Origin of the sequence: Alicycliphilus denitrificans K601 (assembly GCF_000204645.1) — a bacterium.
Taxonomy (GTDB): domain Bacteria; phylum Pseudomonadota; class Gammaproteobacteria; order Burkholderiales; family Burkholderiaceae_C; genus Alicycliphilus; species Alicycliphilus denitrificans.
In genome coordinates this window covers 1,165,116-1,219,867 of sequence record NC_015422.1, presented here as the reverse complement: position 1 = coordinate 1,219,867, position 54,752 = coordinate 1,165,116, and the positions used below count along the sequence as shown (strand labels likewise).

The following is a 54,752-nucleotide window of genomic DNA, read 5'->3' as shown; positions in this document are numbered from 1 at the left end:
TCACGTAGCGCGGCTCGTTCAGCCGCAGGTCCGTCGTCACCACCGCCGGCAGGCCCAGCGAAAGGGTTTCCAGGCCGCCGTCGACCTCGCGGGTTACCGTGGCCTTGTCACCGGCCACTTCCATCTTGGAGGCAAACGTGGCCTGCGGCAGGTCCGCCAGCGCGGCGAGCATCTGGCCGGTCTGGCTGCAGTCGTCGTCGATCGCCTGCTTGCCCAGAATCACCAGGCCCGGCTGCTCCTTGTCCACCAGCGCCTTGAGCAGCTTGGCCACGGCCAGGGGCTGCAGTTCGGCATCGGTCTCGACCAGGATGGCGCGATCCGCGCCAATGGCCATCGCCGTGCGCAGCGTCTCCTGGCACGCAGCCACGCCGCACGACACTGCGATCACCTCGCTGACCGCACCCTTTTCCTTCAGGCGAACCGCTTCCTCGACCGCGATCTCGTCGAACGGGTTCATGCTCATCTTCACGTTGGCGATGTCCACGCCAGTGTTGTCCGACTTCACACGGACCTTCACGTTGTAGTCCACCACCCGCTTCACGGGGACCAGTGCTTTCATTGCTTCCTCACGATCAGAATAGTAGGGTGCAGGGGCCAGGCGGCCCTCACTTGCCGGCCTTGGCGCCTTCGGCGAACTCCGCCTCGTACTGCTTAAACATGCGGGCCACGTCGCGCCGGTAGTCCTCGGTGCTGCCCACGTAGTCCTCCAGGTGCAGGCGCTGGCGCGCCGCCTTCATGGCCTCGGAGTCGACGACCTTGCGCGCCGTGGCCGACAACAAGCCTTTGATTCGCGCGGGCGTGTCCGCCCGCACGGCCAAGCCGTAGTAGCTGTTGAACACCATGTCAGCCATGCCAAGCTCATGGAAGGTCTTCACCCCGGGCATGAAGGTGTTGCGCCCGGGCGCACCGGTGTAGGCCAGCACCTTGACCTTGGGGTTGTCCTTGACCGTCTGGGTCAGGCCAACGGTGGCGAAGTAACCGTCGATCTCGCCGGTGATGACTGCCGTCACGCCCTCGACACCGCCCTTGTACGGCACCATGCGGTGCTTGATGCGAAGGTGCGCCGCCATCCGGGCGGCCAGCATGGAATAGGAGCTCACACCGATGCCCAGCGTGCCCAGGTCCAGTTCTCGCGTCAGGCCCTGGAGGTCCTCCAGCCGTTTCCAGCCGCGGCTAGCCGGCACGATGAGGGCATAGTTCGTCTGCGCCAGCGGCGAGATGATGTCGAACTCCGACGCCTCATAGGCAAGCTCGGGCGTGGCCAGCTTGGCGTTGAACAAGCCATCGGCCTGGAACAGCAACGTGTGTCCGTCCGCGGGCTGTGCCTTGACAGCCAGAGTCGCCACCGACGTTCCGCCGCCCGGACGGTTCTCGACGATCACCGGGTTCTTGAGTTCCTTGGCCAGTTCCTGCGCGAACGCACGCGCCATGCCGTCGGTGGAAGCTCCTCCCGCCGGGAAGGGCACCACGATGCGGACGGTCTTGGTAGGCCAGGCATCCTGTGCCTGCACACCGGGAGCCACACAGGCCAGCCCCAGGCAGGCCAGGCCCCACGCAAACTTCAGCCGCTTGAGCAGACGCATCCCGGACTCCATCGCTTCAGAAAATCTCGAACAGGCCGGCCGCCCCCATGCCGCCGGCAATGCACATGGTGACAACCGCATACTTGGTGCGGCGGCGGCGGCCTTCCAACAGTACATGGCCGGCCAGGCGCGCGCCCGTCATGCCGAAAGGATGGCCGATAGCGATGGAGCCGCCGTTGACATTGAGCAACTCGTCGGGGATGCCGAGTCGGTCCCGGCAGTAGATCACCTGCGAGGCGAAAGCCTCATTGAGCTCCCACAGGCCGATGTCCTCAACTTTCAGGCCATGGCGCGCCAGCAGCTTGGGGACGGCAAACACAGGGCCGATGCCCATCTCGTCCGGCTCACAGCCGGCCACCGTGAAGCCGCGGAAAGCACCCAGGGGCTGAAGATTGGCGCGTTCGGCCGCCTTGCCTTCCATCATCACGCAGGCAGCGGCGCCATCAGACAGCTGCGAGGCGTTGCCGGCGGTGATGAACTTGCCCGGGCCCTTGACCGGCTCCAGCGCGGCCAGTGCCTCATAGGTGGTGCCAGCCCGGTTGCAGGTGTCCCTGTCGACCGTGACCTCGCGTTGGCTCACCGCGCCAGTGGCCTTGTCGATCACCGCCATCTGCGTGGTCACTGGGATGATCTCGTCACGGTACCGGCCCGCCGCCTGCGCCTGCTCGGTGCGCAACTGGCTCTGGAGCGAGAAGCGGTCCTGGGCCTCGCGGCTGATGCCATAGCGCTGCGCCACCACATCGGCGGTGTCGATCATGGCCATGTACAGGTCGGGCTTGTGCTCGACGATCCAGGGGTCAGAGCCGCCCTCTGCCCCGGGTGCGGGCGGCTTGAGGCCGGAGATGCTCTCCACGCCGCCAGCCGCCAGGGCGGCCTCGCCGTCCATCACGATGCGGCCGGCCGCCTCGGAGATGGCCTGCAGGCCGGAGGCGCAGAAGCGGCTCACCGTAGTGCCGGCCACCGACAACGGCAGGCCCGCGCGGATGGCCGCCTGGCGGCCGATGTTGCGCGCCATGCGCCCCTCGGGGTTACCGCAGCCCATGACCACATCCTCGATCAGGCCCGGGTCGATACCGGCGCGCTCGACCGCCGCGCGCACCGCGAACGCCGCCAGGGTGGGGCCCGGGGTGATATTGAACTCGCCACGGTGCGCCTTGGTCAAGGGCGTGCGGGCGGTGGAGACGAAGACGGCTTCGCGCATGGTGTGCTCTAGGTTCAGGCAGGGATGTGGTCCAGGCGGAACCGCGCCAGCGCGGTGTCACCCTCCCACTCGATCTTCAGGACGACAGGCGCGTCCGCGGCCAACGCCTCGTTCGGATCCACGATGTTCGTCAGCAGCCGAGGCCCCTCGGCCAGTTGCACCAGGGTGACGTTGTACGGCAGCTTGTCCGCAAAGGCCGGGTGGTAGGCCGTGTGGTAAACGACCCAGCTGACGATCCGGCCCCTGCCGCTGGCGCGCTCCCAGCGCGGCTCGGGCTTGAGACAGTCGGGGCAGTGGGTGCGCGCGGGCAGCCAGGCATTGCCGCAGCTGCATCGCTGGAACACCAGGTGGCCTTCGTGCAGCGCGTCCCAGTAGGGACGGGTCAGATCAGTCGGTTCGGGCTTGGGCATCTCCATCTCAATTCCCCAGCAGGAGCGTGCCATGCGTGTGCATGGTCCCGCCCTGGTTGCTCACCACGCACAGCTTCGCGCCCGGCACCTGCAGGCGGGCCGTGCCGCGCATCTGGCGCACGCCTTCCATGATCAATTGCAGGCCGGGCATGCCGGTTTCCGACAGCAGGCCGCCGCTGGTGTTCACCGGCAGCCGGCCGCCGTGCTCGATGGCGCCGTCACGCACGAAGGCGCCAACCTCGCCCTTGCGGCAAAAGCCGTAATCCTCCAGCGTCATCAGCACCGTCACCGTGAAGCAGTCATATAACTGCGCCACGTCCACGTCCTGCGGCTTGGCGCCCGCCATCTGGAAGGCGGTGTGCGCTGCGCGCGCCGCCTCGGTGGAGGTCAGCGTGGCGCGCTGCGGCAGCTCGAACGAGGTCTGGCCGTGGCCGAAGCCCAGCACCGGCACAGGCTGCGCCACCCCCAGCTCCTTGGCGCGCTTGGCGCTCATGACCACCAGGGCCGCGCCGCCGTCGGAGACCAGCGCACAGTCATCCTTGCGCAGCGGGTCCACCACCCAGGGCGACGCCATGTACTGCTCCAGGTCCAGGGGCTTGCGCAGCTGCGCGTTCGGGTTGCCAGCACCGTGCTTGCGGCTGGCGATGGCCACCGCGGCGAAATCCTCGGGCCGAGTGCCGTATTCGACCATGTGGCGGCGGTGGATCATGCCGTAGCCGGCAGCGGTGGAGAACCAGCCGTAGGCCGCGTCGTCGCCGCGCGGGCGGCCGTACACCGCCCGGTTGCCGGTGCGGGGATTGTCCGCATAGCACACCAGGGCCACGTCGCACTGCCCGGCCTCGATCGCCATGATGGCGAAGGACAGCAGGGTGACATTGGCCGCGCCGCCCTGGTCCCAGCAGCCGCCCATGCGCGGAGTGATGCCCAGCGCCTCGGCCACCTTCTGGCCGTACATGAATTGGTGCGCCGAGGTCGGCACCTTCACGAAGACGGCATCGACCACCGACTTTTCCACGCCCGCGTCGGCCAGCGCGTGGCGGCAGGCCTCCACGTTCATGGACACGGTGTCCTGTCCGGGCAGCTTGCCGAAGGCCGTGTGGCCGATGCCGGCGATGACGTAGCGTCCGCTCAGGCTCATGCTCAACTCCCAGTGAAGCGCGGCGAACGCTTCTCAGCGAAGGCCTGCCGGCCCTCGGCGGCGTCTTCCGTGCGTTGAAGGGTGTTCTGCACCAGCTGCTCGAAGCGCAGGCCGGCCGCCAGGTCGGCCTGCTGCCCGCGCAGCGCCAGCTCCTTGATCGCCTGCACCGCCAGCGGCGCATTGGCCGCTACTCGGCGGGCCAGTTCGATCGCGGTGGCCATCACCTGGTCGGCCGGCACCACGCGGTTCACCAGCCCCCAGCGGGCCGCGGTCTGCGCGTCGATGGAGTCGCCGATCAGCAGCAGCTCCATGGCAATGGCGTGCGGCAGCTGCGCGGGCAGCCGCTGCGTGCCGCCGTTGGCGGGGATGATGCCGCGCTTGACCTCGCTCAGTGCGAAGGTGGCGTGGTCGGCCGTCACCCGCAGGTCGGTGGCCAGCATCAGCGTCATGCCGCCGGCCAGGCAGTGGCCGTTGACAGCTGCGATGACAGGCTTGAACACCTCCAGGCCACGATTGAGCAGCATGCCCTTTTGCGTCTGCCACAGCTCGGACATGGGCACCTTGCGGCCGATCCACGATTTGAGGTCCGCGCCCGCGCTGAACACCTTGTCGCCCGCACCGGTGACGATGGCCACGCGGATTGCGTCGTCGTCGCGCACCCGTATCCAGGCTTGCGAGAGCGCTTGGTAATGCTCTGCGTCCAGCGCATTGCGCTTCTCTGGACGGTTCAGGGTAATGACGGCAATGCCGCCATCAAGCAGGTCGAGGTCGATGGACATGCAACTCTCCCAGGGGTCAGCGAGTGCCCAGGAGCTGGCGGGCCAGCACCATGCGATGCACTTCGGAGGGGCCCTCGCCGATGCGCTTGATGCGCATCTCGCGGAACCAGCGCTCGAGCGGCAACTCCTGCGACACGCCCAGGCCGCCCAGGATCTGGATGGCGCGATCCACCACGCGGTTGGCCGTCTCGGTGGCGGTGACCTTGGCGATGGACGAGGCCACCTTCAGGTCGCCACGGCCCAGGTCGGCGATCCAGGCGGCCTGCCACGTGAGCAAACGGGCGGCGCGCAGCTCCATCTCGCTGTCGGCGATCATCCACTGGATGGCCTGCTTGTCGGCCAGCTTGGTGCGGAAGGTTTCGCGCTCCTTGGCCCAGTCGATGGCGATCTGCAGAGCGGCCTGCGCCACGCCGATGGTGCCGGCGGCATAAGGAATGCGACCCTCGATCAGCCACTTCTCGCAAATCGCGAAACCCTGGCCTTCCTCACCCAGGCGGTCTTCCACCGGAACCTCAACGTCCTTGAACGTGATCTCGTAAGGCGAGTAGGAGCGGATCACGGGAATGGGTTTGAGGCTCATGCCTTCGGGGTTGCCGTTGACGATGAAGGAGGTGATGCCGCCGCGGTCGCCCTGCTCGCCGGTGCGTGCGAAGACGATGCCCCAGTCGGCGCCCTTGGCGCCAGTGATCCACATCTTGCTGCCATTGAGGATGTACTTGCCGCCCTTGCGCACGGCGCGGGCGCGGATGGAGCGCGCCGGGTCAGCGCCGCCGGAGGCCTCGCTGATGGCGAAGTAGATCTTCTTGCCCCCCTCGATACCGGGCACGCCGTAACGCTGGATCTGGTCCGGGGTGCCGAGCCAGATGGCGTTCGGCGGATCCGCGCCGAAGGCACCGCAGGCCGGCACGTAGGCACCCATGCGGCACTTGGCAGCCTCCTCGGCCACGACCGCCTGGCCCAGCAGACTCAGGCCGGCGCCGCCATATTCCTCGGGCGAGCGCACGCACCAGAGGCCGATGTCACGCGCCTTTTTCTGCAGGGGCAGCAGCACCTCCGGCGGCAGCTCGTAGGCGTCGTGCGGCAGCTTGTCCTCGGCGGGCTTGACCTCCGCAGCCATGAATCGGCTCACGGTGTCCTGGATTTGACGGAGCTCTTCTGAAAGCTCCCAACTGTCATTGCTCATGGCGTGTCTTTGAAGTGATGGCTTGAAAGAATGGAGTTAATTCTTACACGTGGAACTTAGTTCGTCAAACGGAACTTCACTTGACGATCACAACGACGAACAAGATAATGGATCAACTTCCGAACTGCGGAATTTCATCCGGAAATTCTGCCCGTCGTCCACTCCTGCGCATGACCGCCACCGCATCCCGTCCCCTGTACCGCCCCGACCAGCTGGCCCGCACCTTCGCGCCCCGCAGCATTGCCGTGGTCGGCGTTTCCACCAACCCCGGAGCCTTCGGCTCCATCACCTACGCCAACATCGCTGGCCCCGGCCGTTTCACCGGCCCGGTGTACATGGTCAACGCCAAGTACAAACACATCGGCGACCAGCCCTGTTATCCCTCCATCGCTGCCTTGCCTGAGACACCGGACTGCGTCTTCATCGCCGTGCCGCGCGACGCCGTGGAGGCGGTGGTGGCCGAGTGCGCACAACGTGGCGTCGGCGGCGTGGTGCTGTTTTCATCCGGTTTCGCCGAGACCGGACTGCCCGAGCGCGTCGCCCAACAGCAGCGCCTGCTGGAGATCGCCCGCGCAGCCGACATGCGCCTGCTGGGGCCCAATTGCGTGGGTTTCATGAACTACGGCCTGGGGCTGGTGGGCACCTTCGGCACCGCGTCGTACAAGGGCGCGCCGGGGCCGCGCGCCACCGCCCTGGTGAGCCAGTCTGGCGCGGTAGGCGCCGCCCTGGCCCAGGCCCAGGAGCACGGCTTGGCGCTGAGTCACATGCTGACCTGCGGCAACGCCAGCGACATCGACGTGGCCGACCAGGTGGCCTACCTGGCCAACGACCCCGCCTGCCAAGCCATCGCTTGCGTGTTCGAAGGCATGAGCGAGCCATCGCGCTTCCTGGCCGCTGCGGCCCTGTGCCGCGAGGCCGGCAAGCCCCTGGTGGTGCACAAGCTGGGCACCAGCGCGCGCGGCGCGCAGGCGGCGGTGTCGCACACCGGCTCGGTGGCCGGCTCGCAGGCGGCCTACCGGGCTGCGTTCGAGCAGGCCGGCGTGATCATGGTCGACGAACTGGAGGCACTGCTGGACACCACCTCCTTCTTCGGCAAGGCGCCCGCACCCCAGGCCCGCGGCGTGGCCGTGGCCGCAGTCTCCGGCGGTGCCTGCATCCTGCTGGCCGACAAGGCCGAACTGCACGGCGTGGACCTTCCGCACCCCGCCCCCGCCACGATGGCGGTACTCGAGCATCTGATTCCCGAATACGGCGCGCCCGGCAATCCCTGCGACATGACGGCCCAGGTGTTGTCTGCGCCGCAACAACTGCACGACTGCTTCGAAGCGCTGATGGCCGACCCGCAGTACGGCGCCCTGGTGGTGCCGCATACCTTCGCCTACGCGCCCGCCACCGCCCGCATCGAGACCCTGGGCAAGGCCGCGGCCGAACACGGCAAGATCGCCTGCAACGTGTGGATGACGCAACACCTGGAAGGCCCGGGCGCCATCGAGAGCGAGCAGAACCCTCACGTGGCAACCTTTCGCTCCATGAACCACTGCATGGCGGCCCTGGCCGCGTGGCACAAGCGTGACGACTGGCTGCGCGCGCAGGGTCCGGCCCCGGCGCGCCTGTCGCCGGCCCAGGCGCACGAGCGCGCCGCCGCCCTCATCGACGCCTCGCCCAACGCCACCCTCACCGAGCGCGAGGGCAAGGAGGCGCTGGCTGCCTACGGCGTACCGGTGGTGCGCGACCGACTCACGCACTCGGCCGAGGAGGCCGTTGCCGCGGCCCGTGAGGTGGGCCTACCGGTGGTGATGAAGGTCGAGTCGCCCGACATCCCGCACAAGACCGAGGCCGGCGTGATCCGCCTGGGGCTGAAGACGGAGGACGAGGTGCGCGCGGCCTTCGCGCAGGTGATGCGCAACGCGCAGACGGTAATGCCACCCGCCCGCATCGCCGGCGTGTTGGTGCAGCCCATGGTGCCCCAGGGCACCGAGATCATGGTGGGCGCGCGGATCGACCCGCAGTTCGGCCCCATGGTAGTGGTAGGCCTGGGCGGCATCTTCGTGGAGCTGCTCAAGGACACCGCGGTGCGCCCGGCGCCGGTGGGCCGGCAAGAAGCCCTCAAGATGCTGGGGGAGCTCAAGGCCCAGGGCGCGCTCAATGGTTTCCGCGGCGCGCAGCCGGTGGACCGAAAACGCCTGGCCGAGGTGATCGCCCGCATTTCCGAATTCGCAGCCGACCAGCGCGATCGCATCGCCGAACTGGACGTGAACCCCCTCATCTGCGCCGGCGGGCGCATCATCGCCGTCGACGCCCTCATCGCGAAGCAGACCCCATGACAGAAACCTCCCCGAACGTGGCAGAACGCCTGCCCACCTCGCCCCTAGAGCAATACCGCGCGCACCTGACCCAGGGCCACCTGGCCTTCCAGGTCGACGAAGACGGCCGCGCCCTGTTCTACCCTCGGGTGGCGGCGCCCGTGGATTACCGGGGCGAACTGCGCTGGGCCACCAGCGCCGGCCTGGGCACCGTCTACGCCACCACCTTCATCTCGCCCAAGGGCGAGCCCTGCTACAACGTAGCGCTGATCGACATGGACGAGGGCTTTCGCCTCATGAGCCGCGTCGAGTCCATCCCCGCCGACCAGGTGCGCATTGGCATGCGTGTGAAGGTGCGCATTCACCCGGCCGAAGGCGACGAAGGCCCCTATCCCGTGTTCGACCCCTTGGAGGCCGCATGAGCGCCACCCTCAAACGCGGCAGCGCCGCCATTGTCGGCGTGGCCGAATCGGACCTGGGCGAAGTCGCCGCGGGCATGAGCGTGATCGACTTGATGGCGCAGGGCGTGCACCGCGCCCTCGCCGACTGCGGCCTGACGCCGGCAGACGTCGACGGCGTGTTCGCGGCCGCCGGGCAGGTCCGCATGCCCAGCACGGCGCTGTGCGAGTACCTGGGCCTCAAGCCCCGCTACCAGGATTGCACCATGATGGGCGGTTCGTCCTTCATGACGCATGTGGCGCACGCCCAGGCAGCCATCGAACTGGGCCTGTGCGAGGTGGCAGTCATCGCCTACGGCAGCACGCAGCGCAGTGCCGGCCGCAAGAACGTGGCGCCGCGCGAGTACAACCCCTACGAGACCCCCTTCCGCCCGGTGCTGCCGGCCAGCGCCTACGCGCTGGCCGCCTCGCGCCATATGCACCAGTACGGCACCACGCGCGAGCAGTTGGCGCAGATTGCCGTGGCAGCGCGCCAGTGGGCACTGCTCAATCCGGCCGCCTGGGAGAAGGAGCCACTGACCGTAGAGCAGGTGCTGGCCGCGCGCATGGTGAGTCACCCGCTGACGGTGCGCGACTGCTGCCTAGTGACCGACGGCGGAGGCGCTCTCATCATGACCAGCGCCGCGCGGGCCAGGACGCTGCGCAAGCCAGCCGCCTACGTGCTGGGCGTGGGCGAGAACATCAGCCACCAGCACATCAGCAACATGGCCGACCTGACGGTCACCGGCGCGGCGCGCTCCGGGGCACAAGCCTATGCCATGGCCGGCCTGGGGGCGCCGGACATTGACGTCGTGCAGGTGTACGACGCCTTCACGATCACCACCCTGCTGTTCCTTGAGGACCTGGGCTTTTGCCCCAAGGGCGAAGGCGGCCGCTTCGTGAGCGACGGCGCCATCGCCCCTGGCGGAAGGCTGGCGGTCAACACCAACGGCGGCGGCCTGTCCTACTGCCACCCCGGCATGTACGGCCTGTTCGTGCTGATCGAAGCGGTGCGGCAGCTGCGCGGGGAATGCGGTGCGCGCCAGGTGGTGGGCTGTGAAACCGCCATCGCCCATGGCAACGGCGGCGTGCTGTCGAGCCAAAGCACCGTGGTGCTGGGAACGGCCGCCACCCTATAGGACGCAAAGCGCCTGGCCTCGTGTGCCAGGCGCCCTTCGAGGGCGCCGCGGCTCACTGCCCCGTGAATTGCGGCTTGCGCTTTTCCTTGAAAGCCGTGCGACCTTCGGCGTGATCGCGGGTCTGCGACAGCTGCGGGCCCACAAGCAGTTCCATCTCCAGGAATTGCTCCAGCGTCGGCGCGATGCTGTGGGCAAAGAGCTGCTTGGCCATGGTCAGCGCGAGGCCCGGCCCCTGGGCGTACTGCGATGCGAGCGCCAGGGCCTCGTCCAGCACGCTCTCCTGCGGCACCAGGCGCTGCACCAGTCCCAGGGCGGCAGCTTCCTCGCCCGTGAACTTGCGGGCGCTGAACACCAATTCCTTTGCGCGCGAAAACCCCATCTGCCGCGCCAGAAACCAGATGGCGCCGCCATCGGGCGCCAGGCCCACCTGCGTGAACACCTGCGAGAAGTTGGCCCCCGGCGATGCCACCACGACGTCGCAGGCCATGGCCAGGCTGAAGCCGATGCCCACAGCCGGCCCACACACTGCCGCCACCACCGGCTTGTCCATGCCGTGCACCGCGCGCACCATGGCATGCATGGTCTTCATGCGCTGACGCGAGCCCGCCAGATCCCGGCCGCCCATCTTGCCCACGTCGGCACCCGAGCAGAAAGCGTTACCGGCCCCGGTCAGCACCACCGCACGCACCGCCTCGTCCTCCGACACCTCGCGCACCAGCGCCAGCAGATCCTGCCGCATCCGCATGTCCAGCGCATTCCTGCCGGCCTGATTGTTGATGGTGATCACGGCGATGGCACCACGCCGCTCAATGTCGATGCTGCTCATGGAAGTCTCTCTGTCCAAAGATGGATAAACATCGCAACATGATATTAGTTTCGCTTGACGGAATCAATTCCGGAAAATAAACTATTCCCATGCCAAGCAACCACTACTCCGTTCACGGCGGCAGCGCCGTCATCACCCTGAGCAACCCGCCCGTGAATGCCATGGGCCACGCCATGCGGCAGGAACTGGCGGCACACCTTGAGGCCGCATGGGCCGACCCGCAAGTGCATTCCATCGTGATCATCGGCGCAGGCAAGCTGTTTTGCGGCGGTGCCGACGTGAAGGCCTTCAACACCCCTGCTTCGCGCGCCGAGCCCAGTTCGCGCACCATCGTCAAGCAAATCGAGGCGTCCGCCAAGCCGGTGATCGCCGCCATCCATGGCAGCGCGCTGGGCCTGGGCCTGGAGTTCGCCATGGGCTGCCATTACCGCGTCGCGCAGCGTGGCGCCAAATTGGGGCTGCCCGAGGTCAAACTGGGCCTGCTGCCCGGCGGCGGGGGCACGCAGCGCCTGCCGCGCCTGGCAGGCGTCGAAGCCGCCCTGCGCATGATCGTCGAGGGCAATTCTGTCACTGCCGACGAAGCCTTGAAGCTGGGTCTGGTGGACGAGGTCGCGGCGCAAGAATTGCTGCCGGCCGCGTTGGCGTTTGCGGCGCGCATGAGCGCCCGCAGCGAGCACCCGGTCGCTTCGCGCCGCCAGGCGCAGGCACCCGCCGAAGCCGGCTGGTTTGACGCGCAGCGTGACAAGCTGCACAAATCCAAGCGCGGCCTGCCCGCGCCGCTGGAATGCCTGGCCTGCGTCGAGGCGGCGGTGAACCTGCCATTCGACGAGGGCATGAAATTCGAGCGCGAGCGTTTCGACGTGCTGGTCAACGGCACCGAGTCCAAGGCACTGCGTCACCTGTTCCTGGCCGAGCGCGCCGCCGCCAAGATCGCCGGTTTGGCTGCCGACACACCGGTCATCCCGGTGCGCTCGGTGGCCGTGATCGGCGCCGGCACCATGGGCGGCGGCATCGCCATGAGCTTTGCCAACGCCGGCATCCCGGTCATGCTGATCGAGGCCGCGCAAGAGGCGCTGGACCGCGGCATGGCCACCATTGCCAAGAACTACGACGGCACCGTGGCCAAAGGCAAACTCGCCCGCGAGGAGGCCGACGCCCGGCTGGCCCGCATCACGCCGACCCTTGAATTCGAGCGCGTGGCCGATGCGGACCTGGTGATCGAAGCGGTGTTCGAGAGCATGGAGGTCAAGAAGGAGCTGTTTCGCAAGTTGGACGCCCTGTGCAAGGCAGACGCCATTCTGGCCACCAACACCTCACGCCTGGACGTGAACGAGATTGCCGCTACCACCGCCCGGCCCGCTTCCGTGATCGGACTGCATTTCTTCAGCCCAGCCAACGTGATGCGCCTGGTGGAAGTGGTGCGTGGCCAAGCCACAGCGCCGAGCGTGATCGCCAGTTCAATGGCGGTGTCGCGCCAGATCGGCAAGCTGCCGGTGCTGGTAGGCGTATGCGACGGGTTCGTCGGCAATCGCATGGTGGGCCAGTACGCCCGCGAAGCGGAATTCCTGCTGGAGGAAGGCGCTTCGCCGCAGCAGGTCGACGCCGCCCTGCAGAAGTTCGGCCTGGCCATGGGCCGCTTCGCGATGTCGGACCTGGCCGGCTTGGACATCAGCTGGGCCAGCCGCAAGCGCGCAGCCCCCACCCGTCCCGCGCACCTGCGCTACTCCAAGGTGGCCGACCGCCTGTGCGAGATGGGCCGCTTCGGCCAGAAGACCGGCGCGGGCTTCTACCGGTACGAAGCCGGCAGCCGCACGCCGATCCCGGACCCCATCGTGCAACAGGTGATCGAGGACTGCGCCCGCGAGGCCGGCATCGAGCGCCGCGTGATAGACGATGCGCAAATCGTCGAGCGTTGCATCTACGCGCTGGTGAACGAAGGTGCGAAGGTGCTGCAGGAAGGCATTGCGCAACGCTCGTCCGACATCGATCTGATCTACGTGAACGGCTACGGCTTCCCCGCCTGGCGCGGCGGCCCGATGTTCTACGCCGACACGGTGGGCGTGGACAAGGTGTACCAGCGCATCTGCGATTTCCATGAGAAGCATGGCGCGTTCTGGACACCAGCACCGTTGCTGAAAAAACTGGCCAATGAGGGCCGCAGCTTCAAAGAGCTGGGCGACGGCGCGCGCAGCGCCTGATACGAATTCGCAATCAATAAGATAACTGCGTTGCTTCGCCTTGCCGTACTGCCTGTACTGTCTACGGCTTCGCGCCTTGCACCTGCCGCCTTTGCGAGGCAACGGGCACCATGAAAAGATCGCAAACACGTTCTTATGGATTGCAAACCCGTATGAGGCCGAGAGGGGAGGCCAACCAGGGTCACAGGGAAAAAGCCCCGCCGGGGGGTGAACTGCCCCCAAAAGTTGGACATCAATCCAACCGGAGGGGTGTTGTTCATGGCGAGGTATGAGGAAGATTGCAAAAGGGGCATAGTCCAGGATCATCTGGCTGGTCTGGGCGGCGCCAGGGCGCTGGCCTCCAAGTACGGAATCGATCGAGGGACGGTCCGCAAATGGATCGACAGCTATCGCCAGCACGGTGAGGCGAGGCTGCGCCGCAAGAAGAGCGGCAACGACTACAGCGCCCAGTTCAAGCTCTTGGCGCTCAAGCGCATGTGGCGAGAGGAGCTGACGTACCGCCAGGCAGCAGCCTTGTTCGATCTGCGCGGTGGCACGGCGGTCATTGCGACGTGGGAACGCCAGTACCATGAGGGGGCCCCAAAGCGCTTGAGCCCAAGCACCAAGGCCGCCCCAAGAAGATGCCCGCGCCCAAGCCTCCAAGACCACCCAAGCCACCGTCTCCACTGGCTGAAGAACCCCGGGCAACGCTGCTACTGCATTCGGATCAGGGATGGCACTATCAGACGCCGGCCTATCGACGCCAGTCGGCGGCCAAAGGGGGCGTCCAAAGCATGTCACGCAAGGGCAACTGCCTGGACAATGCCGCCATGGAGAGCTTCTTTGCGACGGTGAAAACGGAGCTGTTCTACCTGAGCAAATTCACTTGCACCGAGCACCTGCGCAGTGCACTGGTGCGCTACATCCGCGACTACAACCATCATCGAATCAAGATGAAATTAAATGGCCTGAGCCCGGTGCAATTCCGGACTCAGGCCACATGCCCGCAACTTTTAACTGTCCAACTTCTTGGGGGCAGTTCAATTGCGGGGCTTTTTCGTTCGTCCCCGGGCCGCCGGGGATTGCCAACGCTCACTGCGCCGCGCTGGCGACCACCTTCTTCCTGGCAGGGGCCTTCTTGGCAGCCGGTTTCTCGCGCCCCCGCCCGGGGACATCGGCCGTGGTGTCTGCCATGAGCAGCTTCAGGTCTGCCGAATGTTCAGGACTGGCACCCAGGCGCGTTGAAATGTCGCGGCCCGCAACGAGCAGGATGTCGGCCAGTTCCTGGTCGCGTGAGTCCACCCGCACGCTGGGGCCGGTCAGCGCCAGACAGTGGCGCACCTCGCCGTTGATATCGAAAATGGGCACCGCGATGGCGGTCAATCCCGGCACGCGCTGGCCGCGCGAGATGGCATAACCCTGGCGACGAAAGCGCGCTAGCTCCCGGTCGAAGGCAGCACGGTCGAAGTCCGGCACGTTCATGTTGACCTTGACCAGTCGCTCCAGATCCTGCGGCTCCATATAGGCCAATAGGATACGACTGCTCGCCCCCAGGTACAGCGGCATATGCTGGCCCTGGCGTGCCATGGACATGAGGGGCGCCGGCGTGTCCACCACCTCCAGCACCATACGGTCGTTGCCGACGATGGTGTTGAGGGTGATGGTTTCCGAAGTTTGCGCATTGACCTGCAGCATCACCGGCCGCGCGATCTCGCGGATGCTCAGCGTACTGCGCACCAGGCCACCGAGCCTCGCCATCTTGAGCGACAGACAATACTGTTGGTTGTCCATGCGTATCAGAAAGCCAGCGCGCTCCAGCGTGTTGACCAGACGGAAGGCCGTGGTCTTGGGCATACGAATGCGCTCAGCGATCTCCTGCAGCGAAAGGCTCAGGTGCTCGTTGTCGTAAGCATCGAAAATGGCAAGTGCGCGTCCAACGGCACGAATCATGAAAATCTCCCGGCCCCGATTCCAGACCGCGGAACAACTATACCGTAACCTCCTGCTGCAACGCGGCGAAACGGCGACGATGTGCACTCGCATTTCCCAGCCACGCCGACAGCACCAGCGCGCGCTTGAGATACAGGCCCGCGTCGTATTCGTCGGTGAAGCCGATGGCTCCGTGCAGTTGGATCACCTCGCGCGTGACACGCAGGCCTCCGTCGCTGGCGCGCGCCTTGAAGCGGCTGGCCATGCTGGCTCGCTCCTGCGCCGGGGTATCGGCGTCGAGCACGCGCACCGCCTCGGCCAGCACCGCACGCACCAGCTCCTGCTGCACGTACAGATCCGCGGCCTTGTGCTGCAGCGCCTGGAAGCTGCCGATCGGCTTGCCAAACTGCACGCGCGTGCGCATGTAGCCCAGCGCCATGTACAGCGCCGCCTCGACCACGCCCAACATCTCGGCGCCGGCCAGGACCGCGGCCTCATCCAGGGCCCGATCCAGGGCCGCCAGGCCTTGCGGGCCCGCGGCGCTGACCACGTTCGCAGGTGTGATGCGCACCCGATCGAACTCGAGCACGCCGCTGGGGGTTTCGTCGGCGCGCTGCTCATGGCCTACGGTCAGGCCAGCAGCCTGGGCGTCGACCCAGTACAGGCCGCAGCCGGCCGCACCGCGCGCGCTGACCACAAAGCCGCCAGCACCCGCCGCGCCGGCGACGAAGCGCTTGCGACCCGACAGCAGCAGGTCGGCGCCGTCGGCCTCGACCCGCGTCTCGATCGCCGCCGTCTCGATGCCGCCCAGGCCTTCCTGCCAGGCCACGCAGGGCAGCAGGCTGGCATCCACCACCTGCGGCAGCAGGGACTGCTTGAGCCCCTCGTTGTCGCCGTGCTGCAGCACCCGCGCAGCGAAGGCCACCGGCACCAGGGGATCGGCCATCAGGCCCTTGCCCAGCTCCTGCAGCACCACCGCAAGCTCACAGAAGCCAAGGCCCAGGCCGCCATGCGCCTCGGGCACCACGATGCCAAGCCAGCCCAGTTCGGCCATGTGGCGCAGGTGCTCGGGCTCATAGCCCGGCAGGATGCCGCGCCGCTCGCGCAGGCGCTTCATGTCGGTGTTGCGGCCCACGAAGTCGGCCGCGCTTTCGCGCAGCATCTCGATCTGCTGCTGCGCCTCGGAGAGATTGTTTTCCTGCATGGTGTTCCTCAGGATGGCAGGTCCAGGACGTTCTTGGCGAGGATGTTGCGCTGCACCTGGCTGGAGCCGCCGTAGATGGTGAAGGCACGGCATTCCAGGAAGGGATAGAGGATGTCCATCTCCTGGCCGTCCACGTCGACATCACCACCCAGGGCACCCAGGTCACCGGCGGCGTCCACCATCAGCTCGGTGACGCGCTGGCAAGTTTCCGTGGCCCAGATCTTGAGCATGGATACCTCGAAACCAAAGCTGCCGCCCGTGCGCATGATCTGCGCGAAGCGCTCGTAGGCTGCCGCCGAGTCGAGTACGTCCATCGTGACCTGCGTGAACTTGTCGACGAAAGCGGGGTCGGCCATCTTGCCACTGGCCTTCGCGAGTTTTTGCAGGCGCAGCAGAGCCAGCATGGACTGGCGCGGCGAACCGGACCAGATGCGCTCGAAGCCGAGTAGCGCCTTGGCCACGTTCCAGCCGTCGTTGAGCTTGCCAACCATGTTGGCCTTCGGCGTGCGCACGTTGTCCAGGAACACCTCGCACAATTCTTCGTGTCCAGCGATGTTGCGGATGGGCCGCACGGTAACGCCGGGCTGACGCATGTCGATCATGACGAAGCTGATACCCGCCTGCTTCTTCACCGTCTTGTCGGTACGCACCAGCGCGAACATGTGCGTGGCGTCGAAGGCCACGCTGGTCCAGATCTTCTGGCCGTTGATGACGAATTCATCGCCCTCGATGCGCGCCTCGGTGCGCAGGCTGGCCAGGTCGGAGCCGGCGTTGGGCTCGGAGTAGCCCTGGCACCAGGTGTGTTCGCCCGACAGGATCTTGGGCAGGAAGCGGGCGCGCTGCTCGTCGGTGCCGCGGGCAATCAGCAGTGGTCCGATATTCATCTGGCCCTGGTCCATCACGCGCGGCGCGCCGCTGCGCTCCAACTCCTCCAGGTACACCAGGATCTTGGACTGGGTCAGACCCATTCCGCCCCACTCCTTCGGCCAGTTCGGCATCAGCCAGCCACGGGCAGACAGGGTGAGGTACCACTCTTTCACCTCCGACCAGCGCGGGCGGCGACTGAGAAACCGCAGGTGCCGCGGAACGTGGGTTGCGAAGAACTCCGCGGCGACGCGACGGAATTCCTCGTCGTCCAGATGGTTCCAGTCCGTTTGGGGTGCTTGGTCTGCCATCGCTGTGCTCAGTTGCCCTTGAATACCGGCGCCCGCTTTTCCAGAAAAGCTTTGGCAGCCTCGTGGTGATCCTGCGAATTGATGGACAGCATCTCGTAGGCGATGGATGCGTCCAGGATCAGGTTCAACTGCTGCTTGATCCACTTGTTGACCGACAGCTTGGTCCAGCGCACAGCCAGCGGCGGCAACGCATTGAGCTCGCGCGCGATCTGCATCGCCGATTCCAGCACCTGCTCCGCGGGCGCAACATGGTTGACGAGGCCCATGGCATGAGCGTCCTTGCCGCTCATCAGTTTGCCGCGCATGAGGAACTCCTTGGCACGGTTCGGGCCCACCAGGATGGGCCAGATCACCGCACCGCCGTCGCCCGCGACCAAGCCCACCTTGACGTGCGAATCGCCGAACTTGGCGCCCTCCGCGATCACCGTGGCATCGCAGAACAGCGCCAACGTAGCACCCAGCCCCACGGCGTCGCCGTTGATGGCGGCGACGATCGGTTTTTCCACCTCCAGAATGCCCTGGAACAGCCGCTTGGTGGACGCCGGGATGGCCAGCGACGTCTGCCAGCCTTCGTCCGTGCCGAAGCGGTTGATCATGCGCTTGATGTCGCCGCCCGCGGAAAAAATCTTGCCCGCGCCGGTCAGCACGATCACGTTCACTTGCGGGTCGGCCTGCAGATCCAACCATACGTGCTCCAGTTCCGCGTGCATCTCGGCGTGGATGGCGTTGCGGTTGTCGGGCTGGTTCAGCATAAGGGTGGCAATGCCGTTGTCACACTGAATCGACAGGTACTGGTAGCGCGAGTAGTCAAGAATCATGGGGTGCCTCGGTTGGTGAAAATAGGTCCACTGAGTGGACACAGTTCCGTTTTATGAATATATTCTCTTTTCATGGAACGCAACTGTCAAGCCATGCTGCAGGATCTGATGGACAAGGAAGCCATCCGCGACTGCCTGTACCGCTACTGCCGAGGCATAGACCGCGCCGACGAGGCGGTGCTGCGCTCGGCCTACTGGCCCGACGCCCACGACCGCCATGGCGCCTACGCAGGGGACGCGGAAGGCTTCTTCGCGCAGGCGCTGCCGCGCCTGCGCAGCGGCGGCCGCGGCGTGCACCAGATCTCCAATATCCTGATCGAACTGCACGGGGACGTCGCTGCAGTGGAAAGCAGCTTCCTCGCACTGCAAGCCAGCGCCGCGATGCCGACGCGCGAGACTTTCCTGTGCGGGCGCTACCTTGACCGCTTCGAGAAGCGCCAGGGCCAGTGGCGTGTGGCGAACCGTCTGGTGGTCTACGACTGGATCGAAGAGAGGATCCGACCCGAACTGGCGCGCGAGGACGCGGACCTGTTCGGCAAACGCCGGCCCAATGGCGGCCGCTTGCCAAAGGACCCCCTGTACGCGTTTCTGGACGCGGTGCGCGCAACGCCTACGCTACTGGGACGAGAAGACGCGATTTGACAGCATTCCCCATCTGGTAAAAAATTGGAACCAATTCCAAATTCACACCTATGCCGCGAATCCAGCTGCGACCGGGCACACAAAACGACCCAGGAGACACCATGCGAGATCACCTCAACAACGTTACGCGACGCCACACCCTCATGACCCTGGCCGCGGCGGCGGCGCCCTGGGCAGCCACCACGGCCAGGGCGGATACCTACCCCAGCAGACCCATCCGCATCGTCGTGCCCTATGCCGCGGGCGGCTTCACCGACATCGTGTCGCGCCTGGTTGCGCAGAAGATGTCCGTCAAGCTGGGGCAGCCGGTGGTGGTAGACAACAAGGCCGGCGGCTCGACCATCATCGGCGCCGAAGCGGTGGCCAGGTCAGCCCCGGACGGCTACACCCTGCTGATGGCAGTCACCACGACGATTTCCACCAATCCCTTCCTGTTCAAGAAGCTGCCCTACAAACCCTCCGATTTCGTTCCAGTGGCGCTCACCGGGCTGACGCCCTTTGTGCTCAGCGCGCACCCTTCCGTGCCGGCCAACACGCTGCGCGAACTGATCGCCATGGAGAAAGCCAAGCCCGGCACCCTGAACCTGGCAACGCTGGGCACCGGCAGTTCCACCCACTTGGTGGGTGAAATGTTCAACAGTCTGGCCGGCGTGAAGCTGAACATGATTCCCTACAAGGGCGCAGGCCCCGCGCTGAACGACCTGATGGCCGGCCACGTGCAGCTGTACTTCGACGGCATCGCCACCTCGGCGCCCCTGTTCCGCGCCGGCAAGCTCAAGGGGATCGCCATCACCGGCGACAGTCGCTCGCAGGCCGCGCCGCAAGTGCCCACCTTTGCCGAATCCGGACTGCCCGAGATGCAGGCGGCCTCCTGGTACGGCCTGCTGGCACCGGCACACACGCCGCAAGCCATCATCGAACTGTTGAATCAGGCCACCAACGAGGCCCTGCAGTCACCCGACGTGCGCGCCCGCGTGGCGCAGGATGGCGCGTCGGCGCCCGCCCTCAGTCCACAACAATTCGGTGAGCTGATCGACAAGCACTCCCGCACCTGGGAGCGCATCATCAAGCCGCTGAACATCAGCCTGGACGTCTGAGCCCGATGCCCCCCCCTACCCCCGTTCCCGGCGAGCTGGCCGGCCGCGTCGCGCTCGTCACCGGCTCCACCGACGGCATCGGACTGGCCGTGGCACATGCCCTGGCGGCGCAGGGTTGCGCCGTCGTACTCAATGGCTTCGGCGAGCCGCAAGCGATTGCCAGCCTCTGCGAAGAACTGGCCGGCACCCACGGGGTGGTGGTGGAGCATGCCGGCGCCGACCTGATGCTGGAGGAACAGGCCTCGGGCCTGGTGCCGCAGGTGCTGGCCCGTTTCGGCCGCCTGGACATCCTGGTGAACAACGCTGGCACGCAACACAAGGGCCCCATCGAGGAACACCCGTCCCAGCGCTGGCGCGAGGTGTTCGCACTAAACCTCGATGCGGCCTTCCACACCATCCGCACCGCCTTGCCCAGCATGCGCGGCGCGGGCTGGGGCCGCGTGGTCAACATCGCCTCGGTGTATGGGCTGGCCGGCGGCGTGGACCGCAGCAGCTACGTGGCCTCCAAGCATGCCCTGGTGGGCCTGACCAAGGCCGTGGCGCTGGAGACCGCCGCCACGCCCATCACCTGCAACGCGGTGTGTCCCGGCGACGTCTCTACCCGCATCTTCTACCGCAACGCCAAGCTGCTTGCCGAGCGCGAGCAGATCACGCGGGCCGAGGCGCAACGGCGCATCGCGGCAACCAACATGCCGTCCGGCCGCGTCGTATCGCCCGAGCAGGTGGCCGCGCTGGTGGCCTTCCTGTGCACCGAGGCGGCCGGCGAGATCCGCGGCGCGGCTCTGCCGGTTGACGGCGCCTGGCTGGCCCGATGAACCTTCCGCAATCAACACCCCAAGCCACACCATGCAAACAAGTCCCACCCACCCCGGCGCACTGTCCCACCTTCGCGTGCTGGATCTGAGCCGCGTTTTCGCAGGGCCCTGGGCCGGGCAGATGTTGGCCGACCTGGGCGCCGAGGTGATCAAGGTCGAACGCCCCGGCGAGGGCGATGACTCGCGCCGCCTGGGGCCGCCCTTCCTGCGCGACGACGCCGGCCAGCCCACGCGCGACTCGGGCTTCTACCTGAGTGCCAACCGCAACAAAAAGTCGGTGAGCGTAGATATCTCGCGGCCCGAAGGCCAGGCCATTGTCCGCGCGCTGGCCCAGTCCTGCGACGTGCTCATCGAGAACTACAAGGTGGGCGACCTAGCGCGCCATGGCCTGGACTACGCCAGCCTGCGCGCGCTCAACCCGCGCCTGGTGTATTGCTCCATCACCGGCTTCGGCCAGACCGGCCCCTACCGCAAGAAGCCCGGCTACGACTCCATCTTCCAGGGCATGGGCGGTCTGATGGCCATTACCGGCCATGCCGACGGCGAGCCCGGCGGCGGCCACCAGAAGGTGGGCCTGATCGTGTCTGACCTGATGGCGGGCATGTATGCCTCGGTCGCCATCCTGGCGGCGCTGGAGCACCGTGATGCGGTCTCGGGTGAAGGCCAGTACATCGACCTGGCGTTGCTGGACTCGCAGGTCGCGGCCCTGTCGCACTCGGCCATGGGCTATCTGGTCTCGGGCGACCCGGTGCCGCGCTGCGGCACCAAGTCGCCGACGGCTGCGCCCTCGCAAATGTACCGCTGCCAGGACGGCGCGGTGATGCTGGTGGTGGGCAACAAGGCTCAGTGGGAAAAATTCGCCTCCGTGATGGGGCAGCCCCAGCTGCCGGGCGACCCCCGCTTTGCCACCAACCAGGACCGCATCCGCCACCGCGACGAACTCAACGCGATCCTGGAGCCCATTTTCTTCTCGCGCCCCAAGCAGTACTGGATCGACGCGCTGGCCGAAGCTGGCGTCCCCTGCGGCCCGGTGAATGAGATGCACGAAGTCTTTGCCGACCCGCAGGTGCGCGAGCGCGAGATGGTAGTGCACATGCAGCACCCGCGGCGCGGCGCTATGCCCATGCTGGCCAACCCCATCCGACTGTCCGGCACGCCGGTGCAATACCGTATGCCACCGCCGGACCTGGGCCAGCACACCGACGAGGTATTGGTGCAGTTGCCCGGCTACGACGCGGCGCGACTGAAGCAGCTGCGCGACGACGGCGTCATCTGACGCACGCCAGCCGAAACCACGAGACCTCTTGGCATGAAATCCATCCTGCTGCTTGAAAACAAGCTCGCCCTGGTGACGGGCGCGGGCCGCGGTATAGGCCGCGCCATCGCCGTTGCCTATGCCAACGCCGGCGCGCGCGTCATCGTCACCGACCTCAGCGAAGCAGCCTGCGCCGACACCCGCGCCGAGGTCGGGGCCGCCGGCGCGCAGGCCTGGACCTACGCGCTGGACGTGTGCGACGCCGACGCCTGCGCACGGCTTGCAGACACGGTGGCGCGCGAGCTCGGCGACCTGCAGGTGCTGGTGAACAACGCCGGCCTGATGATCCGCGAGAAGGTGGACAGCCCGCGCGCCGCCCATGCCGTGCGCCAACTAATGGAAGTGAACTACTTCGGCACCTTCAACGTGCTGCACGCCTTCCTGCCGGCCTTGCGCCGCAGCCACGGTTGCGTGATCAACCTGGCCTCCGGCGCGGCGCTCACCGGGCTGCCCGGTTGCGTGGGCTACTCGCCCTCCAAGGGCGCGGTCAAGATGCTCACCCAGGCCATGGCCGCCGACCTGGGCACTGACGGCATCCGCGTCAATGCCATTGCCCCCGGCGTGATCGAGACCGCCATGACCGAATCGACCCGCCAAGATCCGCAGCGGCTGGGCGGCTTCATGGGGCGCATCCCCGCCGGGCGCCTGGGCCGTGCCGAGGAAATCGCCGGCCCGGCCGTCTTTTTGGCCTCCGACCTGGCGAGCTACGTCAACGGCATCACGCTGCCGGTCGACGGCGGCAAGCAGGCCGTGTGAGTCGGTTGTCCCAAGAGCGCATTCGCGCCCTCAGACCACCTCGCCGCCGTTCGGGCTGATGATCTGGCCGGTGATGTAGTCCGACTCGTCGCTGGCCAGGAAAGCCACCAGCCAAGCCACCTCCTCGGGCTCGGCGCGGCGACGCAGCGGCACATTGGCGAGCAGGTCGCGCTGGTATTCCTCGGAATCGGCGAAGGCGCCCAGGATCGGCGTGCGCACCCGGCCAGGCGCCACCGCGTTCACCTGGATGTTCCACTCGGCAAACTCCTTGGCCCATGCCTTGGTCAGGCCGATGAGGGCGGCCTTCGCGCCGGCATAGTGCGCGCTGCGCCGGCGCCCGGCCATGCCCAGGATCGACGAGGTGTTGATGATCTTGCCGCGGCCCCGATCCTTCATGCCGGGCAGCACGGCGCGGGTGCAGTACCAGGCCCCCATCACGTGCACCTGGAACATGCGGGCCAGGTCGGCATCGGCGATGGCGTCGAAGGCCTGCTGGCGGCCGGAGATGCCAGCGTTGTTCACCAGGATGTCGATCGCGCCTGCCTGCCGCTGTGCCGCGTCTATGGCCGCAGCGATGGCCGCCGCATCGCCCACGTCGGCGACGCAGGGCACGGCGCAGCCGCCGGCCTCGCCGATCTGCGCCGCGGTCTCGTCGGCCGCCCGCGGGTCAAAGTCGTTGACCAGCACTGTCGCACCGCGCTCGGCCAGCACCAGCGCATCGGAGCGACCAATGCCTGAGCCAGCGCCGGTCACCAGCGCCACGCGCCCTTGCAGGTTCTTCATGCTCACGCCGCTCAAACGACCTGCTGCGCGCGCAAGGCCTCGACTTGCGCGTCATCGAGCGACAGGCGCTCACGCAGGATGGCCTCGGTGTCCGCCCCCAGGCGCGCGCTGGGCCGATAGGCCACCGCGGCGTCTTCGCCGCCGAAACGCAGTGGTGTGCTGGGCACCACGATGCGGCCGTACTCGGGATGGTCGATCCACTGCAGCGAGCCGCGCGCGTGCAGGTGCGGATCATTCACCACCTCCTCCAGCGTGCGCACCGGCGCGCAAGGCACGCGGTTCCTGATCAGGCGCTCGAACAGATCCGCCTTGGTGTAGCCGCGGGTGATCTTGCCCAGCGCACCGTCCACCAGATCCATGTGGTTGCAACGCTCTTTCACCGTGGCAAAGCGCGGATCCTGCGCCAGATGCTGGCACTGCAGCGCATCGACCAGGCTGCGCCAGTGCTGCTCGTTGTTGGTGATGATGGCGATGTAGCCATCAGACGTGGGATAGACGTTGTACGGACACAGCGACATACCGGTGTGGCGGTTGCCGGTGCGCGGCGCCTCGCCCGAGCCGTAGAACAATCCCAGGCTCGACGCCAGCGTCGGGTACACCGCCTCCATCATCGAGACCTCGATGGTGCGGGCGTTGCCGGTGTGCTCGCGTTCATACAAAGCCGTGGCAATCGCGCCATACAGGTGGATGCCGGCCATGAAGTCGGCGATGGCCGGCCCCGACTTGACGGGCGGCGCGTCGGTATGGCCGGTGGTGTCGATGACGCCGGTCATGGCCTGCACGGTCAGGTCCATCGCCGGATAGTCGCGATAGGGACCGGTCTTGCCATAGCCGGAGCCGGCCGCATAGATCAGTTTCGGGTTGGCCTGGCGCAGCACGCCCTCGTCCAGGCCCAGCCTGTCCATGACGCCCGGGGCAAAGTTCTCCACCAGCACGTCCGCCTGCTTCACCAACTCCAGCAGCAGTTCGCGGCCCGGCGGGGATTTGAGGTTCAGCGTCATGGTGCGCTTGTTGGCGTTGAGCATGGCGAACGGCATCGCCGCGCCGCTGGCACCCGAGCGCTTGCGCAAATGCTCGCCACCGGGCGGCTCGATCTTGATGACGTCAGCCCCTGCCTGCGCCAGCAGGAAGGTGGCATAGGGGCCGTTGTAGATCTGCGTTAGATCGAGCACGGTTACGCCGGCGAATGGATACGACATGGGTTGAACTCCTGTGCGAGGATTGTATATGCCGTTCCATTTTTTATCAATATTGCGAAAAACAGGAACATAAAACTCTGTCTCACCGTTGGCAAGGCGCAGCGCAATGCTCTCTACCCCAGTCACATGATTGACACCGCAGATTTTTCGGATTTATACTGGAATTGATTCCATCTGTCGGCACATAACTACTACAACCACCACGCTTCTCAATGCGTACTGGAGACACCATGCGAACCCTCATCGCAACCACCTTGACGCTCGCCGCGCTGCTTGCCCCCGCAGCACACGCCGCCGATCCATGGCCAACCAAGCCCATCAAGCTGGTCGTGCCGTACACGCCGGGTGGCCTCACGGACGTGCTGGCGCGGGTCGTCGGGCAGAAGGCGGGAGCCACGCTCGGTCAGCCGATCATCGTGGAGAACAAACCGGGGGCGAGCACCCTCATCGGGGCCGAGTACGTGGCCAAGTCGGCACCCGACGGCTACACGCTGCTGATGACCGGAACCACGACACTCACCACCAACCCGCTTCTGATGAAGAAGCTACCGTACAAAGTCGCCGACTTCACGCCCGTGGCCCTGGTCGGGATGGTTCCCTTTATCGCCGTCGCACATCCGTCCGTGCCGGCAAACAACCTGCAGGAACTGCTGGCTTACGCCAAGGCCAATCCGGACAAGCTCACCTACTCCACGTCGGGCCAGGGCACGTCGTCCCACTTGGTGGCCGCTATGTTTGCCGCCGCCACCGGCACGAAACTCCGGGATGTTCCCTACAAAGGCTCGGGGCCAGCGCTCAACGCCGTGCTGAGCGGCGAAGTCTCCATGACCTTCGACGGGGTCACGCTTTACATCCCGTACGTGAACACCGGCAAGCTCAAGGCCATCGCGCTGACCGGCGACCATCGGCTCCCGGCGCTGGACAAACTGCCCACGCTGGCCGAATCGGGCTACAAGGACGCCGTGGCCACGGCCTTGTTCGGAATCGTCGCGCCGGCCGGCACGCCGCGCCCGGTCATTCATCAGGTGAACGCAGCCGTTCAGCGCGCCATGGCAGACCCCGAGGTCGTGGCCAGGCTGCGCGACTTCAATGCCTACGTGGAGCCGCGCTCGGCCGAAGCCTTCGGCGAGCTTCTGCAGCGTGAGGCCGAGCTTTGGGGTCGCATCATCGCCCCGTTGAACATCCAGCTCGACTGAAGAGTTCGTGCGGGCGACCTTCAAGGAAATTTCAAACCTCATCGGACTTCAGCCGCGGGAGAGTGAGTGTCGATGCTTTTTTCACCACTGCAGATACGCTCGATCACAGCGCGCAACCGCATCGCGGTTTCGCCCATGTGCATGTACTCGAGCGTCGAGGGCATGCCCAACCACTGGCACCTCGTGCACCTGGGCAGCCGCGCCGTGGGCGGTGCCGGCATTGTCATGACCGAAGCGTGCGCCGTCTCGCGCGAGGGCCGCATCAGTCCCATGGACCTCGGTATCTGGTCGGACGAGCATGCACAGGCCTTGCAGCCTGTCGTGGAGTTCATACGGCAAGCCGGCGCCGTGCCCGCTATTCAGCTCGCGCACGCAGGACGCAAGGCGGCCACTGCGGTTCCTTGGCTGGGGCACAAGCCGATCTATGACCAGCCGCATGGCTGGATGCCACTGGGGCCGAGCCCGATTCCGTACGCGAACGGCTATCCGCCACCGCTGGAGATGGGCACCGCAGACTTGAAGAAGGTCGTGGATGATTTTTCCGCAGCCGCACGGCGCGCCAATACCGCTGGATTCGAGGTGATCGAGTGCCACATGGGACACGGATACCTGCTGCACTCCTTCCTCTCGCCGATCGCCAACCAGAGGCGCGACGACTACGGCGGCTCCCTGGAGAACCGGGCCCGTTTGCCCTTGCAGGTGGCTGCAGCAGTGCGTGAGTCGCTGCCGCAGCAACTCCCGCTGTTCGTGCGAATTTCCTGCACGGACTGGGTGGCGGGCGGCTGGGATCTCGCACAGTCCATCCAGCTCGCAAAGTGGATGAAGGAAGTCGGCGTGGACCTGATCGACTGTTCCAGCGGCGCCGTGACGGCCGATTCGCCCATTGCGGCGGCCCCCGGCTTCCATGTGCCCTTCGCCACCGCCATTCGTGAACAGGCCGGAATCGCCACCGGCGCCGTGGGACTGATCACCGAACCGGCGCAGGCCGAGCAGATCGTCGGCACCGGGCTTGCAGACCTGGTCTTCGTCGGTCGCGGCTTCCTGGACAATCCATACTGGGCCTTGCATGCTGCCCGCAAGCTCCGGGCGAACGCGGACTGGCCGGTCCAGTATGCACGGGCGGTTGGAGTCCCCCGTTCCTGAACTTATCGTGAGACAAGATGTCGGGCGGACACCGTCTCCTCCCCCTCTCCGTTTTCCATCATGACACGCCTGGTCAACGACGAAATCGACATCCTCGCCGAACTGGTGCCCGCACCCGGCCCGCAGGTCATCGAGCTGGGCTGCGGCGCGGCGCGCATGGCACGGCAGATGCTGCAGCGCTGGCCCGGGCTGCGCTACGTGGGACTGGAGGTGGACACCATCCAGCACGCGCGCAATCTGCAGGACCCGCCCGCCGGCATGCGCTTCGTGGCCGCCGGCGCGCAGGACATCCCCTGCGAGGACGGGCAGTTCGACCTGGCGCTGATGCTCAAGTCGCTGCACCACGTGCCGCTGGATGCCATGGACCAGGCGCTGGCCGAGGTGGCGCGGGTCTTGCGCCCCGGCGGGTATCTGTACGTGTCCGAGCCCGTCTTTGCCGGGCCGCTCAATGAGGTCACGCGGCTGTACAACGACGAGGGCGCGGTGCGCGCCGCCGCGCAAGCGGCCGTGGACTGCGCGCTGGCCGCGCATGCGAGCCCCTGGCGCGAGATGGCGCAGCGGCGCTTCGACATGCCCGTGGAGTTCAGCGACTTCGCCGATTTCGAGCAGCGCATGATGCGCCCGAGCTTTGCGGACCACCACATCGACGACGCCTTGCAGGCGCGCGTGGCGGCGGCCTTCGCGCCCCACTGCACGCCGCAGGGCGCGCGCTTCGTGCGCCCCATGCATGTCCGGCTGCTGCAGCGCAAGAGCTAAAACAGCATTCCCCCGCCCTCCAGCGCCAACAGCGCCTGCTTGCGCGGCAGGCCACCGCCGAAGCCGGTGAGGCTGCCGTCGCTGCCGATCACGCGGTGGCAGGGCACGATGATCGAGACCTTGTTCTGCCCGTTGGCCGCCGCCACCGCGCGCGTGGCCGTGGGGCGGCCGATGGCGCGAGCTTGGCTCGCGTAGCTGCGCGTCTGGCCATAGGGGATGGCGCGCAGCGCCTGCCAGGCATCGTTCTGGAACGGCGTGCCGACCAGGTCCAGCGGCACGCCGAACGCCTGGCGCTGCCCGGCGAAATACTCGGCCAGCTCGGCGCGGGTCTGCTCCAGGATGGCGTTCATGCCCTCGCGTGCCGGACCGCCGCGCGCCGCCTCGACCTGGGCCTGCTCGCGCTCCACGCCCTTCTGGCCGACGAATTCGAGCAGGCACAGACCCTGGCTGCTGGCGATGGCCAGCATCTCGCCCAGCGGCGTGGGCAGGTGACAATACAGCAGGGGCATGGCGCGGCTTCTGGAAGGGTGGCGATACGCTTCATTCTATGCCTGTCGGTTTTCAGTAAAAAACGGCCCTAACCCTTTCGCAGAAAGCGCTACCAGCTATCAAAATTCAATCTTCGATACCGCGCTGCGCGGGCACGCCGGCCTGGAAAGCGTGCTTGACGAGGCGCATCTCGGTCACGGTGTCGGCCACGTCGATGATTTCCTGCGGGCAGCGGCGGCCGGTCAGGCACACGTGCACGTCCCCGGGCCGCGCGGCCAGGGTGTCGAGCACCTCCTGCAGCGGCAGCCAGCCGTAGATCAGCGGGTAGGTGACCTCGTCGAGCACCACCAGGAAGTACTCGCCCGAGAGGATGGCCGCGCGCGCCTTGGCCCAGCCATCGCGCGCGAGCTGGGCGGAGTGCTCCAGATCCTTGCTCTTCCAGGAAAAGCCGTCGCCCAGGCCCTCGACGGGCAGGCCCACCTGCTCGGCCAGGCGGTGCTCGCCGAAGCGCGCGCTGGGCACTTTCATGAACTGGTACACCTTCACGGCCTTGCCCCGCCCCGTGGCGCGGAACGCCAGGCCGAAGGCCGCCGTGCTCTTGCCCTTGCCGTCGCCGGTGTTGACGATGACGAGGCCGCGGCGCTCGCCCTCGGGCTTGTCGTAGGGCTTGTCGGAGGGTGGGGTTTCGGTCTGCATGGAAAGGACTTTCTGAAAAGGGGTCAGACGCGCGGCAGCGCCATCCACATGCCATCGATCTGGCGCACCTGGATGCGGCGCTCGAACACCTGCTCCAGCGCGGCGTGGGTGGCGCCGTCCTGGCAGGGGCCGTGGTGCGCGATGCGGCCCGCGGCCATGACAAGCATGTCGTCGGCCTGCAGCGCAATGGAGATTTCGTGCAGCACGCTGACCACGGTGCCGCCCGCGGCCACCAAGCTGCGCACGGTGTGCAGCCAGTCGGTCTGGTGCGGCGGGTCGAGGTTTGCCAGCGGCTCGTCCATGAAGGTGACGCTCGCCTGCACCGCCAGCGCGCGCGCCAGCAGCACGCGCTGGCGCTCGCCGCCCGAGAGCTGCGACAGCGGCCGGTCGCGCCAGTCCCAGGCCTGGGTGGTGCGCAGCGCGGCCTGCACGGCGGCGTGGTCGGCGCTGGAAGGCGGCGCCATCCATGGGCGGTGCGGCAGGCGGCCCAGCATGGCGATGTCGTAGGCGGGCAGGTCTTCAGCGGCGGATTCGTTCTGGCCCATCCAGGCGAGCTGGCGCGCGCGCTCGCGCGCCGGGATTTCCGCCAGCGGGCGGCCCAGCAGCGCCACTTGGCCCTGCACGCGCGCGTGGCGCAGCAGGCCCGCGAGCGCCTTGAGCAGCGTGGACTTGCCCGCGCCGTTGGGGCCGACCACGCTGGTCCAGCGGCCCTGCGGCAGATCCAGGTCTATGCCGTGCAATATGGCATTGTTTTGCATGCTAGCGCTTATCTGGCGAGCGCTGACAGCTATTTCTTTCATAGTACAACCGCCAGCGTGCGCCGGTGCATGAGCCACAGCAGGTAGCTGCCGCCCAGCGCGGCGGTGAGCACGCCCACGGGCAGCTCCTGCGGCGCGATGAGCCAGCGCGCCAGGATGTCGGCCGCCAGCAGCAGCACCGCGCCCATGAGGCTGGACAGCCACACGTGCCACTGGTGCGTGACGCGCGCGATGGAGCGCACCAGGTGCGGCGCGGCCAGCCCCACGAAGGCGATGAGCCCGGTGTGCGCCACGGCCGTGCCGGTGGCCAGCGCCATGGCTAGCACCAGGCCCGCGCGCATGGGCGCCAGCGGCAGGCCCAGGCTGGCGGCGGTGGCCTCGCCGAGCATCAGCCCGTCGAGCAGGCGCGACAGCGCCCAGGCAGCGGCCGCGCACAGCGCCCAACTGCCCGCCATGAGGACGCAGGCCTGCCAGCCGACGAAGGCCGAGCTGCCCATGGTGAAGACCTGCATGGATTCGAGGATCTGCGGCTTGGCCACCTGGATCAGGTCGCGCGCGGCGCTGAGCACCACGCCCACGATCACGCCCGCCAGCAGCAGGCGCAGCGTGTGCTGCACGCCGCGCGCCAGCACCAGGGTGAGCAGCACGGCCCCGGCCGCGCCAATGAAGGCCGCGCCGGTGACGCCCAGGCCCGCGAGCCAGCTCGCGGTGGTGGGCGACACGCCCAGCATGGCCATGGCCACGGCGCCGCCCAGCGCCGCGCCCGATGCGCTGCCCAGCAGGTACGGGTCGGCCAGCGGGTTGCGGAACAGCCCCTGCGCCACCGCGCCCGCCAGCCCCAGCAGCGCGCCCGCCAGCCACGCGCCCAGGGTGCGCGGCAGGCGGATGTCCCACACGATCTGGCGCGCCAGCGGGTCCCGGCCCGCGTGCAGCACGCTGTCGAAGCCCGTGCTGCCCACGCTGGCGCCCAGCACCAGCAGCGCGCAGCTGGCCAGCAGCAGCCACAGCGCCAGCCACAGCGCGCGGCGCTGGCCGGCGGACGGGGCGGCGTCCAATGCGGCGGGGGGCATCACGGCGCTCATGGGAATTTCCCGGACAGGCAGCCGGCCATGATGCGCGCGGCCTCGGCCATGCGCGGGCCGGGGCGGATCAGCACGTCGGACTGCGCCGGGCCGAACTCGCACAGCCGCCCGGCCTTCACGGCGGCCATGTTCTGCCAGCCCGGGTACAGCGTCAGCGGCTCCCCCGTGCGGTTGGAGATCATCACCAGGTCGGGCTGCGCGCGCAGCACGAACTCGGGGCTCAGGCGCGGGAAAGGCCCGAGCGTGCCGGGCACCACGTTGCGCGCGCCCATGCGCGCCAGGGTCTCGCCGATGAACGAGGAGCCGCCCGCCGCATAGGGGCCGCGGCTGACCTCGAAGTACACGCGCACGCCGCGCGCGCGCGGTGGCAGCGACTGCGCGGCCGCAGACACGGCGGCGTCGATCTCGCGCCACACGCGCTGCGCGCCCTGCTGCGGCGGCACGCCCAGCAGGTCGCCCACCACGCCGAGCACGCGGCGCACGTCGGCATGGGTTTTGGGCTCCAGCGCCGCGACCTTCAGGCCCAGCGCCTCCAGGCGGTCGCTCACGCGGCTGCTGACCGACAGCAGCACCATGTCGGGCCGCAGCGCGACGACGGACTCGATGTTGGGATCGAGCCCGCCGCCCACCTGCGGCAGCGTGCGCACGAAGGCGGGCCAGTTGGAATAGCGGTCCACGCCCACCAGGCGCTCGCAGTGCTGCAGCTCGCACACGCTCTCGGTCAGCGAGGGCAGCAGGCTGACGATGCGCTTGGGCGGCGCGTCGAAGCGCAGCACCTTGCCCCGGTCGTCGGTGATCTGTATGGGCTGTGCCTGCGCAAGCCCGGCCATGAGCAGGCCGAGCAACACGAGGATGGCGAGCACCCAGAGGATGCGGCGGACGGGTGTGGGCTTCATGGGTTCTTGAGGAATAGCGGCAGTCCGGCGGCCATCAGCGTAACGCGCGCGCAGGCCTGGGCCGCCTGCTGGTTGAGCGCGCCCAGCGCATCGACGAAGGCGCGCACCTCGCGCCCCAGCGGTATCACGCCCAGGCCGATCTCGTTGCCCACGAGCACGACGGGCCCGGGGGCCTGCCGGACCGCTTCCAAAAAAAGAGCTGCCTGCGCTTTCCAGTCCTGCCCTGGAGGCCAATTTGGCTCATATTCCGGCGCGCTGGCGGGCATGAGCCAGTTGGTGAGCCACAGGGTCAGGCAGTCCACCACGATCAGGGTATCGGGCGCGCCGTGGCGCGCGAGCGCGGCGGCCAGGTCGCGCGGCTCCTCCACGGTCGCCAGGCCCGGCACGCGCTCGGCCCGCTCGCGCCGGTGGCGCGCGATGCGCGCGCGCATCTCGTCGTCCCACGGCTGGCCGGTGGCGATGAGCAACGCGCGGTACGCGGGCGACTGCGCGAGCCACTCGCGCGCGAGCATCTCGGCGCGGCGCGACTTGCCGCTCTTCTGCCCGCCCAGGATCAGCTCGCTGCGCGCAATGGCGTTCATGTGCCCTCCGCGCCGAACAGGGCCGCCGTGGCGCACGGGCTGGACGCGAACCAGGCGTGGAAGTAGCTCGCCCGCAAGCCGCCCACGCGGTACACGGCCTCGCCCGCGTCGGGCGCGGCGTCCTGCCCCGGGCGCGCGGTGCGCGCGTCCACGGGGGCCGTGCTGTCGCAGGTGGAGTAGTGGAAGGTGTGGCCGCGCAGGCAACCCTGCGCCAGCGCGAGCTGCTGCGGCCCGAGCGCGGCCAGGCGCCGCTGCATCGCCACGCGGCCGGGCAGCAGGCCCCACAGGCGCACGGTGCGGCCATCGTGCAGCGTGATGGCATCGCACAGCGCCATCATGCCGCCGCACTCGGCCCACAGCGGCCGGCCCGCCTGCACGTGGGCGCGCAGGCTGGCCTGGAACGCGGTGTTCGCGGCCAGCGCAGCGGCGTGCAGCTCGGGGTAGCCGCCGGGCAGCCAGACGGCGTCGCAGGCAGGCAGCGCGGCATCGTGCAGCGGCGAGAAGAACACCACGCGCGCGCCCAGCTGCTGCAGCGTCTGCACGTTGCCGGGGTAGATGAAGCAGAACGCCGCGTCGCGCGCCACGGCCACGGTGCGGCCCGCGAGCAGCGGCGCCACGCTCTCGCGCGGCGGCGGCGCGGGGAAATCGGTGGCGAAGCGCTGCAGGGCCTGCGCGTCCATGCGGCCCAGCGGCGTGGCGGCCAGCGCGTCGGCGGCGGCGTCCAGGCGCTGCAGCGCATCGGGCAATTCGTTTGCGGCCACCAGGCCCAGGTGGCGCTCGGGCAGCAGCGGCGCGCGCGCATCCTCGTCCAGCGACAGGCGCGGCAGCGCGCCCAGCCAGTCGGCGCCGTCGCGCAGGCCGGCGCGCAGCATGCCGGCATGGCGCTCGCCCGCCACGCGGTTGGCCAGCACGCCGGCCCAGGGCAGGCCCTCGCGGTAGTGACGCAGGCCGTGGACGATGGCGCCCAGCGTGCCGCCCATGGCGCCGGCATCGACCACCGCGAGCACCGGGATGCCGAAGCGCTGCGCCAGGTCGGCCACGCAGTCCTCGCCGTCGAACAGGCCCATCACGCCCTCGATCAGGATCAGGTCGGCCTCGCACGCGGCGGCGTGCAGGCGCGCGGCGCAGTCCGCGGGGCCGGTCATCCACAGGTCGAGCTGCTCCACCGGCGCGCCGCTGGCGAGCTGGTGCCAGTACGGGTCCAGGTAATCGGGCCCGCACTTGAACACGCGCACGCGCCGCCCCTGGCGCTCGTGCAGGCGCGCCAGGGCGGCCGTCACGGTCGTCTTGCCCTGCCCCGATGCGGCGGCGGAGACGACCAGGGCCGGGCAGCGTGCGGTGATATCCATTTCAGTTATCCATGACGCTGCGCGCCACCCGCATCCCACGAAACTGGCGCGCCTCGGGCGAGGGCCGCCGTGCAAGGGCCGCCCCGCCGCACTGGCGGCGTCCCCCTGCCCGCATTGCGCAGCAATGCGAAAGCGGGGGGAAGGCGCGCAGCGCCTCAGGGGGGTGTCCCTTCATCGTGCGGGAGCCCATTTCACGCCCACGAAGAACGTGCGGCCCGCCGTGGCGTAGTTGCGCGCCAGCTCGTAGTTCTTGTCGGCCAGGTTGTCCAGGCGGGCATAGATCAGGTAGTCGCGCGCCACGCGGGTGCTGGCGTACAGGTTGAACAGCGTGTAGCCGCCCAGCTGGGGGGCGTTGGCGTTGTTGTTGTCGTAGCGCTTGCCCGAGACCTGCGCCTCCGCCCCCAGCGTCCAGCCCGCCAGGCGCGTGTCGGCGCCCAGCACGGCGTGCTGCTTGGCGCGGCGGCCCAGCTGCCTGCCGGTGTCGAGGTTCTTGGGGTTCTGCAGGTCGAGCGAGCCGCGCAGCTGCACGCCGCCCAGGCCGTACGCGCCCGCCAGCGTCAGGCCCTCGTAGCGCGCCCGGCCCACGTTGGCGTAGCAGCCCGGGTAGGGGCCGGAGTTGCCGGCGCAGGTGCCGGTGTTGCCCTGCCAGTCGATCAGGTTGCTGACGTTGTTGCGATAGACCGTGGCCGAGAAGCTGTTCGCACGCTCGGCCCATTTCAGGCCCAGCTCCACGTTGCGGCTGGTCTCGGGGCGCAGCGTGTCGTCGCCGTACATGCTGAAACGCTGGTACAGCGTGGGCGCCTTGAAGGCCGTGCCCGCCGAGGCGGTGGCGCGCCAGCCGGGCGCGAAGGCGTAGCCGTAGGCCGCGCTGCCGGTGGTCTTGCCGCCGAACTCGCTGTCCTCGTCATGGCGCGCGTTCAGCTGCACCGTGTGCGCGCCCATACGCAGGCCGTAGCCCAGCGCCAGCGCGTTCTGCGCGCGGCTGCGCATGCCGCTGGAGACGCTCTCGTTGGTCAGCTCGTCCTCGCGGCGCTCCAGCGCCGCCGTGAACTGGTGCGCGCCCACGCGCAGCTCGTTGAAGAACAGGTAGCCGCGCAGCCGGGTGTCGGTGAAGTAGACCGAGGGCCTGGTCTCGTAGCGGTCGCGCGAGTCGGTGACGGACAGGCGCGTCTTGTAGCTGTCGCTCCACTGCGCCTGCCAGCCCAGGCCCAGCGCCTGCAGGCGGTGCAGGCTGCGGTCATCGGCGGTCTTGCTCACGTCATAGCCGCTGTCGGTGTCGTTGTAGAGGAAGTTGCCCTCCAGGCGGTGCGCGGTATTGAGCTGCCAGCCCAGGCGGCCGCTGGCGGAGGTGCCCCGGTAGTCGTCGCGGTCGGGGTTGCCGTCCTTCTTGGCGTTGAAGCCCTTGCTGGTCTCGCGCGTGATGCCCAGGGCGTAGTCCACCGCGCCGCTGGCGCCGCTCACGCCCGCCTCGGCGCGGTAGGTGCCGTGCGAGCCCGCGCCCACGCCCACGTAGGGCGCCACGCCGGCCTCGCCCTTCTTGGTGAAGATCTGGATCACGCCGGCCACGGCGTCCGAGCCATAGACGGCGGCGGCGGGGCCGCGCAGCACCTCGATGCGCTCGATCTGCGCGAGCGGAATCGCCTCCCAGGTGGTGCCGCCCGAGCCGGCCTGCGAATCGACGCGCACGCCATCGACGTAGACGGCCGTGAAGCGCGTCTCGGCGCCGCGCACGAACATGCTGGTGGTGCCGCCGGGGCCGCCGGAGCGGGCCATCTCTATGCCCGGCAGGCGCGCCAGCACGTCGCCCAGCCCGGTGGCGCCGCTTTGCTCGATGGTCTCGCGGTCAACGATGGACACGTCGGCCAGGACGTCGGTGAGCGGCTGCGCGGTGCGCGTGGCCGTGACCACGACATCGTCCAGGACGTGGGCGGCGCCCTGCTGCGCCTGGACGGCGCAGGCGGCCATTGCGGCCAGGGCGAACGCGGCAGGACGCAATGCGCCAGCGCGAAGGGACGGATTCATCATAGGGAACCAGAGTCAACAGAAGTTACCCGTGCCAGCCTCCCCGCCAGCGTTGGGTGATACGGCCGCGCGCGCCTACTCTCGATACGGCGCGCACGGCCACCATGTTGGCCGGTATCCGGGCTGGCGGAACAGCTTCCAAAGCCTTCCCAGGCGCTTGTTCAAGGCGCCCAGTGGCGTGTGCATGAAAGTGGAGCCGGCATGCGACTCATCCGCTGACCGTTGCGGGGGCAGCGCAGGCTCGGGACGTGCTTCGTGGCGAAGGGTCCCTCCCTGCTTCCCGTTGAACTGCGGCATGTGAACCACGCCGCGAGCACCAACCGGGCGATTTTACGTCCGATCGCACGCCTGTCCCTACAATCGGCGGGGTATGGACCACCCCTCCTCCCTCGACCAGATCGCCGAGCGTGTCGAACGGCTGCTGCTGCGCCACGCGGAGCTGCAACGCACCAACGCGCTGCTGGCGCAGCAGGTCTCGGCGCTCACGCAGGAGCGCGACTCCCTGAAGTCCCGCCTGCAGGCGGCCAGGGCGCGCGTGGATGCGCTGCTCGACCGCCTGCCGGCCACATCCGCCCCCGCCGCCCCCACCGAGACGAAGGACGCGCCATGAAGCAGATCGAGGTCCAGATCCTGCAGCAAAGCTACCTGCTGGCCTGTCCCGATGGCCATGAGTCGCGCCTGCTCGAAGCCGTGGAGCGCGTGGACACCGCCATGACGCGTATCCGCGATGCCGGCAAGGTGCGCGCACGCGAGCGCATCGCCGTGCTGGCCGCGCTCAATCTGGCCTTCGAAATCGCCGACCGCGAAGCGTCCGAACTAGCTGCCGCCACCGCCCAGCGCAGCGCCCCTCCCGCCGCAGCGGACGCCGGGAATCCCTCGCCATCCCCGGCGCAGGAACAGCGCATGCAGCAGTTGCTGCTGCGCCTCGACCAAGCCCTCGGTGACGACGGGCGACTGTTGTAACCGGCAGGCCCGCGGGCGCCGACGCCGGCGCGGCAGCCATTACAATGAAGCCGTCTGCGGTGTTGGCGGGCTTTATATTTCCTTGAACCAATGCTCATTGAGCACGGGCTTGGTACATTGCCAGGTGAGCGTGATCATCTCGCGTCAGATGAACCCAACGCCTGGTTGCCCTCGCCCACCTGAACCCCCGGTTCAGGATGCCGGTCCGTTGGCATCCGCAGACACCTGTCTTCCCGCGCGTACCGCCCTTTGATTCAGCGTTTGGCGATGCGCTTGGCCCCGGTCGCGGGCTCCGCCATCCGGACGCGGAAATCCGCCGCGGGCATGGCCGGCGCGCACAAGAAACCCTGGTAGCAGTCGCAGCCCATGCCCTGCAGCGCCTGGCGCTGCGCCTGCGTCTCCACCCCTTCCGCGACCACGCCGATGCGCAGTGCCCGTCCCATGCTGACGATGGCCTGGACGATGGCGCAATCGCCCCCGTCGCCAGGCAGGCCGCCCACGAAGGATTTGTCGATCTTCAGCCGGTGGATGGTCAGCTTTTTCAGATAGGCCAGGCTGGAATAGCCGGTTCCGAAATCGTCGATGGACAGGCCCACGCCCAGGCGCGCCAGGGCGTCGAGCACCTGCTGCATCTCCTGGGCATCCTGCAGCAGGACGGTTTCCGTCAGCTCCAGCTCCAGCCAGCGCGCCGGCAGGCCGTACTGGGCCAGCAGCGCGGAGATGCGCTCCACGAAGCCCGCCTGCCGGAACTCCAGCGCCGATACGTTGACAGAGACCACCAGGGGAGTGCCGCAGCCCATCCAGTGCGCTGCTTCCTTGACGGCCTGCTCCATCACCCATGCGCCCAGCGTGACGATGTAGCCCGACTCCTCCGCCAGCGGCACGAAGGTGCCTGGCGAGACCACGCCGAATTCCGGATCCGTCCACCGCACCAGCGCCTCGGCCCCCACGATGCACCCCGTCGCCATGTCCACCTGCGGCTGGTAGTGCACCGCCATGTGCCCGTGGTTCAGCGCCTGGCGCATGGCGTGCTCCATCTTCATGCGCGACAGCAGGTGCGCGTTCATCTGCGGCTGGTAGAAGCCGTAGCTGCCCCGGCCGCGCTCCTTGACCCGGTACATGGCGGTATCGGCATGCTTGATGAGGTCGTCGAGCGCATCCCCATCCTGCGGATACAGCGACATGCCGATGCTGCACTGGATGGAAAACCCCATTTCGTCGAGCATGAAGGGGCGCAGCATCTCTTCCTGCACGCGGCGCGCCACGCTCTCGGCAATGGCCGCGTCCGCATCGTGCAGATAGATGACGAATTCGTCGCCCCCGAGGCGGCACAGCATGTCGGACTGGCGCAGGCAGCCCTGCAGGCGCTCGGCCACGAGCTTCAGCACGCGGTCCCCGAAGGGATGCCCCAGGGAATCGTTGACGTTCTTGAACCGGTCGAGGTCCAGGAACAGGATGGCGAACCCGCCGCCATGGCCGCGCGAGGCTTCGATGGCCGCGGCCACCCTCTTGTTGAGCGGCAGCCGGTTGGGCAGTCCCGTGAGCGCGTCGCTATAGGCCAGCTCCTCGATGCGCTTTTGCGCGGCATGCTGCACGGAAAGGTCCCGCATGAAGCCTATGCTCTGCGCGACGGCGCCCGCATCGTCGCGCAGCGCCACCCATGACAGCTGCACGCAGCAGTGCGCATCCTCTTCCTGGCGCAGCCGCAGTTCGCCTTCCCAGAAGCCCGCCTGCTCCCAGCCCTGCCGCACCTCGGCCATGAATTCGGCATCGTCCTGCGCCATGGCGAAAAGCGCCGTCACCCGCCGGCCGACCACCCCCTGCGCCGCCGCACCCAGGAGCTGTTCGCACCCAGGGTTGATGCGGGCCACGGCATGCCGTTCGTCGGCGATGAAAATCGCGTCCAGGCTCGATTCGAACACCCGCGCCGCCAGGCGCAGTCCGGCCTGCACCTCGGCCTGCCGGGAAATGTCGCGGAACGAGTACACCCGCCCCGCCGGGCGCCCCTGGATGAGCTGCGGCACCGAGCGCTGTTCCACCGTCATGCCATTGCGCAGATGCAGGATGTCGGTGGTCTCCAGCATCGGCTCATGCGCGATCGCGGCCAGGCGGAGTCGATAGGCCTCGGCATCTAGCACCTGGCTCTCCATGTGCACCCTTATCGCCGCATCGTCGCGCCGCAAAAGCAGTTCGCGCGGCAGCTGCCATATCTGGGCCAGCCGCTGGTTGAAGGCGCGGATCTCTCCGTGCAGATTGCAGGTCAGCACGCCGTCGGCCGCGGAATCGAGAGTCGCACGCAACTCCGACAACAGGGACTCCAGCTCGCGCTGGGAGGCCTCGTGCTCCGACCGGTCCTGCATGGTCAGAAGCAGGTATCGGTCCGCGGGGTCGCCCTCGGACGCCTGGATGGCAAGCACGCGCCTATCCACCGGCACGAGGTTGCCGCTGTGCATGTTGCGCACCCAGGTATGCGAGTGGATGCCGGCGGCAATGCCGGCATGGGACTGCCCCCAGAAAATCAGGTCTTCGGGCGTGACCACCAGGCCGTGGACCGGCATGCCCTCCATGTCCGCCACGCTGCGCCCCACGAGCCGCGCGGCAGCCTCGTTGGCATGGCGTATCTGCAGCGCGTGCCCGTCCACCAGCCACGCGGCCAGATCGATGCCGTTCCATATCGCAGCGAAGGAGTGCCCGCTGATGATCACGCGCTGCCCCCGCAATCCCGAGGGCTGAGGGCACGCTCGAAGAAGTAGGAGATACGCGGCCGCGGCAGCAGGTAGTCGAGGGCGTCCCGCGGCAATTGCGCGGGCTTGAGGCTGCGCAAAATGCCGACCTCGTCGTTCTGCGCCAGATCGAGCAATGGCGCCTCGTCCCTGGGCACGGCCGGCTCATACAGCACGACGCAGGGACGCAGAGAATGCAAGGCATCCACCACGACTACCAGCCCGAAACGGCCATCCACCAACTGGACCAGCGAGCCCGGCGGATAGACCCCCATCATCCGGATGAAGGCCCCCAGCACCGTGGCGTCGAAACACTCGCGCCGCAGCGCGAAGATCCTGGCCAGGGCCTCGTGGGGCGTCAACGCCTGCTCCCCATGCAATGGATTGCACAGGCGGTCGTAGCGGTTAACAAGCGCCAATATCTGCCCGCATCGGCTGAGGTCCTCGCCGACGAGGCGCAGCGGAAACCCGCTGCCATCAGCCATTTCGTGGTGCTGCGCAATCGCGATCAGCACGTCGCTGGACAGCCCCATGCGCTGCCCCAGGTCCACCGACAGGCCCACGTGCTCCTGATAGCGCTGCATGTCCGAAAGGTTGAGAGCGGCGCCCGGCTCCGCGATATGAATCGGCAAGCCCACCTTCCCCAGGTCATGCAGCAAGGCCGCCGTCCCCAGGAGGCACAACTCCCGCGCCTCCATGCGGAGCGCGCGCCCAAGCAGCAAGGCCAGCACCAGCACGTTCACCGCATGGCCAGCAGAGCGCTGACCCAGGCTGTCAGCCAGCAGGTGAACCGCGTATGGCCCCTGCTCCAGCAGCTGCGCAACGCACGCGCGGACCAGGGATTCCGCCTGTTCGCGCACCTTTTGCGGCGCCGCCTGCACCCCGGCGCAGACCGACTCATAGACGGTGGCAGCCTCCTGGTAGCGCTGCCTGCAACGTTGCTGCGTGGCGTTGTATAGCGCCCGTACACCGGCCTGCGCCGTGGTGCTGCGCCCCAGCCGTTCGACAGCGGGCTCACCGACATCGTCCTGCTCCGGCTGCACGTCCGCCATCCGCTCGAGCGCCTCTGAAGGCGTTTGCGCCAGGGCCGTGCTCTTGGCCGGAATGTGGCGTACGGATTTCAGTCCCAAGTCCCGCAAAACGCGAATCTGCTCATGCGAGGAGATTCTGAAGCTGTTCATCGGAAAGGGATGGTTCATCCAGCCCACTTCGAGTTGGATGAACATGCCCACGCGGAGGGCATCGATATCAATCAGTACGGATTGGTCCACTTCAGTTTGCAGAGGGCATATCCACTCGCGCCCATCTTACCGAAGCATTATGGTCAGTTACCAGCGTTGCGTATTAGTTACAAACAACAAAATGATCGCTGGCGACAAATGCGGCTCAGGGCAAACACCACGGGGCGGGCTGCCCGTGCACCACATCCATCCACAAGGCCCCAGCCCCCAGCGTGAAAAGCACCAGACCCGCAATCCTGGGCCCCCATGTGCCCGCAACACCGTTGACGCGTGCACGAAACCTGCCCCACGCCACAGGCCCGACCACCAGCCAGACACCACTGCCAACGCCAAACAGCACCATGCACAGGGCGCCACGCTGAACGCTGCCGCTCAATGCTGCGGTGAGCAACGCGGTGTAGAGCAGGCCGCAAGGCAGCAGCGCCCAGGCACAGCCGGTCACGAACAGGCCTCCAGGCCGGGATACCAGAGATCGCACCCTGCCCCAGACCGCCCTGCCGGCGCCTTCCAGCCATACAGGCTGGCGCACCTGCAGCATCATCAACAAGCCCCAGGCGAGGATCAGCACATGGAACATGGTCCAGACGGGGCGCAGCGCGGCGCTGCCTTGGCTCAGCCACGCCAGCCGTTCCATGGCGAAGGCGGCCAGGGCGCCCGCCACGCCATAGCCCGTCAACCGCCCCAGATGGAATCCGACGGTGCGCTGCGCCACGGATCCGCGCGGCATCCAGCGCACGACCTGCTCGCTACCACCCGGGGCGCCACCCGCCCCCGTCAAGGCGGCGCAGGGCGCTGCGCACATGACGAGACAATGCGTCCCGCCCATCAAGCCCATGAAGAATGCCGTCGAAGCCAGCGCCAGCAACATGGATCAGATGATGCGCGAGAAACGTGCCCGATTGCGGTCCGCCTGCAAGTACTTGTCGAACACCATCGCCACGCCACGCACGAAGAACCAGCCCATCGTGGTGACCTCGATGCCCTCGGCGCCGACCTTCACCAGACCCTGCTCCGCCATTTCTTCGAGCTGCTGCAGCTCGGCCTCGAAATAGCGGCGAAAATCGATGAGCCAGGACTGCTCGACCGGCTCGAACAGCACCTCCCCCTGGCACATCAGGGCCATGATGACCGCGCGGCGCACCAGGTCGTCCCTGGTCAAGGCCAGGCCTCGCACTATGGGCAGGTGCCCATGGTTGATCGCGTCGTAATACTCGTCCAGCGTCTTGACGTTCTGGCTGTACGTTGCGCCCACCCGCCCGATGGCGGAAACGCCAAGCGCGATCAGGTCGCAGTCAGGCTGGGTGCTGTACCCCTGGAAATTGCGGTGCAGCCGCCCCTGGCGCTTGGCCACAGCCAGGGCATCCTCGGGCAGCGCGAAGTGGTCCATGCCCACGTACACATAGCCCGCATTCATGAACACGTCGATGGAGCGCGCCAGCATCGACACCTTGGCCGAGGCCATGGGCAGCTCTGCGGAAATGATGCGCCGTTGCGACTTGAAGCGTTCGGGCAGATGGGCGTAGGCATACAGCGCGATGCGGTCGGGCCGCAGTTGCGCCACCTGCGCCAGGGTCCGGTCGAAAGACTCCGGCGTCTGGCGCGGCAGGCCATAGATCAGGTCCACGTTCACCGACTCGAAGCCCAGCTTGCGTGCGCTCTCGATCAGCGCGAATACCTTCTCGGCAGGCTGTATGCGATGCACCGCCTTCTGCACCTCGGGATCGAAATCCTGCACCCCGAAGCTGAGCCGGTTGAAACCCAGCTCGGCCAGCAAGGCAAGCCGCTTCTCGTCCACGGTGCGAGGATCCACTTCGATCGAATACTCGCCCCCTGGCACCAGCACGAAGCTGCGCTTGAGCATGCCTATGAGTTCGCGCAGGCCGTCGTCAGACAGGAAGGTGGGCGTGCCGCCGCCGAAATGCAGCTGACTCACGTGCTGCCCCACGCCGCAGTGCGCGGTGTGCAGGTCGATCTCGCGGCTCAAGTACCGCAAATAGACCTCGGCCCGCTCCGGATGCCGTGTAATGATCTTGTTACAGGCACAGTAGTAGCACAGGGATTCGCAAAACGGAATATGCACGTAGAGGGACAGGGGCATCGCCTTGGCCGCCGACCCCACGCGACGCTGCTGCAGGGCTAGGATGTACTCCTTTTCACCAAATGCCTCCACGAAACGGTCTGCTGTCGGGTAGGAGGTGTAGCGCGGCCCAGGCACGTCAAAACGACGCAAGAGCTCTGTTGTAACGACTGTCATGGTGGGATTCCTTGCATTTGCGGCGTACTGTGCCGTAGAGTCCCCAGGGCGTTCTTGATGTTGATCAAGCACCCATGCGGTCCGGATGGGGACAATTGACTTTGGATCAAAGTCTTCGAACGATCCGTGACATTCCATGCCTCGACGGCGTTCAGATGTAAGCTCGCGACATGAATAGGGTTTCCACACATTCCAACCTGCAATCCATCAAAGTTGCCTGTTCAAACTGCAACTTGCGCGAACTGTGCATGCCCGTCGGGCTGGATGAGCAGCAACTCAAGCGCATCGATGACGTCGTCGCCGTGCGCCGCAAGGTCAAGCGTGGCGGCACGTTGTTTCGCAACGGCGAACCATTCGCATCCCTGTTCGCCATTCGCACGGGCTTCTTCAAGACCTGCGTGGCCACGGAGGATGGACGCGACCAAGTGACGGGTTTTCAGATGGCCGGAGAAATCATCGGCCTAGATGGCATAGTGAACGATCGGCACACCTGCGATGCCGTGGCCCTGGAAGACGCCGAGGTCTGCGTCATGCCGTTCGACCGCATCGAAGAACTGTCCCGCGAAGTCACCGCACTGCAAAACCATGTGCACAAGATCATGAGCCGTGAGATCGTCCGCGAACACGGCGTCATGCTGCTCCTGGGAAGCATGCGGGCCGAGGAGCGCCTTGCCGCCTTCCTGTTGAATCTGGTGCAGCGCTTGCATGCGCGGGGGTTTTCCCAATCGGAACTGGTGTTGCGCATGACGCGCGAGGAAATCGGCAGCTACCTGGGCCTCAAGCTCGAAACCGTGAGCCGCACCTTCTCCAAGTTCGTCGAGGAGGGCATCGTGGAGGTCAGGCAACGCCACGTACGCATCGTGGACACCGATGCCCTGAAGCGCATCGTCAATAGCCAGCAATCCTGTCTCTAACCACCCTCACCCAGGCTGCAGCCCCAGGCCCATGTCAGGGCATGTATTTGGCACAGTCGAGCGGCCTCTCGCCCTCCGGTACCGGACAGCGATTGAGCTCGAAGGGGGAGAGCGACAACATCGTGGTAAGCATGCTCGACGCCATGATGATGGCCCAGAAAACGAAGAACGCTACGGTGTAGACGCCTTGCCTCGAAAGAGTGACGGGCTGGTCGAACCACTGCAACGCCTCGGGGTCCACGAAGGCAAACACGACCATCTCCATGACCCCCGCCATGAGAAAGGCGGGCCAGGCTATCCACATCAACCTCTGCTTCCACATCAAGCTTGTCTCCTTGTCATAGTGACAGCCTAGCACCATGCCCGGCGCAAGCAAAGTGCCATCGTCTCCCTGATTCCCCTTAGGACCTCAGCGCGGCTGGTCCTGCGCGGGCGTGGCGGCGTGGTTACGCCCTTTCATTGCGGGTGTCATGCCAGAGTCCGCATTCTTCAGCGTCTTGTTGATGTCCAGGCCACGTTGGTAGTAGTCCTCCGCCAGCACGGGGTCCGGCCGGGAAAGCGCAAGCCAAAGAGTGACGAAACCGGCAATGACCACGATCACCGGGCCTGCGATGATCAGCCACACATGGCCGTACCTCCACCAGGGCTGCGGCTCGGGGTCTGCATTCATTGGTCCATCTTTCGACATCGTTACGATCTCCGTGCCCCTTCCGGGGCCATGCAAAAACTCGGTACGGATCCGCGCCCTCAGCGCGGGACGAGGAATACGGATTTCTCCGCCACCTGCCCTTTGTTGCCCTGCGCCTGGATATCGAAATACACCGTGTGCGAGCCCGGTGGCGCCGACCCGTAGGGGATTTGCAGGCGCACAGCAACCCAGCGGGAGTCCGCAGGGCCGATATCGACCTCGGACTCGGAAGCCACCTCCAGCCCTGGCAGCCCACGCGCGCTGATGACATAGCGCTGGGCCCCTTCGGTGGCATTCATGATCTGCAGCCGGTAGATGTTCTCCAGCTTGCCCCCAGCCACGATGCGCGAGAGCGCCGCGCGGTCGCGCACCACGTCCACCTTGAGAGGCGTGCGCACCACCAAGCTAGCGAGCATCCCGATGCAAAGCACAATCAGCACGCTGGTATAGAACAGCACGCGCGGACGCAGCACGCGTTTGAGCATCTGCGACTGGGTCCAGTGGTTCTTGACGCCGTTCTGCGTGGAGAAGCGGATCAGCCCCCGCGGGTATTTCATCTTGTCCATCACGGTATCGCATGCATCCACGCACAGGCCGCAGCCGATGCATTCGTACTGCAGGCCATTGCGGATGTCGATGCCCGTAGGGCAGACCTGCACGCACAACGTGCAGTCGATGCAGTCCCCCAGGCCCTTGGCCTTGTAGTCGACGCTCTTGGTGCGCGGTCCGCGGGGCTCGCCTCGCTCGGGGTCGTAGGTGACGATCAGCGTGTCCTTGTCGAACATCGCGCTTTGGAAGCGCGCGTAGGGGCACATGTACTTGCAGACCTGCTCGCGCAGATAGCCTGCATTGCCATAGGTCGCGAAACCATAGAAGAACACCCAGAAGATCTGCCAGGAGCCGTGCAGCACCAGCAGCTCGCCGCCGAGTTCCCGGATCGGCACGAAATAACCCACGAACGTGAAACCGGTCCAGAAGGCCACAGCGACCCAGATCACCTGCTTGAGCGATTTCTTCCAGATCTTCTCGAAGGTCCACGTCCCGTTGTCCAGGCGCATGCGGGCACTGCGATCGCCTTCGATCTTGTGCTCGATCCACATGAATATCTCGGTATAAACCGTCTGCGGACAGGCGAATCCGCACCACAGCCGCCCCGCCACTGCCGTGAACAGGAACAACGACAGCGCCGAGATGATGAGCAGGCCGGTCAAATAGATGAAGTCCTGCGGGTACAGCACTAGGCCGAAGATGTAGAAGCGCCGCGCCCCGAGGTCGAACAGCACCATCTGGCGCTGCCCCCACTCCAGCCAGGGCAGGCCATAGAAGACCAGCTGCGTCAGGAACACCATCGCCCAGCGCCAGCGCGCGAACACACCGCTGATGGAGCGGGGATAGATCTTCTTCTGGGCTTCGTAAAGCGACACCGTCTCAGGCTGCTGGCTCTCCGCTGCAACAGGAGTAATGGGTATCACCTTGCGTGGCCTGTCTTCGGCTGGCTTCATGATGGGATCTCGTGGGGGAAGTACAACTTCCAGAAAACAAAACGGCCGGCACCCTCGGTGAGGGAGCCGGCCGCAGAGCTGGCGTCAGCGAGAAGCGCCGGCCTTGTGGGACAAGCCCCAGACATAAGCCGTCAGCACGTTGATCTGCGCGTCGGTCAGCTTACCTGCCTGTGCCGGCATTTCATTGGTCTTGCCGTTGTTAATCATAGCCGTGATGGCGGCCTCGCCCCAGCCGTGCAGCCAGATGTCATCCGTCAGGTTGGGGGCTCCCAGCGCCGCGTTGCCCTTACCGTCCATGCCGTGGCAGGCAGCGCAGGCCGCAAACTTGGATTTGCCGAGCGAAGCCCTGAGCGAGTCGTGCGGGCTGCCCGACAGACTCAGTACGTAATGCGTCACGTTGCGCACGTCCTCGGGCGATCCGACCGCGGCGGCCATGGGCGGCATCACGCCCACGCGCCCGTCGTGAATGGTCTTGCGGATGTCATCGGGCGCGCCGCCATGGAGCCAGTCGCCATCGGCCAGGCTGGGAAAGCCCTTGCTGCCGCGCGCGTCCGAGCCATGGCATTGCGCGCAGTTGTTCATGAACAGGCGCTCGCCGATGGCCATGGCTGCGGGGTCCTTCGCCATGTCCTCGGTAGTCATGCTGGCAAAACGCGCGTAAAGAGGCTGCAGTTCGGTATTCGCCTTCTCCACCTCTTGCTGGTACTCGCCCAGTTGGGTCCAGCCAAGCTGGCCCTTGAACGTGCCCAGGCCAGGATACGCCACCAAATAACCAAAGCCGAACACGATGGTCAGCACGAACAGCCACATCCACCAGCGTGGCATGGGGTTGTTCATTTCGGTCAGGTCCTCGTCCCAGACGTGGCCCGTGGTGTTGTCCGCCGTCGCCTCGACCTTCTTGCGGGAAGTGATCCAAAGCAGCAGGCCGCAGCCAATGATGCCGATGATGGTGATTCCGGCCACATAGATGGACCAGAAATTGCTGGTGAAATCGCTCATGGGTTATCTCTTTGCTTTTAAGGAGTTCTTCAGTCCTCGGTGAAGGGCAGCTGCGCCGCCTCCTCGAACCGGGTCTTGTTGCGGCGCATGAACGCCCAGAACCAGATGCCCACGAAACACGCCAGCGATGCCAGCGTGACCACAATACGCATGGTGGTGATGTCCATGGCCACTACTCCTCTTGTTGTTACCTGAGCGTGCGGCCCAGTACCTGCAGGTAGGCGACCAGGGCATCCATTTCCGTCTTGCCCTTGACTTGCTCGGCCGCACCGGCGATTTCCTCGTCCGTGTAGGGAACGCCCACGGTGCGCAGCGCCTTCATGTGCGGAGCGGAAACGGCGGGATCGAGCTGGGTCTTTTCCAGCCACGGATAGGCCGGCATGTTCGACTCGGGTACCACGTCGCGCGGATTGTTCAGGTGGATGCGGTGCCATTCGTCGCTGTACTTCCCGCCCACGCGGTGCAGGTCCGGGCCCGTGCGCTTGGAACCCCACTGGAACGGGTGGTCGTAGACGAATTCACCGGCCACCGAATAATGGCCGTAGCGCAGCGTTTCCGCGCGGAAGGGGCGGATCATCTGCGAGTGGCAGTTGTAGCAGCCCTCGCGTACATAGATGTCGCGCCCAGCCAGCTGCAGCGGGGTGTAGGGCTTGAGGCCCTGCACGGCTTCCGTGGTGGACTTCTGGAAGAACAGCGGCACGATTTCCACCAGGCCGCCAATGGCAACCACCAGGAGGATCAGGACGATCATCAGGAAGTTGCTGGTCTCGACCTTCTCGTGGGTGAAGCCGGACGAAGTGTTGTTCTGTGTATTGGACATATATCTGGCTCCTGAACCTTCAAGCGTGCGCGGCCTTCACAGCCGGAATGGCCACCTTGACGGCACGACCAGAAATCGCAGTCATCCATACGTTCCAGGCCATCAGGACCATGCCGGACAGATACAGCAGGCCCCCGAAGAACCGGATGGCATAGAACGGATAGGTGGCCTTGACGCTTTCGACGAAGGTGTAGGTCAGCGTGCCGTCGGTGTTGACGGCGCGCCACATCAGGCCCTGCATCACGCCGGCGATCCACATGGCGGCGATGTAGAGCACGATGCCGATCGTCGCCATCCAGAAGTGCAGTTCGATGGCCTTGATGGAGTGCATCTTGTCCTTGCCGAACAGGCGCGGCACCAAGTAGTACAGCGAACCCATGGTGATCAGGCCGACCCAGCCCAGGGCACCGGAGTGCACGTGGCCCACGGTCCAGTCGGTGTAGTGCGACAGGGCGTTGACGGTCTTGATCGACATCATCGGGCCCTCGAAGGTGGACATGCCATAGAACGACAGCGACACGATCAGGAAGCGCAGGATGGGGTCGTCACGCAGCTTGTGCCAGGCGCCCGACAGGGTCATCATGCCGTTGATCATGCCGCCCCAGCTGGGCGCCAGCAGGATCAGCGAGAACACCATGCCCACGGACTGCGTCCAGTCGGGCAGCGCGGTGTAGTGCAGGTGATGGGGACCGGCCCACATGTAGGTGAAGATCAGCGCCCAGAAGTGCACGATGGACAGGCGGTAGCTGTACACCGGGCGGCCGGCCTGCTTGGGGATGAAGTAGTACATCATGCCCAGAAAGCCCGTGGTCAGGTAGAAGCCCACGGCGTTGTGGCCGTACCACCACTGGACCATGGCGTCCTGCACGCCGGCGTAGGCGGAATAGCTCTTCATCCAGCCCGCGGGAATAGCGGCACTGTTGACGATGTGCAGCAGGGCCACGGCAATGATGAAGGCGCCGAAGAACCAGTTGGCCACGTAGATGTGCTTGACCTTGCGCGTACCCACCGTGCCGAAGAACACGATGGCGTAGCTGACCCAGGTGACGGCGATCAGGATGTCGATCGGCCATTCCAACTCGGCGTATTCCTTGCCCGACGTGTAGCCCAACGGCAGGCTGATGGCGGCGGCCACGATGACGGCCTGCCAGGCCCAGAAGGTGAAGCTGGCCAGCTTAGGCATGAACAGCCGCGCCTGGCTGGTGCGCTGCACTACGTAGTAGCTGGTGGCGAACAGGCCGCAACCGCCGAAGGCGAAGATCACCGCATTGGTGTGCAGCGGGCGCAGGCGCCCGTAACTCAGCCATGGAATGCCGAAATTCAGTTCGGGCCAAGTCAGCTGTGCTGCGATGAACACGCCGACCAGCATGCCCACCACCCCCCAGACCACGGCCATGATCGTGAATTGGCGCACGACGGTATCGTCGTAGTGCGCAACTTTTGTTTGTGATGACTCCATCGGTTACACCTCGTTGATATGCAGAAAAAGTTTCAACCGGACTCGCATTGTGGTTATTGACCAGCGTCAATCATTCCTCAGAATGCGCTCCCCCTCTTGATCGATGTTTTCGAACTGTCCCCGATAGACAGCCCACCACAGGCCGGCCAGCACGAACAGCACGAGCACGACAGACAGCGGAATCAGCAGATACAGAATGTCCATGGTCAGGCCACCTCTACAGGCATGGGCGTGGAATGCGCCGGTTGCGAAATGGCAACGGCATCGCCGCCAGGAATGCGCGCCAGGCGCGCCGCATTCATCACCACCAGCAGCGAACTGAGCGCCATACCCAGGCCTGCCAGCCAGGCCGGCATGTATCCCGCGATGGCCAACGGAACGCCAACGGCGTTGTATCCGGCAGCCCACCACAAGTTCTGGCGCACGATGCGCAAAGTACGCCGTGCCAGCAGCAGGGTCAGGGCCACCGGGGCGAGATTGTCACCTAAAACAACAATGTCAGAACGGGATTGCGCCAACGGCACAGCCTTGCCGAATGCGAACGAGGCATGCGCGCCCGCCAGCACCGGACCGTCGTTCAACCCGTCACCCACCATGGCCACGCAGTGGCCGCCGGCCTGAAGGGCCTGCAGGCGCTGCAGCTTGTCCTGGGGCGTGCAGTCGCCATGCGCCACGTCGATGCCCGCACGGGCGGCCACGCCCTGCACCGCCGCGCTGCGGTCGCCCGAGAGCAGCTGCACATCGATGCCCGCGGAGCGAAGCTGCCGCACCACGGAGGCGGCCTCGGGGCGCAGCGCCTCGCTCAAGGCAAAGCGCGCCAGTTCGGCGACCTGCCCCGCACGCTCGGCCGACAGCACCACCTGCTGCCCTTCCATCGGCGCCACGCGCGCATGGGCGGCCGATCCCAGGCGCAGAATTACCTCCTGCTGCCCCATCTGCCAGGCCCGGGCCTGCAGCCCTGCCCCCGGCAGTTCCTGGACTTCATCCAGGGTCCAGGGCAGGCTCGGCTTCTCCGTTTCCGCCGCCGCGGCGACCAAGGCGCGCGACACGGGGTGGAATGAATGCCGGGCCAGCATGGCCGCCAGGCCCAGGGCCTGCTCCGGAGTCAACCCGGCGCCCGGTGCCACCCGCGTCCCGGACACCGCCATGCGGTCATGCGTGAGCGTACCCGTCTTGTCGAACACCACCGTATCCACGGTGGCCAGCGCCTCCAGCGCCTGCAGGTTGCGCACCAGCACGCCGCCGCGCGCCAGCGTACCCGCGGTGGTGAGCATGGCCACCGGCGTGGCCAGCGACAGCGCACAGGGGCAGGTGACCACCAGGACTGCGACGGCCACCATCAGCGCATGGCTGGGGTCGGTGGGCCACCACCAGACGGCCGCAAGCAGCGCCGCCAGCAGCACCCCCACAAGGAAGGGGCGCGCCACCCGGTCGGCCAACTGGGCCAGGCGGGGCTTCTGCAGCGAAGCGGCTTCCATCAGCGCCACGATCTGTCCGAAGCGCGTCTGCGCACCCAGGGCGTCGACCGCCACTTCCACTGCGGAGCGCAGGTTATGGCTGCCCGCCGTGACCGTGCTGCCCGGCGACTTGCCCACAGGCGTGGATTCGCCTGTCAGCAAGGCCTCGTCGGCCTGCGTGCTGCCGGCAAGGATGCGCCCATCGGCCGGGAAGGCCTCGCCGGGCAGCACCCGCACCACGTCGCCCACCTGCAGCCGCCGCGTGGCCACGCGCACGAAACCGCCCTCCGCGGTGCGGCGCTCGACGCTGTCGGGCAGCCGGTTCATCACGGCCTCGAGCGCGCCGGCCGTGCGGTTGCGCAGGCGCAGCTCCAGCCAGCGGCCGGTGAGCAGGAAGAACACGAACATGGTGAGCGAGTCGTAATACACTTCGCGCCCGAACGGCCCCGTGGGATCGAAGGTGCCGATCATGCTCACCACGAAGGTGATCAGCATGCCCAGCGCCACGGGCAGATCCATGCTCACGCGGCGCTGGCGTATGTCGCGCAGCGCGCTGGAGAAAAACGGCCCGCAGGCGAACAGCACCACGGGCAGGCTGATGACCCACGAGGCCCAGCGCAGCAGCTGCTCCATCTCTGCGGTCAGGTCGCCGGGCATGGCCTGGTAGGCGGGCCATGCGTACATCATGACCTGCATCATGCAGAAGCCCGCCACCAGCCAGCGCCACAGCGCGCGGCGGCTCTCGCGCTGGCGCTGCTCGCGGACGAAGGCGTCCATGGCGGGCATGGCGCGGTAGCCGGCCTTGCGCACCGCCTCCATCCATTGCGAGGGCAGGACCTGCCCCGGGCTCCACACCACGCGTGCGCGGCGCGTGGCGGCGCTCACGTCGGCCTCGGCCACGCCGGGCACCTGGCGCAGCGCATCCTCGATGGTCAGGGCGCAGGCCGCGCAGTGCATGCCTTCGAGCACGACATGGGACTCCCACCGCCCATCCGCCGGCAACTCCCCTTCGGTCGCGGCGCCGCACAGCCGGCCGAAGGCGGACCACTCCTGCGGGTCATCCAGCAGCGCCGTCGCATCGGACATGGCCACGCTCGAAGCAGCCGCCCATGGACCGGCAGAATCATTTGACATAGGTCCAAGATTACCTATTCCGCGCAATGGATTCATTGACCTGAATCAAGATCAAACCCTTGCGCTATCCTATGCTTCCTATCAATCGCAACCAGCCATGAGGAGCAGAACCCTATGTACAAACGCATCCTGATCGCCACCGACGGGTCCCCCCTGTCGGAAACAGCCGTTCAAACCGGCCTGTCACTGGCAGGACTGACGGGCGCATCGGTGATTGCACTCAAGGTGGTACCGCGTTATCCGCGCAGCTATTTCGATGGCGGCCTGCCCGTGGACGCCGCCGAGGTCAAGCGCATCGAAAAGCAGTGGAGCGACGCAGCCCAGGAACTGGTCAACAAGGTCAAGCTGCGCGGCTCGAACGAAGGCGTGAGCGTCAAGGCCGTGGTGGCGAAGTCCGACCTGGTTGCCGAGGCCGTGATCGCGGCCGCCAAGAAGCACAACTGCGACCTGATCGTCATGGCATCGCATGGCCGCAAGGGCCTCAAGCGCCTGCTGCTTGGCAGCGAGACGCAGCACGTGCTGACGCACTCGCACATTCCGGTGCTGGTGCTGCGTTAAGCGTCAATCGATCTGCAACGCTTGCTGGGCGAGCGTCTGCAGCTATCGTTCAAAAGCAAAAAGGCGACCTCGGTCGCCTTTTTGCCTTGATGAGGGAAGCGCCCCCGGTTCAGGCGAACAGGCCCTTGTACTGTTCGCGCAGCAGGTTCTTCTGCACCTTGCCCATGGTGTTGCGCGGCAGTTCGGTGGCGACGAAGCAGCGCTTGGGGATCTTAAAGTTGGCGAGCTGGCTCTTGAGCTGCGCGATGATCGCCTCGCCGTCCAGCGCCACGCCGGGCCTGGGGATCACCACGGCCACACCCACCTCGCCGAAGTCGGGGTGCGGCACACCCACCAGGGCGCTCTCGGCCACGCCGGGCATCTCGTTGATGTAGCCCTCGATCTCGGCCGGGTAGACGTTGTAGCCGCCGCTGATGATCAGGTCCTTGCTGCGGCCTACGATGCTCACGTAGCCTCGCTCGTCCACCTCGCCCACGTCGCCGGTCTTGAACCAGCCGTCGGTGCTGAACTCTTCCTTGGTTTTCTCGGGCATGCGCCAGTAGCCCTTGAACACGTTGGGGCCCCTGACCTGGATGTTGCCGATCTCGCCCACGGGCACCTCCTTGCCCGCGTCGTCCACCACGCGCAGGCCCACGCCGGGCAGCGCAAAGCCCACGGTGCCGCCGCGCCGCTCGCTCTGCCCGCCGTGGCGCGCGTCGGCCGTGCAGGGGTTGGAGGTGAGCATGATGGTCTCGCTCATGCCGTAGCGCTCCAGGATGGTGTGGCCCGTGCGGTCCTGCCATTCCTTGAAGGTCTCGATGAGCAGCGGCGCCGAGCCCGAGATGAACAGGCGCATGTGGCTCACGGCGGCCTTCGTGAGCGCCGGCTCGGCCAGCATGCGCACGTAGAGCGTGGGCACGCCCATGAACACCGTGGCGCGCTGCATGGCGGCGATCGCGGCCTTGGGGTCGAACTTGGCCATCCAGATCATCCTGCTGCCGTTGATCAGCGCGCCGTGGATCGCGACGAACAGCCCGTGCACGTGGAAGATGGGCAGCGCGTGGATGAGCACGTCGCCCGGCTTCCAGCCCCAGTAGTCCTTGAGCACCCGCGCGTTGGACAGCAGGTTGCCGTGCGTGAGCATCGCGCCCTTGCTGCGGCCGGTGGTGCCGCTGGTGTAGAGGATGGCGGCGAGGTCGTCGGCCTTGCGGACGGCGGGCGCGTGCTCGTCGCCGAAGTGCGCGGCGCGCTCGAGCAGCGTGCCCGTGCGGTCATCGCCCAGCGTGAACACGTGCTGCGTGCCCGCGGTGAAGGCGATCCTGGACACCCAGGAGAAGTTGCCCGGCGTGCACACGACCACGGCGGGCTCGGCGTTGCCGACGAAGTATTCGATCTCGGCGCTCTGGTAGGCGGTGTTCAGCGGCAGGAACACGTAGCCCGCGCGCAGCGTGGCCAGGTACAGCAGCATGGCTTCGACCGATTTCTCCACCTGCACGGCGATGCGGCTGCCCTCGGGCAGCTTGAGCGAGGCCAGCAGGTTGGCGATGCGGGCGCTGGCGCGGTCCAGGTCACGCCAGGTGTAGAGCAGCGGCTCGCCGCTGGCCGATGCGGCCTCGACGGCGATCTGGTCCAGGTCGGACGGGAAGGCTGCGCGCAGCGCGCTGAACAGGTTGTCGGATTGCATGGGTGCTGTCTCAGAAGTTGGGAGGTCGTTTGTCGAGGAATGCGGCAATGCCTTCGCGGTGCTCGGCACTCGCCGCGTAGGCATAGGGATCGGGGTTTGCTACCGTATCGATAGCTGTCTGTGCTTGATGCACAGGCGTTTTCGGCATGTCTTGTGCCTTCAATGCGCGCAGGGTCTGCTTGTTGAGCCGCGCCGCGCCCGGCGCGAGCGCGGCGATGCGCCGGGCCGTCCCCAGGGCCTGGGCGCGCAGCAGCGCGGGCTCCACCACGCGGCTCAGGAAGCCGCGCTGCGCCATCTCGGCGGCGCTGAAGGTGGCTGCCTCCAGCAGCATCTGCCGCGCGGTGGTCTCGCCCACGGCGCCGGCCACGAGCCGGGCCTCGCGCGGCGCCATGGGAAAGCCCAGCCGGGCGATGGGCGCGCCGAAGCGCGCACCGGTGGCGGCGATGCGGATGTCGCAGCAGCTCGCGATCTCCACGCCCGCGCCCATGCAGGCGCCGTCA

53 protein-coding genes, 1 other RNA gene, 2 pseudogenes and 1 riboswitch (2 of these 57 cut by a window edge) are annotated in these 54,752 nt (G+C 66.9%); of the genes and pseudogenes, 19 read left to right on the top strand and 37 right to left on the bottom strand.

The window, feature by feature from the left end:
* The 7 genes in view from ALIDE2_RS05825 to ALIDE2_RS05795 are tightly spaced (at most 46 nt apart) and all read right to left on the bottom strand, a layout consistent with a single transcriptional unit that may run on beyond the window.
* Positions 1–559, bottom strand: the 5' portion of a protein-coding gene (locus ALIDE2_RS05825) for an electron transfer flavoprotein subunit beta/FixA family protein (protein WP_013721620.1). 191 nt of this gene lie to the left of the window's left edge; the window shows 559 of its 750 coding nt (coding positions 1–559); the start codon lies at positions 557–559; its stop codon lies off the left edge, out of view.
* Positions 560–605: 46 nt separating this feature from the next.
* Complete coding sequence (locus tag ALIDE2_RS05820) at positions 606–1,583, bottom strand: Bug family tripartite tricarboxylate transporter substrate binding protein (RefSeq protein WP_013520083.1); 978 nt, start codon at positions 1,581–1,583, stop codon at positions 606–608.
* A gap of 16 nt (positions 1,584–1,599) precedes the next feature.
* Entirely contained in the window at positions 1,600–2,784 is a 1,185-nt protein-coding gene (locus tag ALIDE2_RS05815; RefSeq protein ID WP_013721619.1) for an acetyl-CoA C-acyltransferase, read from the bottom strand.
* A 14-nt stretch (positions 2,785–2,798) separates the two neighbouring features.
* On the bottom strand, positions 2,799–3,194 hold the full coding sequence (locus ALIDE2_RS05810; RefSeq protein ID WP_238530106.1) for a Zn-ribbon domain-containing OB-fold protein: 396 nt from the start codon (positions 3,192–3,194) through the stop codon (positions 2,799–2,801).
* Between the two features lie 7 nt (positions 3,195–3,201).
* Complete coding sequence (locus tag ALIDE2_RS05805) at positions 3,202–4,332, bottom strand: thiolase family protein (protein ID WP_013520086.1); 1,131 nt, start codon at positions 4,330–4,332, stop codon at positions 3,202–3,204.
* Between the two features lie 2 nt (positions 4,333–4,334).
* Positions 4,335–5,111, bottom strand: coding sequence for an enoyl-CoA hydratase/isomerase family protein (locus ALIDE2_RS05800; RefSeq protein ID WP_013520087.1), 777 nt, complete (start codon positions 5,109–5,111; stop codon positions 4,335–4,337).
* 16 nt (positions 5,112–5,127) lie between these two features.
* On the bottom strand, positions 5,128–6,294 hold the full coding sequence (locus ALIDE2_RS05795; protein ID WP_013520088.1) for an acyl-CoA dehydrogenase family protein: 1,167 nt from the start codon (positions 6,292–6,294) through the stop codon (positions 5,128–5,130).
* Between the two features lie 170 nt (positions 6,295–6,464).
* Between ALIDE2_RS05795 and ALIDE2_RS05790 the strand changes: the two genes are divergently transcribed.
* The 3 genes from ALIDE2_RS05790 to ALIDE2_RS05780 are packed head-to-tail and all read left to right on the top strand — an operon-like array spanning position 6,465 to position 10,173.
* Positions 6,465–8,618 (top strand): acetate--CoA ligase family protein, encoded by a 2,154-nt coding sequence (locus ALIDE2_RS05790; protein WP_013520089.1) that lies wholly within the window; start codon positions 6,465–6,467, stop codon positions 8,616–8,618.
* The gene (locus tag ALIDE2_RS05785; RefSeq protein ID WP_013721618.1) at positions 8,615–9,019 is read left to right on the top strand and encodes a Zn-ribbon domain-containing OB-fold protein; all 405 of its coding nucleotides are present in this window, start codon (positions 8,615–8,617) and stop codon (positions 9,017–9,019) included. Before ALIDE2_RS05790 ends, ALIDE2_RS05785 begins: the two co-directional genes overlap by 4 nt.
* Complete coding sequence (locus ALIDE2_RS05780; protein ID WP_013721617.1) at positions 9,016–10,173, top strand: thiolase; 1,158 nt, start codon at positions 9,016–9,018, stop codon at positions 10,171–10,173. The genes ALIDE2_RS05785 and ALIDE2_RS05780 overlap by 4 nt, the downstream gene beginning before the upstream one ends.
* A gap of 52 nt (positions 10,174–10,225) precedes the next feature.
* On the opposite strand, the gene ALIDE2_RS05775 is transcribed toward ALIDE2_RS05780, so the two are convergent.
* Positions 10,226–10,999 carry an enoyl-CoA hydratase/isomerase family protein gene (locus ALIDE2_RS05775; protein WP_013520092.1) on the bottom strand — a complete coding sequence of 258 codons (774 nt, stop codon included), beginning with the start codon at positions 10,997–10,999 and terminating at the stop codon, positions 10,226–10,228.
* A gap of 89 nt (positions 11,000–11,088) precedes the next feature.
* On the opposite strand from ALIDE2_RS05775, the gene ALIDE2_RS05770 reads away from it, so the two are divergent.
* From ALIDE2_RS05770 to ALIDE2_RS25740, 3 genes and pseudogenes are all read left to right on the top strand, one after another.
* Positions 11,089–13,197, top strand: a complete 2,109-nt coding sequence (locus tag ALIDE2_RS05770) for a 3-hydroxyacyl-CoA dehydrogenase NAD-binding domain-containing protein (RefSeq protein ID WP_013520093.1) — start codon at positions 11,089–11,091, stop codon at positions 13,195–13,197.
* A 258-nt stretch (positions 13,198–13,455) separates the two neighbouring features.
* Positions 13,456–13,572, top strand: a pseudogene (locus ALIDE2_RS25745) (hypothetical protein); the annotation flags it as partial.
* 317 nt (positions 13,573–13,889) lie between these two features.
* A pseudogene (locus tag ALIDE2_RS25740) lies at positions 13,890–14,171 on the top strand (IS3 family transposase); the annotation flags it as partial.
* 97 nt (positions 14,172–14,268) lie between these two features.
* Here ALIDE2_RS25740 and ALIDE2_RS05765 read toward each other — a convergent pair.
* From ALIDE2_RS05765 to ALIDE2_RS05750, 4 genes are read right to left on the bottom strand one after another with little or no spacing between them, the layout of a single operon-like run.
* Complete coding sequence (locus ALIDE2_RS05765) at positions 14,269–15,126, bottom strand: IclR family transcriptional regulator (RefSeq protein WP_013520094.1); 858 nt, start codon at positions 15,124–15,126, stop codon at positions 14,269–14,271.
* Between the two features lie 37 nt (positions 15,127–15,163).
* Positions 15,164–16,309: an acyl-CoA dehydrogenase family protein gene (locus tag ALIDE2_RS05760; RefSeq protein ID WP_013721616.1), complete on the bottom strand. Its 1,146-nt coding sequence runs from the start codon at positions 16,307–16,309 to the stop codon at positions 15,164–15,166.
* An 8-nt stretch (positions 16,310–16,317) separates the two neighbouring features.
* Positions 16,318–17,484, bottom strand: coding sequence for an acyl-CoA dehydrogenase family protein (locus tag ALIDE2_RS05755; protein WP_013520096.1), 1,167 nt, complete (start codon positions 17,482–17,484; stop codon positions 16,318–16,320).
* A gap of 8 nt (positions 17,485–17,492) precedes the next feature.
* Positions 17,493–18,302, bottom strand: coding sequence for an enoyl-CoA hydratase/isomerase family protein (locus tag ALIDE2_RS05750; RefSeq protein WP_013721615.1), 810 nt, complete (start codon positions 18,300–18,302; stop codon positions 17,493–17,495).
* A 72-nt stretch (positions 18,303–18,374) separates the two neighbouring features.
* Between ALIDE2_RS05750 and ALIDE2_RS05745 the strand changes: the two genes are divergently transcribed.
* From ALIDE2_RS05745 to ALIDE2_RS05725, 5 genes are all read left to right on the top strand, one after another.
* Positions 18,375–18,944 (top strand): nuclear transport factor 2 family protein, encoded by a 570-nt coding sequence (locus ALIDE2_RS05745; RefSeq protein ID WP_013721614.1) that lies wholly within the window; start codon positions 18,375–18,377, stop codon positions 18,942–18,944.
* Between the two features lie 101 nt (positions 18,945–19,045).
* Positions 19,046–20,041: a tripartite tricarboxylate transporter substrate binding protein gene (locus ALIDE2_RS05740; RefSeq protein ID WP_013721613.1), complete on the top strand. Its 996-nt coding sequence runs from the start codon at positions 19,046–19,048 to the stop codon at positions 20,039–20,041.
* Positions 20,042–20,046: 5 nt separating this feature from the next.
* Positions 20,047–20,856: a 3-hydroxybutyrate dehydrogenase gene (locus tag ALIDE2_RS05735; RefSeq protein WP_013721612.1), complete on the top strand. Its 810-nt coding sequence runs from the start codon at positions 20,047–20,049 to the stop codon at positions 20,854–20,856.
* Positions 20,857–20,887: 31 nt separating this feature from the next.
* Positions 20,888–22,132: a CaiB/BaiF CoA transferase family protein gene (locus tag ALIDE2_RS05730; protein WP_013520101.1), complete on the top strand. Its 1,245-nt coding sequence runs from the start codon at positions 20,888–20,890 to the stop codon at positions 22,130–22,132.
* 33 nt (positions 22,133–22,165) lie between these two features.
* Positions 22,166–22,927: an SDR family NAD(P)-dependent oxidoreductase gene (locus ALIDE2_RS05725; protein WP_013721611.1), complete on the top strand. Its 762-nt coding sequence runs from the start codon at positions 22,166–22,168 to the stop codon at positions 22,925–22,927.
* 30 nt (positions 22,928–22,957) lie between these two features.
* Here the strand turns inward: ALIDE2_RS05725 and ALIDE2_RS05720 are convergent, their stop codons facing one another.
* Positions 22,958–23,710: an SDR family NAD(P)-dependent oxidoreductase gene (locus tag ALIDE2_RS05720; protein ID WP_013721610.1), complete on the bottom strand. Its 753-nt coding sequence runs from the start codon at positions 23,708–23,710 to the stop codon at positions 22,958–22,960.
* 11 nt (positions 23,711–23,721) lie between these two features.
* Positions 23,722–24,909 (bottom strand): CaiB/BaiF CoA transferase family protein, encoded by a 1,188-nt coding sequence (locus tag ALIDE2_RS05715; RefSeq protein ID WP_013520104.1) that lies wholly within the window; start codon positions 24,907–24,909, stop codon positions 23,722–23,724.
* A gap of 230 nt (positions 24,910–25,139) precedes the next feature.
* On the opposite strand from ALIDE2_RS05715, the gene ALIDE2_RS05710 reads away from it, so the two are divergent.
* From ALIDE2_RS05710 to ALIDE2_RS05700, 3 genes are all read left to right on the top strand, one after another.
* Entirely contained in the window at positions 25,140–26,105 is a 966-nt protein-coding gene (locus tag ALIDE2_RS05710; protein ID WP_013520105.1) for a Bug family tripartite tricarboxylate transporter substrate binding protein, read from the top strand.
* Positions 26,106–26,177: 72 nt separating this feature from the next.
* The gene (locus ALIDE2_RS05705) at positions 26,178–27,248 is read left to right on the top strand and encodes an NADH:flavin oxidoreductase/NADH oxidase (RefSeq protein WP_013721609.1); all 1,071 of its coding nucleotides are present in this window, start codon (positions 26,178–26,180) and stop codon (positions 27,246–27,248) included.
* 60 nt (positions 27,249–27,308) lie between these two features.
* Positions 27,309–28,004: a class I SAM-dependent methyltransferase gene (locus ALIDE2_RS05700; protein WP_013520107.1), complete on the top strand. Its 696-nt coding sequence runs from the start codon at positions 27,309–27,311 to the stop codon at positions 28,002–28,004.
* Here ALIDE2_RS05700 and ALIDE2_RS05695 read toward each other — a convergent pair.
* From ALIDE2_RS05695 to ALIDE2_RS05660, 8 genes are all read right to left on the bottom strand, one after another.
* Positions 28,001–28,513, bottom strand: a complete 513-nt coding sequence (locus tag ALIDE2_RS05695; RefSeq protein ID WP_013520108.1) for a methylated-DNA--[protein]-cysteine S-methyltransferase — start codon at positions 28,511–28,513, stop codon at positions 28,001–28,003. The two genes, ALIDE2_RS05700 and ALIDE2_RS05695, sit on opposite strands and share 4 nt — an antisense overlap.
* Positions 28,514–28,619: 106 nt before the next feature.
* Positions 28,620–29,189 (bottom strand): cob(I)yrinic acid a,c-diamide adenosyltransferase, encoded by a 570-nt coding sequence (gene cobO, locus ALIDE2_RS05690; RefSeq protein WP_013520109.1) that lies wholly within the window; start codon positions 29,187–29,189, stop codon positions 28,620–28,622.
* A 23-nt stretch (positions 29,190–29,212) separates the two neighbouring features.
* Positions 29,213–29,989: an ABC transporter ATP-binding protein gene (locus tag ALIDE2_RS05685; protein ID WP_013721608.1), complete on the bottom strand. Its 777-nt coding sequence runs from the start codon at positions 29,987–29,989 to the stop codon at positions 29,213–29,215.
* Positions 29,986–31,029, bottom strand: a complete 1,044-nt coding sequence (locus ALIDE2_RS05680; RefSeq protein WP_013721607.1) for a FecCD family ABC transporter permease — start codon at positions 31,027–31,029, stop codon at positions 29,986–29,988. Before ALIDE2_RS05680 ends, ALIDE2_RS05685 begins: the two co-directional genes overlap by 4 nt.
* Positions 31,026–31,925: an ABC transporter substrate-binding protein gene (locus ALIDE2_RS05675; RefSeq protein WP_013721606.1), complete on the bottom strand. Its 900-nt coding sequence runs from the start codon at positions 31,923–31,925 to the stop codon at positions 31,026–31,028. The genes ALIDE2_RS05680 and ALIDE2_RS05675 overlap by 4 nt, the downstream gene beginning before the upstream one ends.
* Positions 31,922–32,506: a bifunctional adenosylcobinamide kinase/adenosylcobinamide-phosphate guanylyltransferase gene (locus ALIDE2_RS05670; protein ID WP_013721605.1), complete on the bottom strand. Its 585-nt coding sequence runs from the start codon at positions 32,504–32,506 to the stop codon at positions 31,922–31,924. Before ALIDE2_RS05670 ends, ALIDE2_RS05675 begins: the two co-directional genes overlap by 4 nt.
* Positions 32,503–33,855 (bottom strand): cobyrinic acid a,c-diamide synthase CobB, encoded by a 1,353-nt coding sequence (locus tag ALIDE2_RS05665; protein ID WP_013721604.1) that lies wholly within the window; start codon positions 33,853–33,855, stop codon positions 32,503–32,505. Before ALIDE2_RS05665 ends, ALIDE2_RS05670 begins: the two co-directional genes overlap by 4 nt.
* 171 nt (positions 33,856–34,026) lie before the next feature.
* The gene (locus ALIDE2_RS05660; RefSeq protein ID WP_041700689.1) at positions 34,027–35,880 is read right to left on the bottom strand and encodes a TonB-dependent receptor domain-containing protein; all 1,854 of its coding nucleotides are present in this window, start codon (positions 35,878–35,880) and stop codon (positions 34,027–34,029) included.
* A gap of 89 nt (positions 35,881–35,969) precedes the next feature.
* Positions 35,970–36,213: riboswitch (cobalamin riboswitch) on the bottom strand.
* A 34-nt stretch (positions 36,214–36,247) separates the two neighbouring features.
* Between ALIDE2_RS05660 and ALIDE2_RS05655 the strand changes: the two genes are divergently transcribed.
* The 3 genes from ALIDE2_RS05655 (at position 36,248) to ssrS (ending at position 37,067) form a co-directional block, all read left to right on the top strand.
* Entirely contained in the window at positions 36,248–36,487 is a 240-nt protein-coding gene (locus ALIDE2_RS05655) for a hypothetical protein (protein WP_013520116.1), read from the top strand.
* The gene (locus tag ALIDE2_RS05650) at positions 36,484–36,840 is read left to right on the top strand and encodes a cell division protein ZapA (RefSeq protein ID WP_013721602.1); all 357 of its coding nucleotides are present in this window, start codon (positions 36,484–36,486) and stop codon (positions 36,838–36,840) included. Before ALIDE2_RS05655 ends, ALIDE2_RS05650 begins: the two co-directional genes overlap by 4 nt.
* A 48-nt stretch (positions 36,841–36,888) precedes the next feature.
* Positions 36,889–37,067, top strand: a non-coding RNA gene (ssrS, locus tag ALIDE2_RS25830) — 6S RNA.
* Between the two features lie 27 nt (positions 37,068–37,094).
* Here the strand turns inward: ssrS and ALIDE2_RS05645 are convergent.
* From ALIDE2_RS05645 to hemN, 4 genes are all read right to left on the bottom strand, one after another.
* Positions 37,095–39,545 (bottom strand): sensor domain-containing protein, encoded by a 2,451-nt coding sequence (locus tag ALIDE2_RS05645; RefSeq protein WP_013721601.1) that lies wholly within the window; start codon positions 39,543–39,545, stop codon positions 37,095–37,097.
* Positions 39,542–40,834 carry a cyclic di-GMP phosphodiesterase gene (locus ALIDE2_RS05640; protein ID WP_081471071.1) on the bottom strand — a complete coding sequence of 431 codons (1,293 nt, stop codon included), beginning with the start codon at positions 40,832–40,834 and terminating at the stop codon, positions 39,542–39,544. The genes ALIDE2_RS05645 and ALIDE2_RS05640 overlap by 4 nt, the downstream gene beginning before the upstream one ends.
* 115 nt (positions 40,835–40,949) lie before the next feature.
* Entirely contained in the window at positions 40,950–41,672 is a 723-nt protein-coding gene (locus ALIDE2_RS05635; protein WP_013721599.1) for a sulfite exporter TauE/SafE family protein, read from the bottom strand.
* A gap of 3 nt (positions 41,673–41,675) precedes the next feature.
* A complete protein-coding gene (hemN, locus tag ALIDE2_RS05630; protein WP_013520121.1) occupies positions 41,676–43,058 on the bottom strand; it encodes an oxygen-independent coproporphyrinogen III oxidase in 1,383 nt (460 codons plus the stop codon).
* Between the two features lie 170 nt (positions 43,059–43,228).
* Here hemN and fnr point away from each other — a divergent pair, with 170 nt between their 5' ends.
* Entirely contained in the window at positions 43,229–43,972 is a 744-nt protein-coding gene (gene fnr / locus ALIDE2_RS05625) for a fumarate/nitrate reduction transcriptional regulator Fnr (RefSeq protein WP_013520122.1), read from the top strand.
* Between the two features lie 34 nt (positions 43,973–44,006).
* Here fnr and ALIDE2_RS05620 read toward each other — a convergent pair whose 3' ends face one another.
* From ALIDE2_RS05620 to ALIDE2_RS05580, 9 genes are all read right to left on the bottom strand, one after another.
* Positions 44,007–44,294, bottom strand: coding sequence for a hypothetical protein (locus ALIDE2_RS05620; RefSeq protein ID WP_013520123.1), 288 nt, complete (start codon positions 44,292–44,294; stop codon positions 44,007–44,009).
* Between the two features lie 87 nt (positions 44,295–44,381).
* Positions 44,382–44,660 (bottom strand): FixH family protein, encoded by a 279-nt coding sequence (locus ALIDE2_RS05615; RefSeq protein ID WP_013520124.1) that lies wholly within the window; start codon positions 44,658–44,660, stop codon positions 44,382–44,384.
* Positions 44,661–44,719: 59 nt separating this feature from the next.
* Positions 44,720–46,162 carry a cytochrome c oxidase accessory protein CcoG gene (gene ccoG, locus ALIDE2_RS05610; protein WP_013520125.1) on the bottom strand — a complete coding sequence of 481 codons (1,443 nt, stop codon included), beginning with the start codon at positions 46,160–46,162 and terminating at the stop codon, positions 44,720–44,722.
* A gap of 84 nt (positions 46,163–46,246) precedes the next feature.
* Positions 46,247–47,161 (bottom strand): cytochrome-c oxidase, cbb3-type subunit III, encoded by a 915-nt coding sequence (ccoP, locus tag ALIDE2_RS05605; RefSeq protein ID WP_013721598.1) that lies wholly within the window; start codon positions 47,159–47,161, stop codon positions 46,247–46,249.
* 29 nt (positions 47,162–47,190) lie between these two features.
* Entirely contained in the window at positions 47,191–47,328 is a 138-nt protein-coding gene (locus tag ALIDE2_RS05600) for a cbb3-type cytochrome oxidase subunit 3 (RefSeq protein ID WP_013520127.1), read from the bottom strand.
* Positions 47,329–47,348: 20 nt separating this feature from the next.
* The gene (ccoO, locus tag ALIDE2_RS05595; protein WP_013520128.1) at positions 47,349–47,981 is read right to left on the bottom strand and encodes a cytochrome-c oxidase, cbb3-type subunit II; all 633 of its coding nucleotides are present in this window, start codon (positions 47,979–47,981) and stop codon (positions 47,349–47,351) included.
* 19 nt (positions 47,982–48,000) lie between these two features.
* Positions 48,001–49,440 carry a cytochrome-c oxidase, cbb3-type subunit I gene (gene ccoN, locus ALIDE2_RS05590; RefSeq protein WP_013520129.1) on the bottom strand — a complete coding sequence of 480 codons (1,440 nt, stop codon included), beginning with the start codon at positions 49,438–49,440 and terminating at the stop codon, positions 48,001–48,003.
* A gap of 66 nt (positions 49,441–49,506) precedes the next feature.
* Positions 49,507–49,644, bottom strand: coding sequence for a cbb3-type cytochrome oxidase assembly protein CcoS (gene ccoS, locus ALIDE2_RS05585; RefSeq protein ID WP_013520130.1), 138 nt, complete (start codon positions 49,642–49,644; stop codon positions 49,507–49,509).
* Positions 49,645–49,646: 2 nt separating this feature from the next.
* Positions 49,647–51,983, bottom strand: coding sequence for a heavy metal translocating P-type ATPase (locus tag ALIDE2_RS05580; protein WP_013721597.1), 2,337 nt, complete (start codon positions 51,981–51,983; stop codon positions 49,647–49,649).
* 162 nt (positions 51,984–52,145) lie between these two features.
* Between ALIDE2_RS05580 and ALIDE2_RS05575 the strand changes: the two genes are divergently transcribed.
* Positions 52,146–52,589 carry a universal stress protein gene (locus tag ALIDE2_RS05575; protein ID WP_013520132.1) on the top strand — a complete coding sequence of 148 codons (444 nt, stop codon included), beginning with the start codon at positions 52,146–52,148 and terminating at the stop codon, positions 52,587–52,589.
* Between the two features lie 109 nt (positions 52,590–52,698).
* Here the strand turns inward: ALIDE2_RS05575 and ALIDE2_RS05570 are convergent, their stop codons facing one another.
* Complete coding sequence (locus tag ALIDE2_RS05570; protein ID WP_013721596.1) at positions 52,699–54,252, bottom strand: malonate--CoA ligase; 1,554 nt, start codon at positions 54,250–54,252, stop codon at positions 52,699–52,701.
* A gap of 10 nt (positions 54,253–54,262) precedes the next feature.
* On the bottom strand, positions 54,263–54,752 hold the 3' portion of the coding sequence (locus tag ALIDE2_RS05565) for an enoyl-CoA hydratase/isomerase family protein (protein ID WP_013520134.1). The gene runs 332 nt beyond the window's last position; only the last 490 of its 822 coding nucleotides appear in the window; its start codon lies beyond the right edge, outside the window — the gene reads right to left on this strand; the stop codon is at positions 54,263–54,265.

Coding starts and splice junctions, on each gene's coding strand:
- ALIDE2_RS05700 (WP_013520107.1), top strand. CDS start 27,309: ATGACACGCCTGGTCAACGACGAAATCGACATCCTCGCCGAACTGGTG.
- ALIDE2_RS05620 (WP_013520123.1), bottom strand. CDS start 44,294: ATGTGGAAGCAGAGGTTGATGTGGATAGCCTGGCCCGCCTTTCTCATG.
- ALIDE2_RS05800 (WP_013520087.1), bottom strand. CDS start 5,111: ATGTCCATCGACCTCGACCTGCTTGATGGCGGCATTGCCGTCATTACC.
- ALIDE2_RS05655 (WP_013520116.1), top strand. CDS start 36,248: ATGGACCACCCCTCCTCCCTCGACCAGATCGCCGAGCGTGTCGAACGG.
- ALIDE2_RS05665 (WP_013721604.1), bottom strand. CDS start 33,855: ATGGATATCACCGCACGCTGCCCGGCCCTGGTCGTCTCCGCCGCCGCA.
- ALIDE2_RS05685 (WP_013721608.1), bottom strand. CDS start 29,989: ATGAAAGAAATAGCTGTCAGCGCTCGCCAGATAAGCGCTAGCATGCAA.
- ccoN (WP_013520129.1), bottom strand. CDS start 49,440: ATGGAGTCATCACAAACAAAAGTTGCGCACTACGACGATACCGTCGTG.
- fnr (WP_013520122.1), top strand. CDS start 43,229: ATGAATAGGGTTTCCACACATTCCAACCTGCAATCCATCAAAGTTGCC.
- ALIDE2_RS05755 (WP_013520096.1), bottom strand. CDS start 17,484: ATGGCAGACCAAGCACCCCAAACGGACTGGAACCATCTGGACGACGAG.
- ALIDE2_RS05750 (WP_013721615.1), bottom strand. CDS start 18,302: ATGATTCTTGACTACTCGCGCTACCAGTACCTGTCGATTCAGTGTGAC.
- ccoO (WP_013520128.1), bottom strand. CDS start 47,981: ATGTCCAATACACAGAACAACACTTCGTCCGGCTTCACCCACGAGAAG.
- ALIDE2_RS05710 (WP_013520105.1), top strand. CDS start 25,140: ATGCGAACCCTCATCGCAACCACCTTGACGCTCGCCGCGCTGCTTGCC.
- cobO (WP_013520109.1), bottom strand. CDS start 29,189: ATGCAGACCGAAACCCCACCCTCCGACAAGCCCTACGACAAGCCCGAG.
- ALIDE2_RS05570 (WP_013721596.1), bottom strand. CDS start 54,252: ATGCAATCCGACAACCTGTTCAGCGCGCTGCGCGCAGCCTTCCCGTCC.
- ALIDE2_RS05815 (WP_013721619.1), bottom strand. CDS start 2,784: ATGCGCGAAGCCGTCTTCGTCTCCACCGCCCGCACGCCCTTGACCAAG.
- ccoS (WP_013520130.1), bottom strand. CDS start 49,644: ATGGACATTCTGTATCTGCTGATTCCGCTGTCTGTCGTGCTCGTGCTG.
- ALIDE2_RS05720 (WP_013721610.1), bottom strand. CDS start 23,710: ATGAAGAACCTGCAAGGGCGCGTGGCGCTGGTGACCGGCGCTGGCTCA.
- ALIDE2_RS05735 (WP_013721612.1), top strand. CDS start 20,047: ATGCCCCCCCCTACCCCCGTTCCCGGCGAGCTGGCCGGCCGCGTCGCG.
- ALIDE2_RS05775 (WP_013520092.1), bottom strand. CDS start 10,999: ATGAGCAGCATCGACATTGAGCGGCGTGGTGCCATCGCCGTGATCACC.
- ALIDE2_RS05805 (WP_013520086.1), bottom strand. CDS start 4,332: ATGAGCCTGAGCGGACGCTACGTCATCGCCGGCATCGGCCACACGGCC.
- ALIDE2_RS05725 (WP_013721611.1), top strand. CDS start 22,166: ATGAAATCCATCCTGCTGCTTGAAAACAAGCTCGCCCTGGTGACGGGC.
- ALIDE2_RS05575 (WP_013520132.1), top strand. CDS start 52,146: ATGTACAAACGCATCCTGATCGCCACCGACGGGTCCCCCCTGTCGGAA.
- ALIDE2_RS05705 (WP_013721609.1), top strand. CDS start 26,178: ATGCTTTTTTCACCACTGCAGATACGCTCGATCACAGCGCGCAACCGC.
- ALIDE2_RS05680 (WP_013721607.1), bottom strand. CDS start 31,029: ATGAGCGCCGTGATGCCCCCCGCCGCATTGGACGCCGCCCCGTCCGCC.
- ALIDE2_RS05650 (WP_013721602.1), top strand. CDS start 36,484: ATGAAGCAGATCGAGGTCCAGATCCTGCAGCAAAGCTACCTGCTGGCC.
- ALIDE2_RS05780 (WP_013721617.1), top strand. CDS start 9,016: ATGAGCGCCACCCTCAAACGCGGCAGCGCCGCCATTGTCGGCGTGGCC.
- ALIDE2_RS05795 (WP_013520088.1), bottom strand. CDS start 6,294: ATGAGCAATGACAGTTGGGAGCTTTCAGAAGAGCTCCGTCAAATCCAG.
- ALIDE2_RS05660 (WP_041700689.1), bottom strand. CDS start 35,880: ATGATGAATCCGTCCCTTCGCGCTGGCGCATTGCGTCCTGCCGCGTTC.
- ALIDE2_RS05615 (WP_013520124.1), bottom strand. CDS start 44,660: ATGTCGAAAGATGGACCAATGAATGCAGACCCCGAGCCGCAGCCCTGG.
- ALIDE2_RS05730 (WP_013520101.1), top strand. CDS start 20,888: ATGCAAACAAGTCCCACCCACCCCGGCGCACTGTCCCACCTTCGCGTG.
- ALIDE2_RS05790 (WP_013520089.1), top strand. CDS start 6,465: ATGACCGCCACCGCATCCCGTCCCCTGTACCGCCCCGACCAGCTGGCC.
- hemN (WP_013520121.1), bottom strand. CDS start 43,058: ATGACAGTCGTTACAACAGAGCTCTTGCGTCGTTTTGACGTGCCTGGG.
- ALIDE2_RS05810 (WP_238530106.1), bottom strand. CDS start 3,194: ATGCCCAAGCCCGAACCGACTGATCTGACCCGTCCCTACTGGGACGCG.
- ALIDE2_RS05600 (WP_013520127.1), bottom strand. CDS start 47,328: ATGGACATCACCACCATGCGTATTGTGGTCACGCTGGCATCGCTGGCG.
- ALIDE2_RS05635 (WP_013721599.1), bottom strand. CDS start 41,672: ATGTTGCTGGCGCTGGCTTCGACGGCATTCTTCATGGGCTTGATGGGC.
- ALIDE2_RS05770 (WP_013520093.1), top strand. CDS start 11,089: ATGCCAAGCAACCACTACTCCGTTCACGGCGGCAGCGCCGTCATCACC.
- ccoP (WP_013721598.1), bottom strand. CDS start 47,161: ATGAGCGATTTCACCAGCAATTTCTGGTCCATCTATGTGGCCGGAATC.
- ALIDE2_RS05745 (WP_013721614.1), top strand. CDS start 18,375: ATGGAACGCAACTGTCAAGCCATGCTGCAGGATCTGATGGACAAGGAA.
- ccoG (WP_013520125.1), bottom strand. CDS start 46,162: ATGAAGCCAGCCGAAGACAGGCCACGCAAGGTGATACCCATTACTCCT.
- ALIDE2_RS05715 (WP_013520104.1), bottom strand. CDS start 24,909: ATGTCGTATCCATTCGCCGGCGTAACCGTGCTCGATCTAACGCAGATC.
- ALIDE2_RS05695 (WP_013520108.1), bottom strand. CDS start 28,513: ATGCCCCTGCTGTATTGTCACCTGCCCACGCCGCTGGGCGAGATGCTG.
- ALIDE2_RS05820 (WP_013520083.1), bottom strand. CDS start 1,583: ATGCGTCTGCTCAAGCGGCTGAAGTTTGCGTGGGGCCTGGCCTGCCTG.
- ALIDE2_RS05740 (WP_013721613.1), top strand. CDS start 19,046: ATGCGAGATCACCTCAACAACGTTACGCGACGCCACACCCTCATGACC.
- ALIDE2_RS05670 (WP_013721605.1), bottom strand. CDS start 32,506: ATGAACGCCATTGCGCGCAGCGAGCTGATCCTGGGCGGGCAGAAGAGC.
- ALIDE2_RS05675 (WP_013721606.1), bottom strand. CDS start 31,925: ATGAAGCCCACACCCGTCCGCCGCATCCTCTGGGTGCTCGCCATCCTC.
- ALIDE2_RS05760 (WP_013721616.1), bottom strand. CDS start 16,309: ATGCAGGAAAACAATCTCTCCGAGGCGCAGCAGCAGATCGAGATGCTG.
- ALIDE2_RS05765 (WP_013520094.1), bottom strand. CDS start 15,126: ATGATTCGTGCCGTTGGACGCGCACTTGCCATTTTCGATGCTTACGAC.
- ALIDE2_RS05785 (WP_013721618.1), top strand. CDS start 8,615: ATGACAGAAACCTCCCCGAACGTGGCAGAACGCCTGCCCACCTCGCCC.
- ALIDE2_RS05580 (WP_013721597.1), bottom strand. CDS start 51,983: ATGTCCGATGCGACGGCGCTGCTGGATGACCCGCAGGAGTGGTCCGCC.